The following is a 57671-nucleotide window of genomic DNA, read 5'->3' on the forward strand; positions in this document are numbered from 1 at the left end:
CCCCACCCCGCCGGCGCTCGCCGCGCCCCCCCCCCCCGCGGCTCCTGCCCCCCGCCCCCCTGCCCGCTCCCCGCCCCCCACTACAGGTTTGGCCTTCCAATCAACTTCCGCGCTGATATAGATGCGTCATCAACGCGCGCAGTGCCGCGGTCCGCGCCTGCTTGGAGACATAACCCCAGTTGCGTTCGCGTGCGAGCTGGCGCAGCTCGGGATCCTGTTCGGCGGTGAACAGGATCACACCGGGCTCGCTGCCCCAGCACTCGACCAGCATTGGCAGCAAGGCAGGGCCGCTGATATCGCCCATGCGCACATCCAGCAGCAACAGGTCGGGCACATTGTCCGAGCGGGTCGCTGCCAGCGCCGCTTCCACGCCGCCGGCAAATTCAACCTGGCAGCCCCAACGTTCCAGCAGCAGGCGTGTGGCCAGGCTGATACGCGGATCGTCGTCGATGCACCAGGCCCGGCAACCGGCCAGCAGGGAATCGGCCTGGGCTTCTTCTGGCGGGTTCACCGGCAATACGCTGCAGCCGACATCGCCGCGCGGCAGGGTGACCGAAAACACGCTGCCGCGCCCGGGCGTGGAACGCAGACCGATACGGTGATCCAGCAGGTGGGCGATGCGGTCGACGATGGCCAGGCCGAGGCCGGCGCCGGGTTCTTCGCTGCCGGCGTTGTCGAGCCGACGGAACTCCTCGAAGATTTCCTGCTGGCGTGCCTGCGGAATGCCCGTGCCGGTGTCGTGCACTTCGATGCGCAGCTGCTCGCCGTCGCGGCGGCAACCGATGACGATATGGCCGCTGCGGGTGTAGCGCACGGCATTGGACAACAGGTTCTGCAGGATGCGCCGCAGCAGCGCCTCGTCGCTGCGTACCACCGCACTGGTGGCCACATGGTGCACACGCAGGCCGCGTGCATTGGCGAGGATGCCGAACTCTATGGTCAGCGCTTCCAGCAGCGGCTCCAGCGGGAAGTCGCGGACACGTTTTTCAAGTGCGCCCGACTCCAGCCGCGAGATGTCCAGCAGGCTGGTCAGGATGCCGTCCTGCGCGGTCAGCGCATTGTCCACGTTGTCGGCGATATCGCGGCAGCTGGCATCCGTCAAACGCCCGCGCAGGGCCGACAGGAACATGCGCGCTGCGTTCAAGGGTTGCAGCAGGTCGTGTACGGCAGCGGCTACCAGCCGCGTCTTGGCCTGGTTGGCCTCTTCGGCCTGGCGCTTGGCGCCGGCCAGGTCGTGGGTGCGCTCGCTGACGCGCAGGCTGAGGGTGTCGGCCAATGAGCGCAGGTCGCGGGCGGCGTTGCGATAGGCGGTGATATCGGTATAGCTGGTGACAAAACCGCCATCAGGCAGCGGATTGCCGCGGATCTCGATCACATTGCCGTCGCCGCTCTCGCGCTCATGCATATGCGGGGTGGCCGAACGCAGGTGGTTGAGGCGGCGTTCGATCGCTTCCTCGACCGGCCCCGGGCCAAGCAGACCGCGCCGCGCGTTGTAGTGGAAGACGTCGGCAATCGGCCGGCCTACCTGGATCAGCCCCGGCGGGAAACGGAACAGTTCGATGTAGCGCCGGTTCCATGCCACCAGGTTGAGCTGCGCATCGACCACGCAGACGCCTTGCGGCAGATGCTGCAGGCTCGCGCTTTCGCCGTAGTCGGCCGCGTGCGCGGCATGCACAACGCCATCTTCGGTGGTGCGCAGTTCCTGTGCGTGCTGCTCCACCAACTGCTCCAGTTCGTGGCGGCTGCGCTCGCGCAGGCGTGCCAGCCGCTGCCGTTGCCATAGCCCGTAGCCCAGCAACAACAGCGCGATAAGGCTGGCCATCAGCGCGCCGGCAAAGCTGCGCGCACTGGCAGTACTGGCGGCGGTGCTGCGCAGCAGATGAAGGGTCCATTGCTGTTGCGGCAGCTGTTGCGATACCCAGATCACCTCGCCGGCATCTGCCAGCTGCACGCGTTGCTGGTTCGGCCCCAGCGAGGTGCCCGGAGAGCGCCGCAGCTGGTGCTGCGGCAGCTGCGCGTACTGGCGCGTGCGCTGCAGTTCCTCGCGTACACCCGGGCCCAGCGCATGCAGGGTGAGGTAGCGCCAGGGCCGGTAGCTGGAGAGGAAGATCACGCCATGGCTGTCGCTGGCGAAAACCGTGTCGGCGGAGTCGTCCCAAGTCTGCTCCAGTGGCCGCAGCACCACTTTTACCACCACCACGCCGACCGCCTTGCCGGTGTCGTCGCGCACCGCTTCGGACAGGAAATAGCCGGGCATGGCGGTGGTGACGCCTTCGGCGTAGAAAGTGCCGCTGCCTTCCTGCATTGCCTGGCGGAAGTAGGGGCGGAACTGATAGCTGTTGCCGACGTTGGTACTGCGGTTCATCCGCCAGTTGCTGGCTGCCAGTGCCACGCCATTGCGATCGAGCAGGGTGAGGGTGGAGGTGGCTGCCACGCCATTGACGCGCTCCAGCTTGCGATTGAGACGGTCCAGTTCCGGTTTGCCCAGCGCGGCCTGTGACAGTGACGCGCGCACATCCGGATCCAGCGCCAACACCGCCGGCAGTACGCGGTGGCGCTCGATCAGCGCCTGCAGGGCTTCGCCATGAAGATGCAGCTGGGTCTGCGCCCGCACCGCTTCGCTGGCAAGACTGCTGCGCTCGAAATGGCGCAGCGCCGTCAGCCCGATCGCCGCGATGGCGAGTGCGGCGGTGAGCGGCAGCAGCCAGCGCATACGGCGCCGATGGGTGGGGAAGAACGGCATGTACCGATGGTCCGGCACCATCGCGGCGCAGTGCCATAGGTCTTGTCCGGTTATTTGCCACTGCCGCAGGCGGGCCGGTAGCGCGGATGCGGGTGCGCCGGAGGGCTGTCTTAACACCAATGCGTTATCGGCGTTGCGCGCGGGGGCCGGTAAAAAAGCCGGCAGTCAGTGAATCTTCGAGGTTTCCCCCATGCATGCCGCTTCCGCCACTGTCGCTACCCCTGCGGGGCGCCGGCTGCCGCTTTACCGCCAGCTCTACGTACAGGTGCTGGTCGCGATAGCGCTGGGTGTGCTGTTGGGGCATTTCGAGCCGGTGTTCGCCGAGCAGCTCAAACCGCTGGGCGATGCCTTCATCAAACTGGTGAAGATGATCATCGCGCCGGTGATTTTCCTGACCATCGTCACCGGCATCGCCGGCATGACCCATCTGCGCAGCGTTGGCCGCGTGTTTGCCAAGGCGATGGCGTATTTCATGTTTTTCTCCACCCTGGCCCTGGTAGTGGGCATGGTGGTGGCACATGTGGTGCAGCCCGGTGCCGGCATGAACATCAATCCGGCCGATCTGGACCAGAGTGCGGTGGAAGGCTATGTGCAGCGCTCGCATGAGCTGACCCTGGTGGGCTTTGCCTTGGACATCATTCCCAAGACCCTGCTGAGCCCGTTCGTCGGTGACAACATCCTGCAGGTGCTGTTCGTGGCGGTGCTGTTCGGTATCGCGCTGGCTTCGGTCGGCGAAAAAGGCCGGCCGGTGTTGAACCTGCTCGAAGCGCTGACCACGCCGGTATTCAAGCTGGTGCACCTGCTGATGCGCGCCGCGCCGATCGGTGCGTTTGGCGCCATTGCCTTCACCATCGGCAAATACGGCATTGCCTCGCTGGTCAATCTGGCCTGGCTGGTGGGCTCCTTCTACCTGACCTCGCTGCTGTTCGTGGTGGTGATCCTGGGCGCGGTGGCGCGCCTGTGCGGGTTCTCGGTGCTCAAGCTGGCCCGTTACCTCAAGGCCGAACTGCTGCTGGTGCTGGGCACTTCCTCATCCGAATCGGCGCTGCCTTCGCTGATGGAGAAGATGGAGAAGGCCGGTTGCGGCAAGTCGGTGGTTGGGCTGGTGGTGCCAACCGGCTATTCGTTCAACCTCGATGGCACCAACATCTACATGACCCTGGCGGCGTTGTTCATTGCCCAGGCCACCAATACCGAGTTGAGCCTGGGTCACCAGATCGCGCTGCTGCTGGTCGCCATGCTCAGTTCCAAGGGCGCGGCCGGGGTCACCGGTGCGGGCTTCATCACCCTGGCTGCCACCTTGGCGGTGGTGCCGGAGGTGCCGGTAGCCGGCATGGCATTGATCCTGGGCGTGGACCGTTTCATGAGCGAATGCCGCTCCTTGACCAATTTCATCGGCAATGCGGTGGCCACGGTCGTGGTGTCGCGTTGGGAAGGGGCGCTGGATCGGCAGCGCCTGGCGCTGGTGCTCGATGGCGTTGAGCCGTCGGAATTGCCCCCAACGGTACCGACAGCAAAGGTTTGAGGTTTACCTGTGTGTGCGTTTTTGCGCGGGGCCTGCTGACGAACAGGCGGCCCCGCGACTTTTTTGCGTCCTGTGCTTGTCACTATCAGGGCCGAAACTGTTGCGCACGCCGTGGTGTGGATAGATCCGAATTGTGCACTTGCAGCATTCGTGCGACAGCATAGCGACAGGTCCAACTGCCTTAACGGCGTTATCATCTCCCGTCCTTCTTGCCCATTAGCGCCCACAACTCGATGTCCAACGAAGATTTCAAGCAGGCCGCCCTCGAATACCACCGGATGTCGCCGCCTGGCAAAATCAAGGTGGTGGCAACCAAGCCCATGTTGACCCAGCGCGACCTGTCGCTGGCGTATTCGCCGGGTGTGGCACATGCCTGCGAAGCGATCATGGCCGACCCCGCCATGGCCAGCGAGATGACGGCACGCGGCAACCTGGTCGGCGTCATCACCAACGGCACCGCCGTGCTGGGCCTGGGCAACATCGGCCCGCTGGCCGGCAAGCCGGTGATGGAAGGCAAGGGCGTACTGTTCCAGAAGTTTGCCGGAATCGACGTCTTCGACATCGAAATCAACGAGAACGACCCGGACAAGCTGGTCGAGATCATCGCTTCGCTGGAGCCGACCTTCGGCGGCATCAACCTGGAAGACATCAAGGCACCGGAATGCTTCATCGTCGAGCGCAAGCTGCGCGAGCGGATGAACATCCCGGTGTTCCATGACGACCAGCACGGCACCGCGATCATCGTCGGCGCCGCCGTGCTCAACGCCATGTGCATCACCGGCAAGAAGATCGAAGAGGTCAAGCTGGCCACCACCGGCATGGGCGCGGCGGGTATTTCCTGCGTCAATATGCTGGTTTCGTTGGGTTTGAAGCCGGAAAACATCCTGGCCTATGACCGCGACGGCGTGATCCACACCGGGCGTACCGACCTGGACCCGGAAAAGGCGCGCTACGCCCGCGACACCGACAAACGCACCCTGGCCGAGATCGTCGACGGCGCCGACATCTTCCTGGGCCTGTCGGCCGGCGGCATCCTGACCAAGGACATGGTCGCCAGCATGGCGCGTGATCCGGTCATCTTCGCCCTGGCCAACCCCTACCCGGAAATCCTGCCGGAAGACGCCAATTCGGTGCGTTCGGACCTGATCATGGGTACCGGCCGTTCGGATTACCCGAACCAGGTCAACAACGCGCTGTGCTTCCCGTATCTGTTCCGTGGTGCGCTGGACGTGGGCGCCACCACCATCAACGAAGAAATGAAGGTTGCCTGCGTGCGCGCGATTGCCGCGCTGGCACGCAAGGAAGCCTCCGATCTTGGCGCCGCTTACGGCGGTGACGTGCCCAGCTTCGGTCGCGACTATGTGATTCCGCGCCCGTTCGACCGCCGCCTGCTGGTGGAGCTGTCCGCCGCCGTGGCCCAGGCCGCGATGGATTCGGGCGTTGCTACGCGGCCGATCGCCGACATGGCGGCCTACCGCGACAAGCTGGCCCAGTTCGTCTACCGCACCAGTCTGTTCATGAAGCCGGTCTACGACCGTGCGCGTTCGGACAAGCAGCGCGTGGTTTACGCCGAGGGCGAGGAAGAAGTGGTGCTGCAGGCGGTGCAGAACGTGATCGACGAAGGCGTGGCCTTCCCGATCCTGATCGGCCGCCCGGAAGTGATCGAAGCCCGCATCGAGCGCCTGGCGTTGCGCATGCGTGCCGGCGTTGATTTTGAAGTCACCAACATCAACGACGACCCGCGCTTCAACGACTACTGGCAGTACTACCACGAGATGACCGGCCGCAAGGGCGTCACCGTGGCCGCCGCCAAGAACCTGATGCGCTCGCGCCCGACCCTGATCGCGGCGGTGATGGTTGCCCGTGGCGAGGCCGATGCGATGCTGTCGGGCCTGGTTGGCCGCTTCCACAAGAAGCTGGGCTATGTGCGCAGCGTGATTCCGCTGGAGGCCAAGGTCAGCTCGACCTCGGCGATGACCGGCGTGATCAACAATCAGGGCGTGTTCTTCTTCGTCGATACGCACGTGCAGGAAGATCCCAGCGTCGAGCAGATCGTCGAGTCCACGCTGCAGGCGGCCTTCCGCATGAAGCTGTTTGGCATCGAGCCGAAGATCGCATTGCTGTCGCATTCCAACTTCGGCAGCCACGATTCCAAGGACGCGCTGAAGATGCGTCAGGTGCGTGAGGCGCTGCTCAAGCGCAACCCGCGCTTGAACGTGGACGGTGAAATGCAGGGCGATACCGCATGGGATGAAGCACTGCGCGACAAGCTGCTGCCCAACAGCACCTTGAAGGGCCGTGCCAACCTGTTCGTGCTGCCCAACCTGGAAGCGGCCAACATCGCCTACAACCTGGTGCGCGTGTTCACCAATGGCGTGGCAATTGGTCCGATCCTGATGGGCATGACCAAGCCGGTGCATATCCTCACCAGCAGCGCCAGCTCGCGCCGCGTACTGAACATGACCGCGATCGCCGCGGTGGATGCGCAGATCCGCAAGCAGATGGAAGCCGACCGCGCCGGTTGATTGCCAACCTGCATGTGTCAAACAAAGCCGGCCTTGTGCCGGCTTTGTTTTTTGCAGCAGCGCTGTTTTGTAGGAGCGGCGTAAGCCGCGAAGCCAATATTCCTGAAGTGCCAGGCGCTCTTCCATCTGATGGGGCTCCTGCTTCGCGGCTTACGCCGCTCCTACAAAGGAGCCTGTCTATCGTGTTGCACAAGCGGCGCCGATGTAGCCCTCGGGCGCCGCTGCCGATCAGAACTGATGGATCTTCTGCGCTTCCACTATCTGCAGCACCAGCTTTCGCGTGGCCGCGCGGCACGAGCGGTAGGCCAGCAGCAACCTGCGTTCGGATGGATCATCCACAAGCTCCGCATTCTCGTTGGGCGTGGCTGCGGAAATGGCGTCAAGTTCACCACGCCCGGTTGCCAGCCATTCGAACGAAACATCGGTGACCAGTGCGATGGTGATCAAGCGCATGGTGCTGGGCGATATACCCGTTGGACTTTCCCAGTTTCCTACTGCACTACGGCTCACCTTCAGTTGGCCTGCCAACTCCGCCTGCGTCATCCTCATCTTTCTCCGCGCTTTGCGGATGCGGATTCCCAGATGGTCATGCATAAATTTCTCCTCGAGCGTTGACCATGAGAGCCGACTAAAAGCCTAAGCCATTGCGAGCTTGCGCAGTCGGCAAAGACTTATTGTCAATGTTCATTACGTTCTTGGATTATCGGAACCGGGGTCGTCATCAATATTGACGACTTTTGCCAATGTAACTTGCACCTGCTCCCTGCTTTGTTTGATGTCGCTACGCTGCAGTGCGGAAAGTACTTTCAGCCAGAGCTTGTTCGTAAAACGCCGACAGCTTGACGAGCTTTTTTCTTAAGCGTTGAACCAATGGTGCAAGCGTGGCGCAAACCACTACGAGTGAAAAACTGCAGGCTGCTGCTCGGCATTGGAGGTCACTGATGGAATTCAGTCAGCCGTGGAAACTGTCTCTGTATTTGATGGGTACATTGACGGGCGTGCTGATCGCGTTGGCGGCGCTGGCCATCCGCAGTGGCAATGAATCGGCAACCATTGCCGGCCGATTGGTGCCGGTGCAGGGAATGGCAACGGTACTGGCGCCGGTTGCCGGGGTGGTGCGCTGGCTGGATGTGGATGACGGCAAGCGGGTGGTGGAGGGCGACACCCTGGCACTGGTAACCACCGCGCGGGCGATGCCTGATATCGGCGATGCCAATCTGGCCTTTGAGTACGGCCTGCAGCAGAAGGAAGACAGCATCGTGCTGGCGCGTGAGGCCTACAAGGAACAACTGGCGGCACAGTCGACCGGTTTGCACGAGCAGATGCAGGCCGCCCGCGTCGAAGCGCAGCAGATCGATCTGCAGATACGTACACGGCGCGAGCTGATCCGCATCGCCGGCGATGTGCTGACCCGGAAACGCGGGTTTGAAGCTGCTTCCGCCGCAGGCCTCGCCGCAGCCGAGCAGCAGGAGGCGCTGGTGCTGGACTACACCGCGCAACTGCAGTCGCTGCGACGGCAACAGGCGGCAACACAGCGGCTGATTGCCCAGCTCAAGCAGGCCATGGGTGAACTGCCCGGCCGGCGTAAGGCCAACGATGCCGCCTATGCCGAGCATCTGGCGCAGCTGCGGTTGGATCGGGTCGAGAACGAAGCCAATGCGGCGTTGTTGGTGAAGGCGCCGGTGGATGGCGTGGTGGTTGCGCAGATGGTCAAGCCGGGGCAATCGGTGCGCCTGGGCCAGCCGTTGCTCAGCCTGCTGCCCGGCGATGGGCGGCTGCAGGCCGAGTTGCTGGTGCCAGGACGTGCGATCGGGGCGATGGCGCCCGGCGACCGTGTGGTGCTGCGCTACCAGGCGTTCCCGCATCAGAAGTTCGGTGCGCAGCACGGCACCATCGCGCATATCAGCCGCACCGCGGTGGACAGTGAGCAGGCCAGCTTCGCCGCGGAGCTGCCAGCGGTGAGGGAAGCCTTCTATCGCGTCACCGTGGAGTTGACCAATCAGGCCATTCTGGCGCACGGCAGGATGGAGCCGCTCAAGCCGGGGATGATGCTGGATGCGCAGGTCAGTGGTGAGCGCGCGCCGCTGAGTGATCGTCTGCTGGCACCGATGTATTCGTTTGGTGGCTGGTTGGGTGGGCGTTGAGTTGGCGTAGCTGCTACCGATGCATCCAATCATTGCAGTGTGTGGAACCGCCTTCGGGGTGCCACAGCGCCGTTGGGTTTGCGATGATGGGGGGGCGTTATCCACTTGCCCGATGGAATTCAGGGCAGGGTACGCGCAGGGATGGGTGTACTGATCGCACTACCGAGGACTGGATCCGGATGATGAAACTATCTTGTTGTGCCTGGGCCGTCGCGCTCTCGTTGGCATGGGCGCCGTTGGCACAGGCAGAACAGGCGGCGGCCACGCTGCCCAGAAGCGTGCAGGCGGGCCCCTGTGTTGAAGGCGTCTGTGAGTACCGGCTGCAGAACGGCTTGCGGGTCTTGCTGTTTGCCGATGCCAGCAAGCCGACGGTGACCGTCAACCTGGTCTATGGCGTGGGTTCGCTGCACGAGAACTACGGCGAGACCGGCATGGCACACCTGCTTGAACACCTGATGTTCAAGGGCACGCCCAAGCATCCGGATATTCCCGGTGAAATGCAGCAGCGCGGCGTCGACAAGAATGCGACCACTTCGCTGGACCGCACCAACTACTTTGCCTCGTTCCCCACCAACGACGACACCCTGGACTGGCTGCTGGGGCTGGAAGCGGACCGCATGCTCAATTCCAAGGTGGCCAAGGCCGACCTGGACAGCGAGATGACCGTGGTCCGCAACGAAATGGAAGCCGGTGACAACAACCCGGTCGGCGTATTGATGAAACGCATGCGCTCGGTGGCCTTTGACTGGCACAACTACGCCAACATGCCCATTGGTGCGCGTTCGGACGTGGAGAACGTGCCGATCGGCAACCTGCAGGCGTTCTACCGCACCTGGTATCAGCCGGACAATGCGATGTTGATCATCGCCGGGCGTATCGACAATGGGAAAGTGCTGGCGCGCGTTGCCGCCCACTTCGCGCCCTTGCAGAAGCCTGCGCGGGTCATGCCGGCTTTCCATACGGTGGAGCCGGTGCAGGACGGCGAACGTGAAGTCACGGTACGCCGCAGCAGCGAGCTGTCATTGATTGCCGCCAGCTATCACGTTCCCGCTCTTGCGCAGGCCGACAGCGCGCCGCTGTCTGTATTGGGCAACGTACTCGGCGACAACCCGAACGGGCGCCTGTACAAGGTCTTGCAGGAACCCAAGCTGGTCGCGTTTGCCGGTGCCAGCGGTGAGACCCTGCGTGATCCCGGTTTGTTCACCCTGGTTGCGGCGCTGCCCAAGGAAGGTGATCCGGCCAGGGCCGAAGCCGAGCTGCTCAAGCAGGCCGAAGCCATCGTCGCCAGCCCTGTCACCGAGGCGGAAGTTGCGGCGGCCAAGCAACGTATCGGCAATGCCATCGAAAAGCGCGCCAGTGACGTCAATGCGATGGCGATGGCCTTGTCCGAATACCAGGCGGCCGGTGACTGGCGGCTGCTGTTCGTGCAGCGCGATGCCATCGACGGCGTCACCGCGAGCGACGTCAACCGTGTCGCGGCTGCCTATCTGAAGCCGCAGAACCGCACCGTTGGCCGTTTTGTGCCGACCGCGGCGCCGGACCGTGCGGCCATTTCCGCAGCGCCGGCGGTTGCCAGCCTGGTGGACGGCTACAAAGGCCGCGTTGCCGTTGCTGCCGGGGAGGCGTTCGAGCCCAGCCTGGAGAACATCGCCGCGCGTACCGAGAGCTTCGTCATTGGCGATGGCCTGCGGGTATCGCTGCTGCCAAAGCGCAATCGCGGGCAGACCGTAACCCTGGATGCCAGCTTTCACTTTGCAGATGAGCTGTCCATCACCGGCCGCAGCTACGCCGGCAGCTGGGTAGGGCCGATGTTGATGATGGGCAGCGAGCGCATGGACCGTGGGCAGATTGCCGCGCGTTTTGATGCGCTCAATACACAGGCGCAGGTCAGCGGCGGCGCGCAGGGGGCTGCCATCCGCCTCAACGGCAAGCGCGAGACGCTGCTGGAGGCGCTGCGTCTAGCCGCCGATGTGCTGCGCCATCCGGCGTTTCCCGCCGATCAGTTCGAGCAGTTGCGGCTGCAGGCCATCACCGGCCTGGAGTTCCAGCGCAAGGAGCCGGGCACGCTCGCCTCGATGGCGCTGAGCCAGTACTTCGATCCGTGGCCGGTTGGCCATCCACTGCATGTGGAGTCGATTGATCAGTCGCTGGCACGCCTGAAGGCGATCAAGGCCGAGGATATCCGCGCCTACCATCAGGCCTTCTACGGCAGCTCTGTCGGTGAGATCGCCGTGGTCGGCGATTTCGATCCGGTGGCGATGAAGGCCGAACTGCAGGCCTTGTTTGCCGACTGGAAGGCGCCGCGTGCGTATGCGCCGATCAGCACCCATTACCGCGAAGTGGCCGCCAAGCACGAGCGTTTTTCAACTCCCGACAAACCCAATGCGGTGTTGCTGGCGCGGCAGAATGTCTCGATCAATCTGGCCGATGCGGACTTCCCGGCGCTGAACATCGCCATCGGCATTCTCGGTGCCGATCCGCTAAAGGCGCGGCTTGCCGAGCGCATCCGCCAGAAAGAGGGCCTGAGCTACAACGTCGGTGCGGGCCTGAGCGCCGACGAAAGCCGCGAAGGGCGCGACGACAACGGCAGTGTCAGCATCCAGGCCATTGCCGCGCCGGAGAACATGGCCAAGCTGGAAGCAGCCCTGCGCGAGGAATTGGCGCGGCTGGTTGCCGACGGCATCACCGCGCAGGAACTGCGGGACGCCGTAGCGGAGAAGAAGGTGGCGCGCGAGCAGTCGCGCGCGGTCGATGGCGCTGTCGCCGGGTTGCTGAGCGACCATCTTTACTATGGTCGTGACATGCGCTTTGAAGCGCAGCGCGATGCCGCCTATCAGGCGCTGACGGTGGAGCAGGTCAATGCCGCCATCCGCAAGCACCTCAAACCCGAGCAACTGAGCGTGTTTGTTGCCGGTGACTTCAAGTAAGCGGTTACCCGGGGCTGTCTGTCGCAGCCCCGATTCTGCTGTCTGCCAAGGTGTGCCCGGCTCGCCGGCCCTGTTATCTGCCCCAGGTCGGCAGTGCCCTGACCAGACGGGGCGGATTCATCGGCGCGGCTGGCCCCGCTTCAGGTTCCTCGCCCTTGTATCTGCCGAGCCGGTTGCTGCACGGGCGGCCGCGTTGGCCCGGCACTGCTAGAATTGCGCGGACCCGTTTTTTTCGTGAATGACGCCATGAGCCATACCGCAACCGCGCCCGCCAATGCCGAGAAGCGTTACACCGTACATCGCGCTGACCTGCCGCTGAGCTGCCCGACGCCGGAAATGGCGCTGTGGAACTCGCATCCGCGGGTTTACCTGCCGATCGAGGACGAACCCAATGGCGAGGCAGCCTGCCCGTATTGCGGTTCGGTATTCGTGCTGGCTGACTGAACCGCCGACCGATGCGCCGTTTGACGGTGGTGCAGTTGCTGCCGGCGCTGCATTCCGGCGGCGTCGAGCGTTCAACCCTGGAAATCGCCGCGGCACTGGTGGCTGCCGGTCACCGGGCCATTGTCGTGTCCGCAGGTGGCCGACTGCTGCAGCCGCTGCTGGACAGTGGCGCCGAGCATCTGACCTTGGACATCGGCCGCAAGTCGCTGTTTACCCTGCGCCATGTGGCCTCGTTGCGGCGCCTGTTCAGTGAAGCCGGTGCCGACATCGTGCACGCGCGTTCGCGGCTGCCGGCATGGCTGGGCTGGTACGCCTTGCGTGGCATGCCGGCAGCGCAGCGCCCGCATTGGCTGACCACCATGCACGGGCTGAATTCGGCCGGCCGCTACAGCGGCATCATGGCCAGCGGGGAGCGGGTGATCTGCGTATCGCAGACCGTGCGTGACTACCTGCAGCAGCACTATCCACAGACCGATCCGGCCAAGCTGCGGGTGATACCGCGCGGCGTGGATGTGGCCCAGTTCCCGCGCGTGGAGCGCAGCGACCGGCGCCCGCGTCTGGCGTTGGCCGCGCGCCACCCGCAGTTGGGCAGCGAACTGCCGCTGCTGTTGTTGCCGGGCCGGGGTACCCGGCTGAAAGGGCATGCATACGCCTTGCAGCTGCTGGCAGCATTGCAGAACGCCGGCCGGCCGGCGGTGTTGTGGATGCCCGGTGTGCGTGAGCCCGGCCGCGAAGCCTATGTGCGCGAGCTGGAGCAGTTGGCGCAGACGCTGGGTGTAGCCGGCCAGCTGGTGCTCAGCGAACCCACCACCCGCATTGCCGAAGCCTATGCCGCCAGCGATCTGGTGTTGCAGCTGTCCGACAAGCCGGAGGCATTTGGCCGTACCGTATTGGAGGCCTTGGCGGTCGGCCGCCCGGTTGCAGGCTGGAACCATGGCGGCGTGGGTGAGCTGCTCGGTCAGCTGCAGCCTTCCGGCGCGGTGGACTACGCGGACATGGCGCAGCTGACACAGTGCGTGCTGGCCCTGCTGGGCAACCCACCGCTGCTGCCACGGCGGATTCCGTATACGTTGCAGGCCATGCAACGTGCCACCCTGGATGTCTATGCAGAACTCGCTGGCTGAGCCGTCCTTTGCCGCCCCTCCGCGCCAGCCCGGGTGGTGGGCGCCGGTATGGGTGATTGCCTACGTGGCCCTGCTGCCGCTGCCGGGCATTGCCGAGTCGGTGCTGGTGCTGGGTGCCTTGTTCACCGTGCTGCGCTTGTTGCTGCTGCGCCTGAAAAAAGGTGCGGGCATCCGCAGTCTATTGGGTGTGCCCGCGTTGGCCCTGACCAGCGTGCTGTTCTGTGCCTATTGGTTGCCGCAGCTGGGTTCGGCGCTGGGTGCCGAAGATGCGGGCAAAGTCTGGGGCAAAGTTGGTGGTGGCCTGCGTTATCTACCTTTCATGTGGTTGGTGGCCATCGCGGTGGCCACCCCGCAACGCCGGCGCCTCACCTTTGGTGGTCTGGCCTTGGTGACGGGAGTGTGGGCGTTCGATGCCTTGCTGCAGGCCTTTGCCGGAACCAGCCCCTTGTTCTGGGGCCTGGACCAGCTCAAATGGCTGCTAAGCGGGCACGGCCTGTGTTCACCGGAAGAAGCAGCCATGGCCGATCGCCTGGCCGGCATCTTCGGGCCGTGCAATCTGAAATTCGGCCAGGTGCTGGCCAGCCTGTCGCCGTTCCTGCTGTTTTTCGTGGGCCTGCGTTGGGGCCGTTGGAGCTGGGTGCTGGCCGCTGCGGTGGTGGGTGTGGTGCTGGTGTATGCCGGTTCGCGCGCGTCGCTGATCACCTACGGCCTGGTGCTGCTGGTTTCCGGTTGGCGGCTGCTCGGTGGCAAGTGGCTGCTGTTGCTGATACTGGCAGGGGTGATTGGCGTCGCTGCGGTGGCTGCCGGTTCCAGCCAGGTGCGTGAGCGTTTCGAGCGTACCGCGATGGCCTTCGGTGACGGCGCTCATGGCATCAATGAAGCCTTGTCCGGGCGGGCGCAGATCTGGGCGGCCGCGCTGTGCATGGTGCGCGAACATCCCATCAACGGGGTGGGCGCGCGTGGTTTCCGTGAGGCGTATCCGCACTGCAATCCGGATGCGTCGCAGGCGCCGGTGTGGGGCGATGGCCCAGCGCTGCACGCGCACCAGATCGTGCTGGAGATCCTTGCCGAAACCGGCCTGCTCGGCTTGCTGCTATGGATTGCCGGTGCGGCGATGGCGCTGCGGGCCTGGATCTATTCCGGGCCCGAGGCGCGCGAACGCGCACGCCCGGCAGCGGTGGCACTGGCGGTAACGGTATTCCCGTTCAATACCCATCTGGCGTTCTATTCCGCGTTCTGGGGCGGGCTGACGGTGATGCTGGCGGCGCTGTATGCCGGTGCGCTGCTGGCCGAGCCGGACAAGCGCGGCGACTGAGGCGGCAAGCGGCTCAGTCGTAGAAGTCGCTGCGGCCTTCGGGCTGGCGCTTGAACCGGCGGTGTATCCACAGGTATTGCGCTGGTGCCTCGCGCACCATTTCCTCGATGGCGGCGTTGACCTTGGCGGTGTCGGCAACCACGTCATCGGTGGGGAAGTCGGGCAGCGGCGGGGCGATTTTCAGCACGTAGGCGCTGCCAACACGGCGATGGAAATAAGGCACCACGGCGCAACCGGTCATGCGTGCGAATTGGTGGGTGGCGGTGATGGTGGATGCCGGCATGCCGAAGAACGGTACGAATACCGAGTCCTTGCCGCGCATGTCCTGGTCCGGTGCATACCAGAGGAAACCGCCTTTTTTCAGATGCCGCACGGTGGCGCGGATGTCTTCGTTGGCGAACATCGCGCAGGCATATTTCAGCCGGCCGCTCTTCACCGCCCATTCCATCACCGGGTTGCGGTATTTGCGGTACATGCCGGCCAGCGGTACGTGATCGCAGAGCAGGCGGCCGCACATTTCCAGGGTCATGAAGTGGCCTGATACCAGCAATACGCCGCGGCCCTCGGCCTGCAATGCCTTCAGGTGCTCCAGGCCTTCCCATTGCACCTGCGGGCGGATGACGTCGATCTTGCCCCACCAGGCACGGGCGAATTCGAACACCCCTACGCCAAGTGCGTCGAAGCTGTCACGCAGCAGGCGCTGCCGCCAGGCCTCGTCCTTTTCCGGGAAGCACAGCTTGAGATTGACCACGGCGGCGCGGCGGCGACTGCGCGCCAGGTGCAGGGCCAGCCAGCCAATGCCACGGCCCAGTGCGCGCTGCAGCGTCCATGGCAGGCGTGCGGCGATGAAGGCAATGCCAAGCCAGGCATAGGTGGGCCAGTGGCGTGGCTGCAGGAGCGAGGGCCGGGTGGCGGTGGAAGGCGAATCGGACATGCGTCGATTCTAAGCCACCGCGGTGAAGGCGGGAGCAGCGGCGAGGAGGGCAGGGCAATGGCAACTGCTAAGGCGACTGCAAAGGCAAAGGCAACTGCAAAGGCAAAGGCAAAGGCAACTGCAAAGGCAACTGCAAAGGCAAAGGCACCCCTCCTCAATCCTCCCCTGCGCTGCGCGCAAGGGAGGAGGTAGAGGCAATGGCCGTCGGAAGATCGGCTTCGGCTTCGGCAACGTCAACGTCAACGTCAACGGCACCCGCACCCGCACCCGCACCCGCAGCAACAGCAGCAACAACAGCAACAGCAACAGCAACAGCAACAGCAGCAACGGTCGGAATGGTCGGAATGGTCGGAGCGGCGGCAACGGTCGGAACGCCAGAAACGGCAGCAACGGCATCAACAGCCGCAACGGCAGGAACGGCAGGAACGGCCCCCCCCTCCGCGCCCCTCCCTGCGCTGCGCGACAGGGCGGCGCGGTACTGCACCTAGGCGCCCACGCTCGGTTCTGTGCTTGGTCGCCTGCCGTGGGCAATAGCACTGGGCCTTGTCGCGCTGTTGCGTGGTTCTCCCGTATCCTTCGCCGATGCGCAAGGATCCAGTTGAATTTCTGCTGCGCGGCCTGTATTCGGCCGTGCTCTATCTATTGCTGCCCATCACCGTGTACCACCTGGTATGGCGCGGTTTCCGGGTGCGCGAATACTTCCGGCGTTGGGATGAGCGCTATGCGTCCTACCCGGACAGCGGCGCGCAGCCGCGTGTTTGGTTGCATGCGGTGTCGGTGGGCGAGGTCAATGCGGCCGCGCCGCTGGTCAATGCGCTGCGTGCGCAGCGCCCGGATATCCGCTGGATCATCACCACCATCACCCCGACCGGTTCGCAGCGCGTGCGCGCGCTGTGGGGAGATGCGGTGGACCATGTGTATCTGCCCTATGACGTCCCCGGCAGCGTCAGCCGCTTTCTGGAGCATTTCCAGCCCAGCCTGGCGCTGATCCTGGAGACCGAGTTGTGGCCCAACATGTTGTTCGGTTGCCGCGACCGTGGCATTCCGGTGTACATCCTCAACGCGCGTTTGTCGGCGCGTTCGTTGAAGGGCTATCGCGTGCTCAAGGCCCTGGTCGGGCGTGCCCTGCGCACGGTGACCTGCGTCGCGGCGCAGTCGCAGGCCGATGCGGAGCGCTTCATCGAGCTGGGCGCATTGCCTGCGCAGGTGCAGGCCCTGGGCAACCTGAAGTTCGATATCCATCCGCCGGATCCAACCGAAGTGTTGCAGGCCTTCCATCAGCACGTGGCCGCCACGCGGCCGATATGGATCGCCGCCAGTACCCATGAGGGCGAAGAGCAGGCGGTGATCGAAATCCATGCGCGCCTGTTGCAGCAGCATCCCGATGCACTGTTGTTGTGGGCGCCGCGTCATCCCGAACGCTTTGCCAAGGTGGAAGCCCTGGCTCGCGAGCCGGGCTGGCGCGTGGCCACGCGCAAGGCGCAGCAATGGCCTGCGGCCGATACCCAGGTATTCGTGATCGACACCCTGGGCGAGTTGATGGCGTTCTATGCCTGCGCGCAGGTGGCCTTCGTCGGTGGCAGTCTGCAGGCCATTGGCGGCCACAATCTGCTGGAGCCGGCGGCGATGGGTACGGCGGCGGTTACCGGCCCGCACCTGCACAACTTCGCCGAGATATCACGACGCATGGATGAGGCCGGTGCCTTGTGCATCTGTGCCGATGCGGCAGAAGTGGGCGCAGCCGTGTCACGTCTGTTGCAGGATGATGCCGAGCGCGAACGCATGGTGCAGGCCGGGCGAGCGCTGGTGGCCAATGGTCGCGGTGCGCTGGAGCATACGATTGCATTGATTACACCGCAGTTGCCGCCGGCCAGCGAGGCCGCTGCATAACCCACCGGCAAGCGCAGCGCTGGGGCTTGTCTGTAGGAGCGGCGTAAGCCGCGAAGCAGGTACAGCATCGGTGTGCATTGAAGCAGGCCTTCAAACAACATCAGCTTCGCGGCTTACGCCACTCCTACAGCGAAGCAATGCTGTGCTGCACGGATGGCTGCACCGGTTGGGTGTTGGCACTCGCGGCCAATGTTCCAGAAACAAGAAAGGCGGGCCGAGGCCCGCCTTTCTGCATTACGTTGCCGCGCCGGATTACTGCGCGCTGTTCGACTGCAGCTTGGAGCTGGCATCCACCGTCAACAGGCGGTTGATGTCCTGGACTTCGCTGATTTCCAGATCGCCGATGGCCTGGCTCAACTGCAGGCGGGCCAACAGGAAGTTGTAACGCGACTGGGCGTAGTCCACCTGGGCTTGGAACAGGGTGCGCTGGTTCTGCACAACGTCAAGCACGGTACGGGTACCCACTTCCAGACCGACCTGCGAGGCGTCGTAGGCGCTCTGTGCCGAGACCACGGTCAGGCGGCGGGCTTCGACTTCGCTGATGCCGGCAACCAGGGCCTGGTAGGCATTGCGGGTGTTGCGGTCAAGGGCGCGCTTCTGCTGCTCGAAGGTGTCCTGGGCGATATCGCGACGGGCCAGCGCCTGACGCACGCCGGACTGGGTGGCGCCACCGGCGAAGATCGGCACGTTCAAGGTCAGGCCGATTGCGTTGGTGGTGGCATCGGGGGTCTGTGAGGCGCTGCCGGTGTTGTCGCCCCAGCGGGCGCTCTTGCCCCAGTTGCCGCCCAACGACAGGGTCGGGTAGTGGCCGCCACGTGCGGCAGACACGTTGGACTCGGCGGCGCTGACCTGCAGCTCCTGTGCCTTCAGCGCCGGGTTGCGCCCGACTGCATCGGTGACCAGCTGGTCAACGTTGCCACGGTTGGCCGGCACTTCCGGACGGAAGTCGACCGGCAGGCCACGCACGTCGCGCACCGGCTGGCCGGTCAGCTCGGTCAGCGCCTGGTAGGCGTCTTCCAGTGCATTGCGGGCAAGGATGGTGTTGGCGCGGGCCTGATCGTACTGGGCGCGGGCTTCGTGCATGTCGGTGATCGGCGCCAGGCCAACTTCCAGGCGCTTGTCGGCGTAGTCGAACTGCTTCTTGGCGGCTGCTTCGTTGGTCTCGGCGGCGGTCAGCGATTCAATGCCGACCAGCACATTGAAGTAGGTGGTCGCGGTGCGCACGACCAGTTCGTCGTTGGCCGAATCCAGGGTGAAATCGGCGGCCTTGCTGACGTCGCGCTGCGCACGCAGGTTGGCGAACTGGCTCCAGTTGAACAGGGTCTGGCTGCCGTTGATGCCGTAGCTGCGGGTCTTGGTGGTGGCGCTGCCACCGCCGGCACCGGCGATGCTGTCGTACTTGCTGTGGTTGCGGGTCAACGAAGCTTCACCGCCGATCTGCGGCAGCAGTGCCGCACGTGCCTGCACCTGGCCTTCCTTGTCGAACAGGCGCGTGGACTCGGCTGCAGCCAGCTGCGTGTCACCGTTGCGGGCCATTTCGTAGACCTGCAACAGGTCGGCGGCATGGGAAGTCAGCGGAGTGAGAGCGACTGCCAGCGCAAGGGTGAGGGATCGGCGGATCATTGCGGCTTCCTTGGAAGGTTTCAGAGTTGGAATTGCGGTGCGGGCGCAGCGCCCTGCAGGTAATCAAGATCGGTTTCGAACAGCGAGGCGATGCTGCCGTCGGCCTGGACCAGCACCGCTTCCATCACCGGCGAAACGCCGCGGATGGCAAACAGGCGGCCGCCGCTGCGCAGCAGCTTCAGCAGTTCCACCGGAACGGTTTCTACCGCACCGGTGATGCAGATGGCGTCGAACTGACGCTGGCTCTGCCAATTCAGGGCATCGGCGACTTCAATGCGGACATTGCTGCCCAGCTTGGCCGCGTCCAGGTTCTGGCGGGCGCGCTCGGCCAGCTCGGGATGGATTTCCAGGCTCAGCACTTCGCGGGCCAGTTCGCCCATGCAGGCGCTCAGGAAGCCGCTGCCGGTGCCGATTTCCAGCACTTCGTCAGTGGGCTGCAGATCCAGCGCCTGCAGGGTGCGGCCTTCGATGACCGGCTTCATCATCTTCTGGCCATGACCCAGCGGCAGCTCGATATCGGCATAGGCCAGGGCGCGGTGCGATTCAGCGACGAAGGCCTCGCGCGGCAGGCGCGCCAGCACGTCCAGCACGCGGACTTCCAGCACATCCCAGGGACGGATCTGCTGTTCAACCATCATTTCGCGGACGTGGGAGTAATCAATCGTCATGGGAAGCTCATCATTCCAGCGCAGTGGGCCGGCCATTTTACCGGTTACCAGACACAAAGTACGGACCCAACATTGCGGGGAGGGCCGCGCGTGACGCAGTGCCGGAAGTCATTCGGACCTCCGGTTCATTCAGCTTGCCGGTGCGGTTCATAGGCGCGGATGAAGAAATCCACGCTGGCGGCGATATGGACGTCGGCACCGAGCTGGTCCGGGGCGGCGCACAGGCCACACATCATATGCGTATGGACCTCGCCCTTGATCAGGCAGAAGAACTGCCGGGCGGCCAGCGCCAGGTCCTCGATGGCCAGCTGGCCACGGCTGACGCGGGCGCCGAGGAACTCGGCCAGGGCGCTTTCGGTACGTGCCGGGCCGGCCTGCCAGAACATCTGGCGGATACGGTCGTCGGTGTCCGGGGTCATCATCATGCGCTGGGTGGCAATGGCCGCATCGCTGCTGATCAGGGCGAAAAAGGCATGGCCGATGCCCAACAGCTGGCCGCGCAGGGGCGCTTCGTTGTCGGTGACAAACAGTTCATCGGGCATCATTTCCACGCACTTGGCCTGGATTGCCTCGGTGAACAGGGTTTCCTTGTCACCGAAATGACTGTAGACCGTCAGTTTGGAAACACTGGCGCGGGCGGCAATTTCGTCCATGCTGACGCCGTTGAAACCCAGTTCGATGAACAAGGCCTTGGCCGCATCGAGGATGGCCGCGCGCTTGCCAAGATCCTTGGGGCGACCCGGACCGGAGCTGCGTGGCGCCGCTGTCGTGGGCGCGGAAGAGGGCTTTTTCGGGCACATCAGGCAATACTAGACCAGCTGGTTCGATATTTATACTATACCGATGCGTTTAGTAATGGCGGCGAAATCCCGCCATCTTCCTCCCTTGCGATCGCGACCTATATCTATGACCTCCCTGCGTTGGATTGGCTGTTGCCTGTTGTTGCCCCTGCTTGCCGCCTGCGGCAAACCCGAGACCGTACCCGTACACGCCGTACCTGTATTGGTGGAGCATCCGGCTGGCAATGGCGGGGTGGCCATTGGTGCCTATCCCGGCGAGGTACGCGCGCGTGAGGAAGCCGCGCTGTCCTTCCGCGTTGGCGGCAAGCTGCTGCGGCGCGAGGTGGACGCCGGCCAGCGGGTGAAAAAGGGCCAGTTGCTGGCCGAACTCGACGTGGCCGACTACAACCTGCAGGCACGCGCGGCGCAGGCACAGTTCGCTGCCGCCGAGGCGGATCTGGTGCGTGCCCGTGATGAGCACAAGCGCTACCAGGCGCTGGCGAGCCAGCAGCTGGTCAGCCAGTCGGCGCTGGACGCACAGACGGCGGCCTTGAAGGCGGCGCAAGGCCAGGCCGATGCGGCGCGGGCCAATCTGGATGTGGCCCGCAACCAGTCCGCGTATGCCCAGCTGCATGCGCCCGAGGACGGCATGATCGCCAGCCGCGAGGCCGAGGCCGGGCAGGTGGTCGCGGCCGGACAGACCATTTACACGATGGCCGCTGACGGTGCCCGCGAAGTCGCGATCGCGCTGCCGGAAAGCGTCATCCGCGATTTCAGCGTCGGCCAGGCCGTCGAAGTGGAGTTGTGGAACCAGCCGGGCAAGCACCTGGCCGGCAGCATCCGCGAGATCGCCGCCGCCGCCGATCCGCAGGCACGTACCTATGCCGCCCGCGTCAGCCTGGCGGCCGATGCGCTGAATTCGGTGGAACTGGGCCAGAGCGCGCGGGTCTTCATTGCCCACGGCAAGAACGGCGTGATGAGCGTGCCGCTGTCTGCGGTGCAGGCCGGCAAGCAGCCGCAGCAGGCCAGCGTCTGGGTGGTGAACCCGGCCGATGGCAAGTTGCAGGCGCGTGCGGTGACGTTGGGTGCCTATGGCCCGGAAACCGTACCGGTGCTGCAGGGTTTGAAAGCCGAGGACTGGGTGGTGGCCGCCGGTGGCCATCTGCTGCGCGAAGGCCAGCCGGTGACTGCGGTGGACAGGAGTAACAGGCCCATTGAACTTGGCGCACCGAAGAAGGCTGCGTCGGAGGGCTCGCGATGAGCCTGTCGAAATCTTGTATGTGCGACAGCTTCGCCCTTCCCTCTGCCGGGGAAGGGGACGGGATGGGGGCTGACGCACGCGGCAATGCCGAGCGGCGCTGGACCCGCGCTGAAAAGGGGACTGAGGCGTGAAACGCTTCAATCTCTCCGAATGGGCGCTCGGTAACCGCCCGCTGGTGCTGTTCATGATGATCGCCATGGCGATCATCGGTGCCTGGTCGTACAAACACCTGGGACAGTCCGAAGATCCGCCGTTCACCTTCAAGGCGATGGTGGTGCAGACCATGTGGCCCGGCGCCACCGCCGAGCAGGTGTCCAAGCAGGTCACCGAGCCGATTGAAAAGGCGTTGATGAACACCGGTGAGTTCGAGTTCATCCAGGCCTATTCGCGCCCGGGTGAGTCGCAGGTGATCTTCATGGCGCGCGACTCGATGCCGTCCAAGGATGTGCCCGAGCTGTTCTACCAGGTGCGCAAGAAGGTGGGCGACATCCAGTCGCAGCTGCCGGCCGAAGTGATCGGGCCATTCTTCAACGATGAATTCGGCGACACTTTCGGCAATATCTATGCGTTGACCGGCAAGGGCTTCGACTATGCGCTGATGCGCGACTACGCCGACCGCATCCAGCTGCAGCTGCAGCGGGTGGACGACGTGGGCAAGGTCGACCTGATCGGCCTGCAGGACGAGAAGGTTTGGATCCAGTTGTCCAACACCAAGCTGGCCACGCTGGGCGTGTCGATGCAGCAGGTGCAGCAGGCCTTGGCGCAACAGAACGCCATCGCCCCGGCCAGCTGGTTTGAAACCCCGACCGACCGCGTGCAGCTGCGCGTCAGCGGCCAGTTCACCTCGGTCGAAGACATCCGCAACTTCCCGATCCAGGCTGGCGAGCGCACGGTGCGGCTGGGCGATATCGCCGAGGTGAAGCGCGGCTTCGCCGATCCGGCCTCGGCCAAGATGCGCTTCATGGGCGAGGATGCCATCGGCATTGCCGTGGCGATGAAGAGCGGTGGCGACATCCTCAAGCTGGGCAAGACCCTGGACAGTGAGTTCGAGCAGCTGCAGAAGACGCTGCCAGCCGGTATGCAGCTGCGCAAGGTTTCCGACCAGCCGCATGCGGTGAAGGAATCGGTAGGCGAATTCGTCAAGGTGCTGACCGAGGCGGTGGTGATCGTGCTGCTGGTGAGCTTCTTCTCGCTGGGTTGGCGCACCGGTCTGGTGGTGGCGGTGTCGATCCCGCTGGTGCTGGCGATGACCTTCTTCGTCATGCATCAGTTCGACATCGGCCTGCACAAGATCTCGCTGGGCGCTTTGGTGCTGGCGCTGGGTCTGCTCGTGGATGACGCGATCATCGCGGTGGAAATGATGGCCACCAAGATGGAGCAGGGCTACGACCGCCTGCGTGCGGCCAGCTTTGCCTGGACATCCACCGCCTTCCCGATGCTGACCGGCACGCTGATCACCGCCGCCGGTTTCCTGCCGATTGCCACGGCGGCATCGAGTACCGGTGAATACACGCGTTCGCTGTTCCAGGTGGTGACCATCGCGCTGGTGGTGTCATGGATTGCCGCGGTGCTGTTCATTCCCTACCTCGGCGACAAGATGCTGCCGGACCTGCACAACCCGCAGCCGCCCAAGCCGGGCAGTATTGCCGGGCGCTGGCATGCGCTGCGTCTGCGCTGGGCTGATCGCAACCCGGCGCTGGCCAACGTGATCAAGCCCAAGGAACTGGCGCACGACCATGACCCGTACAAGAGCGCGTTCTACCAGCGCTTCCGTGGCTTCCTGGATGCCTGCCTGCGCCGCCGCTGGCTGGTGATCTTGGCCACTGCCGGCTTGTTCGTGTTCTCGCTGGTGATCTTCCGCTTCGTGCCGCAGCAGTTCTTCCCGGATTCCACCCGGCCCGAGCTGATGGTGGATATCGAACTGGCCGAAGGCGCGTCGTTGACCGCCACCCAGGCGCAGGCGCAGAAGTTCGAGGCGCTGATCAAGGGCCACAAGGGCGTGGCCAACTTCGTCGGCTACGTCGGCAATGGTTCGCCGCGCTTCTACCTGCCGTTGGACCAGCAGCTGCCAGCAACCAACTTCGCCCAGTACGTGGTGCTGGCCGAAGACACCAAGGCACGCGAGGAGCTGCGTGATTGGATGTTGAAGGAAGTGGTGCCCAAGTTCGGTGACGTGCAGCTGCGCGTGACGCGCCTGGAGAACGGCCCGCCTGTGGGTTACCCGGTGCAGTTCCGCGTCTCCGGCGAGCATATCGAGCGGGTGCAGGCCATTGCCGCGCAGGTCGCCGACAAGGTGCGGCAGAACCCGCATACCACCAACGTCAACCTCAACTGGAGCGAGCCGAGCAAGGTGGTACGGCTGGTGGTGGACCAGGACCGGGCCCGCGTCTTGGGTGTGAGCAGTGCGCAGATCGCACAGTTCCTGACCAGTGCGCTGTCGGGCATGAGCGTGAGCACCTACCGCGAAGGCAACCGCCAGATCGGCATGCTGCTGCGCGGGCCGGACGATGAGCGCGCGCGCCTGGACATGCTGGGCAGCCTGGCCATCCCCACCGCCAGCGGCAAGGCGGTGTCCTTGTCGCAGGTGGCCAAGCTGGAGTACGCCTTCGAGGACGGCATCATCTGGCACCGCGACCGTCTGCCCACGGTCACGGTGCGTGCCGATATCGGCGACAGCATGCTGCCGGTAGGCGTGGTCGAGCAGATCCTGCCAACCCTGGACGAGATCCGTGACGCCCTGCCCAGCGGCTATCTGCTGGAAACCGGTGGCACGGTGGAGGATTCGGCGCGTGGCCAGAACTCGATCAAGGCCGGCATGCCGCTGTTCCTGGTGGTGGTGGCGACGCTGCTGATGGTGCAGCTGCGCAGCTTCTCGCGGGCGGCGATGGTGTTCATCACCGCGCCGCTGGGCATCATTGGTGCCACCTGGTTCCTGCTGTTGTTCCAGGCCCCGTTCGGTTTCGTGGCGATGCTGGGCACGATTGCGCTGGCCGGCATGATCATGCGCAACTCGGTGATCCTGATCGACCAGATCCAGCAGGACATCGATGCCGGCCACGACCGCTGGCACGCCATCATCGATGCCACCGTGCGCCGCTTCCGCCCGATCGTGCTGACCGCACTGGCGGCGGTACTGGCGATGATCCCGCTGTCGCGCAGCGCCTTCTATGGCTCGATGGCGATCTCGATCATGGGCGGGCTGATCGTCGGCACGGTGTTGACCCTGGTATTCCTGCCGGCCCTGTATGCGGCCTGGTTCCGGGTGCGCCCGGATGAGGCCACGCACTGAGTTGGGCAACCGCTGACGCTGGCCGAGTGATCGGCCAGCGTAAGAAATGGCGATGGATTTCACGGTTGGGATGGTAGATTGGCGCCGTCGGCGGGGGAGCCGGCGCGACCTGCGGAGGCGGGTTTGTCCAGACGCCAGAGGTTTTTCGACGTCATGCCTGCAATGCCCGCCGGCCACAAACGGTGGGTGGCGCTGCTGTGGGCGTTGCTCGCATGCGCCCTGCTATGGGTCAGCGGCGCGCCGCTGGCGTTGGCGGCACGGCATACCGTGGCAGGCTGGGGTATGGAGCAGGGGCTGCCGCACAATCTGGTGCAGTCGGTGGCGCAGGGCAGTGACGGCTTCATCTGGCTGGGCACCTGGGAGGGTGTGGTCCGCTTCAACGGCCGCAGCTTCACTGTGTTCGACCGCCAGAACACCCCGGGGGTCGAGCTGTCGGGTGTGTCGAAAATCGTGCCCGAGGCCGATGGCGCAGTGCTGTTCGGCACGATTTCCGATGGCGTCTATCGTTATCACCGTGGTCGCTGGGAGGCACTGGGTGGTGCCGATGCACGGCACCTGTCGGTCAGCGCCTTGCTGCGCGATCGCTCCGGCGGCTTGTGGATAGGCGCAAAAGAAAAACTATTGAGATTGCTGCCCTCCGGTCAGCTGCTGGATGCCGGCAGTGCGCTTGGCCTGCCGGAAGTGCCCATCACCGCATTGCGTAGCGGTGCGGACGACACGCTGCTGGTGGCCACCGAGAAGGGCGTGTACGAGCTGCGGCTGGGGCGGCTGAGCGCATGGAACGACACCGCCGGCTGGGTAGTGCGCGACCTGCTCGATGACGGCCATGGCGGCTGGGTGGTTGCGGCCGACGATGGTGTCCATTGGTTGCGCGGCAACGGCCAGCGCCAACATCTATTGCCGGGCGAGCGGGTGGACGCCTTACGCCTGGACAGCAGCGGCGCACTTTGGCTGAGCCTGTCAGCCGGGCGGCTGGTGCATTGGAATGCAGGCACCATCGAACGGATCGCGGTCCCGGGGCAGGTCAGCCCGGCCCTGATGATCGATCAGGAAGGCCTGGTCTGGGCGGGCAGTACCGATGGTCTGTTCCGTATCGATGAAGGCGCCGCGCGCGGGCTGACCAGCGAGGACGGCCTGGGCTCGGATTATGTGCGCGCGCTGATCCAGTCGGCCAATGGTGATGTCTGGATCGGCCACTCCGAAGGACTGGACCGGATGCGCGGTGATGCCATCAGCCACGTGCGCTTGCTGCCCGGCAACGGTCGTGACGCGTCGGTGCTGGCGCTGGCCATGCGCGATGGCAACGTGTGGGCAGGCACTTACAACCAGGGCGTGTTTCGACTGGATGGCAGCGGCCGTGTCATGCAGCAGATCCGCTTGCCCGGTACGGTGCAGCCGCTGGTGCGCAGCCTGCTCAGTGAAGGTGATGGCAGTCTGTGGATAGGCAGCTCGGAAGGCCTGTTCCATTACCAGCAGGGGCAGCTGCGCCATTACGGCCTGGACGAAGGCCTGCCGGGCCTGGCGGTGCACGCCTTGTACCGCGACCCGGCCGGCGTGCTGTGGATTGGCACCAATGACGGTGTGGCCAGCCTGAACCCTGATGGCAAGCTGCAGGGATGGTCGGCCGATCTGGATTTCCCGGCACGCTATGTTTTCGATTTCCTCGGCGACGACAACGGCGACCTGTGGATGGCCACCGACCATGGCCTGCTGCGCAAGCGCGGGCTGGACATCACCGTGTTCGACCATCGCAACGGTCTGCCACGGGACAAGATATTCCGCGTGATCGATGACGGTGACGGTCATCTTTGGCTGCCCAGCAACCAGGGCGTGTTCCGGCTGGACAGGCAGGACCTGATTGCCGTGGCCGCAGGCGCGCGCACCCATCTTGCAGTGCAGGTGCTGGACCATACCGACGGCATGCCCAGCAGCCAAGGCAATGGCGCCTCGTCGCCGGCAGGCTGGCTCACCCACAAGGGGGAACTGCTGTTTCCCACCGGCGGTGGCTTGGCGGTGATCGACCCGCAGCGGGTGGATGGCAATACCCGCTTCCGCAAGTTTCCGGTCGTCATTGAAAGCGTGGTGGTCGATGGTGATCCACAGCCATTGCGCAGCGGCTATGGGCTGCCGGCCGGGGTGGAACGTATTGCCGTGGCCTATAGCGGGCTGGGTTTCCGCGCACCGGACAAGATGCGTTATCGCTATCGAATGGAAGGCTTTGACACCGCTTGGGTGGATGCGGGCAGCCGCATCGAAGCTGTCTACACCAATCTGCCGCCAGGACAGTACCGGCTGCGGATCCAGGCGATGTCGTTGCCGTTGGATTGGGAAAATACCAGCCGTGGTGGCGAGGCGGTGCTGAACCTGGACATCGCCGCACCGCTTTGGCAGCGGCCTTGGGTGCGCTGGTTGAGTGGGCTGGCATTGCTGGCCTTGTTGCTGCTGTTGCTGGGCTGGCGCACCACCAGCTACCGGCTGCGGCAGAAGCGGCTGAACAATGAAATCGCTGCGCGCACGCAGGAACTGAGCGAAAAGAACCGCGCGCTGGAACAGGCCGATTTCGAACGCGCCAGCCTGTTGCAGCGGCTGGAACACCAGGCCATGCACGACGCGCTGACCGGCTTGCCCAACCGCCGTGCCGGCGATGCCTGTCTACAGAATGCCTTGTCGCAGGCAGCGGCCAACGGCGCGCCGCTGAGCGTCGCGTTGATCGACGTTGATCACTTCAAGCAGATCAACGACCGCTTCGGCCACGATGCCGGCGACCAGGTGTTGCGCGATATCGCCAGTCTGCTGCAGTTGCGGCTGGACAAGGGCCAGTTTGTGGCCCGCCATGGTGGTGAGGAGTTCCTGGTGGTGATGCCGGGCCTGTCATTGCAGGACGCGGTGACGGTGCTGCAGGAACTGCGCATGCGGCTGGCACGGCTGCGCTTTGAAGAAGTGGATGCGGAAGTCAGCGTGACCGTCAGCATCGGTGTTGCCGCGCTGGGGCCAGGGCAGAACACCGGGCGTACGCTGTTGGCAGCGGCGGACCGGCAGCTGTATCGCGCCAAGCGCGAAGGACGCAACCGGGTGCTGTCGTGATGCTGCTGCAGCGGTGCCGGTAGGCAGCGCTGCAACAGCAAGTGCAGGCGCGGCAGGACTCAGTACAGGCCCTGCGCAAGCATTGCGTCGGCAACCTTGACGAAGCCGGCGATGTTGGCGCCATCGACATAATTGACGCTGCCATCGGCACGCACGCCGTGATGCACGCAGTTGGCGTGGATCTCTTTCATGATCACGTGCAGGCGTTCATCGACATCGGCGTGGCGCCAGGACAGGCGCAAGGCGTTCTGGCTCATCTCCAACCCTGATGTGGCCACGCCACCGGCGTTGCTGGCCTTGCCCGGTGCATACAGCGTGCCGGCCTGCAGGAAGACATCCACCGCTTCCAGCGTGGACGGCATGTTCGCGCCTTCGGCCACGCACAGCACGCCGTTGTGCACCAGGGTACGTGCGTCGTTTTCGTCCAGTTCGTTCTGGGTGGCGCAGGGCAGGGCGATGTCGGCCGGGATGTGCCAGGGCCGGCGGTCGGCAAGGAACTCGAAGCGGGCATCGTCGGCCAGCTCGGACAGGCGGCCGCGCTGCTCGTTCTTCAGCACCATCACTTCCTGCAGGCCCTGCTCGTCAAAACCATCGCGTGCATACAGGGTGCCGCCGGAGTCGGAGAAGGTCAGCACCTTGGCGCCGAGTTCGCTGGCCTTGATTGCCGCGTACTGGGCCACGTTGCCCGAGCCCGAAATCAGTACCTTGGCACCCTGGGTCTGGCGCTTGGCATGGTGCAGCATCTGCTCGACGAAGTAGACCGTGCCGAAGCCGGTGGCCTCCGGGCGCATCAGGCTGCCGCCGTAGGCCAGGCCCTTGCCGGTGAACACACAGGCTGCATCGTTGCTGAGCTTTTTCATCATGCCGGCCATGAAGCCGACTTCGCGCGCACCCACGCCGATATCACCGGCCGGCACGTCGGTATCCGGGCCCAGATGGCGGTACAGCTCCAGCATCAGCGCCTGGCAGAAGCGCATCACCTCGCCATCGCTCTTGCCCTTGGGGTCGAAGTCCGAGCCGCCCTTGCCACCGCCCATCGGCAGCGTGGTCAGCGCGTTCTTGAAGGTCTGCTCGAAGGCCAGGAATTTCAGGATGGACAGGTTCACCGAGGGGTGGAAACGCATGCCGCCCTTGAACGGACCAATCGCCGAGCTGTGCTGCACGCGCCAGGCGCGGTTGACGTGGGTTTGCCCCTTGTCATCTGCCCAGGCAACGCGGAACTGGATGACCCGCTCCGGCTCGACCAGACGCTCCAGCAACCCGTATTGCGTGTATTTCGGGTTCCGCTGCAGGAACGGCCACAGACTGTGGGCCACTTCCTTCACTGCCTGCAGGAACTCGGATTGGTTGGGGTCGCGCTTGGCCACATGGGCCAGGAAGTCGTCGGGGGTACGGTAGTTCAAGGTCATTCCTTTGTTGTTGCGGGACCTGAAGCAACAGGTCCAATGAAGAAACGGCGTGGTATCCACCTGCGGGAATGGCCCGCAAAAAACTGGCCCGCAAGAAAAAGACGCGGCCAAGGGCCGCGTCGCGTTGCTTCAGTGCAGCTGCGCAAGCACGGCCTGGCCGGCTTGCTGGGTGCTGAGCGCCTGGCCTTGCGCGGCCAGGTCAGCGGTGAACTGACCGGCATCAAGTGCGGCGCTTACCGCCTGCTCGATGGCGGCCGCTTCGTCCTCCAGCCCCAGCGAGTGACGCAGCAACATGGCCGCGCTCAGGATGGTGGCGTAGGGATTAGCGATACCCTTGCCGGCGATGTCCGGCGCCGACCCGTGGATGGGCTCATAGATGCCGACCTTGCCCTGTTCGCCCAGCGAGGCCGAGGGCAGCAGGCCCAGCGAGCCGGCCAGCATCGAGGCTTCGTCGGTGAGGATGTCGCCGAACATGTTCTCGGTGACGATCACATCGTAGACGCGCGGCTTGGCGATCAGGTGCATGGCCATCGAATCGACCAGCTGGTGTTCCAGCTCGACGTCCGGGAATTCTTCGCGGCCGATGCGGGTGGCGATGTCACGCCACAGGCGCGAGGTTTCCAGCACATTGGCCTTGTCCACCGAGGTCAGTTTGCCGCGCCGGGCCTGGGCCAGGCGGAAGGCGCTGCGCAGCACACGTTCGATCTCGACCGTGGTGTAGCGGCACAGGTCGCTGGCGCTGTCGGCGTCGCGGGTCTTGTCGCCGAAGTAGATGCCGCCGGTCAGCTCGCGCACGACCACGAAGTCGACGTCCTTGAGCAGCTCCGGCTTGATCGGCGAGGCATTGAGCGCCGCCGGGTGGGTGCGCACCGGGCGCAGATTGGCGAACAGGCCCAGCGCCTTGCGGATGGCCAGCAGGCCTTGTTCCGGACGCACCTTGGCATTCGGGTCGGACCACTTCGGGCCACCCACGGCGCCCAGCAGGACCGCATCGGCCTTGCTGCAGGCGTCCAGCGTGGCAGCCGGCAGCGGCTCGCCGTGCTTGTCGATGGCGATGCCGCCGATGTCGTATTCGCTGAAGCTGAAACTGTGGCCGAAGCGGGTGGCGATGGCATTGAGCACGTCAACGGCAACGGTGGTGATTTCAGGACCGATGCCGTCACCCGGCAGTACGACGATGTTGGCTTGCATGTAAGGGTTCCGGTTGCTGTTTTTGTTTTTAAAGCCCCTCTCCCTGCGGGAGAGGGGTTGGGGAGAGGGTAGGGAGCATCGCGCAGTGCTTGGCCATGCGAGGCTTCGCCCTAACCCTCATCCGCCCCTGCGGGGCACCTTCTCCCGAAGGGAGAAGGAAAGCACTAGGCTGCCTGCGCAGCCTCATACCGCTCGATCTCATCCGCACGCCCCAACAACCAACCCAGCTGGTCCACACCTTCCAACAGACAGGTCTGCGAGAAGCCATCCAGCGGGAAGCTATAGGTCTTGCCGCTGGAAGTACGCAGCTCGCGCGCCGCCACATCCACGGTCAGTTCGTCGTCCGGGTTCTGCATCAGTTCCTGCACGTCGGCTTCGTCCAGCACGATCGGCAGCAGGCCGTTCTTCAGCGAATTGCCACGGAAGATGTCGGCGATCTCGCTGCTGACAATCGCCTGCAGGCCCAGGTCGGTCAATGCCCACGGCGCATGCTCGCGCGAAGAACCACAACCGAAGTTGCGCCCGGCCAGCAGGATGGCGCGGCCCTGGTTATGCGGCTGGTTGAAGGCGAACTCGGCGTTCGGCGTGCCATCGGCCTGCCAGCGCCAGTCATTGAATGCGTTCTTGCCCAGGCCGGCACGCTCGGTGGTGGACAGGAAGCGCGCCGGGATGATCTGGTCGGTGTCGATATTGGTCTGGCGCAGCACCACGCTGCGCGAAACGATGCGGGTCAGTGCGGCCATCAGTACAGCTCCAGTACGTAGCCCTTCTCCCACCGGGAGAAGGTGGCGCGCAGCGCCGGATGAGGGTGGGCTTGTGCAACGGCCATCACGCCACCTCCTTGGCAAACAGATCGCGGGTATCGGCAACGCGGCCATTGACCGCAGCCCAGGCTGCGCTCATCGGCGAGGCCAGCAAGGTGCGCGAGCCCGGGCCCTGGCGGCCTTCGAAATTGCGGTTGCTGGTGCTCACGGCCAGCTGGCCGGGGGCAACCAGATCGCCATTCATGGCGATGCACATCGAGCAGCCAGGCTCGCGCCATTCGGCACCGGCGGCACGCACGATGTCGTGGATGCCTTCGGCCTCGGCATCGCGCTTGACGATCTCCGAACCCGGCACCACCAGCATGCGCACGCCATCGGCAACGCGGCGACCGCGCAGCACCTGCGCCACTTCGCGCATGTCGCTGAGGCGGCCATTGGTGCAGGAACCGACGAACACCACGTCCACCGGCGTACCGATCAGGGCGTGGCCGGCTTCGAGCTTCATGTAGTCCAGGCCTTTCTGCGCGGCGGCATCGTTGGCGGCCGGGATCGGCGCGTCAACCGCAATCGCGGTGCCCGGGTGCGTGCCCCAGGTCAGGGTCGGGCGGATGTCGGCGGCATCGATATTCACTTCGACATCGAAGCGTGCGCCGTCGTCGCTGGCCAACGAGGACCAGTACGCAACGGCCTTGTCGAAGTCGGCGCCCTTGGGGCCGCGCGGGGTCTTGGCGACCCAGTCGAAGGTGACCTGGTCCGGTGCGACCATGCCGGCGCGGGCACCGGCTTCGATCGACATGTTGCACAGGGTCATGCGCTGTTCCATGTCCATCGCACGGATCGCCGAGCCACGGAACTCCAGCACATGGCCGGTGCCGCCGTTGACGCCGATCACGCCGATGATGTGCAGCACCACGTCCTTGGCGCCGACACCCGGGGCCAGCTTGCCGTCCACAGTGATCGCCATCGTTTTGGCTTTGCGCTGCAGCAGGCACTGCGTGGCCAGTACGTGGCCGACTTCGCTGGTGCCGATACCGAAGGCCAGCGAGCCGAAGGCACCGTGGGTGGAAGTGTGGCTGTCACCACAGACGATGGTCATGCCCGGCTGGGTGAAGCCCTGCTCCGGTGCGATGACGTGGACGATGCCGCGGCTGGCCGAGGCCATGTCGAACAGCTCGATGCCGTATTCGGCGCAGTTCCGGGCCAGGGTTTCGACCTGCGCTTCGGAGGCCTTGCTGGCATAGGGCAGCTTGCCATCGGGGCCGGCCGGCAAGGTCGGCGTGGAGTGGTCCATCGTCGCCTTGGTGCGGTCGGTGCGGCGCGGCTTCAGGCCACGCGCACGCAGTTCGGTGAAGGCCTGCGGCGAGGTCACTTCGTGGATCAAGTGCAGGTCGACATACAGCACGGCCGGTGCGTTGTCGGACTCGGGGACCACGACGTGCGCGTCCCACAGCTTGTCATACAGGGTTTTGGGTGCGGAGCTCATCAGTACGTTCCGTTGCCTATGTTCTGCCGTCGCGCTCAGGCGCTGACGGCTTCCTCGGTCTTGCTGCCTTCACGCTGGCGCAGCAGGCGGTTGGTGACATCCAGCCAGGCCAGCGCGCTGGCCTCGATGATGTCGCGGCTGGTGCCGGTGCCTTCGAGGATCTCGCCTTCGTGGCGCACGCTCAGGTTGGCTTCGCCACGTGCATCGGCGCCGATGCCGACACTGTGCACGTGGTAGCTGTCCAGGCTCAGCTGGATGCCGGTGGCCGCCGACAGCGCCGAGAACAATGCATCGACCGGGCCATCGCCCTGCGCGGTTTCGGCCACGCGGTTGCCTTCCGGATCGGACAGCTCAACCAGTGCGTTGGCGCGGCTGCCAACATCGCTGATGGTCATCGAGGCCAGGCGGTAGCCGTCGCTGCTGGAGGTGCCCTGCATCAGGGTCTGCAGGTCGGCGTCGGTGACCACGCGCTGCTGCTCGCACAGCGCCTTGAACTGTTCGAAGATCAGCTTCAGTTCTTCTTCTTCCAGCCAGAAGCCCAGCGCACGCAGGCGTGCTTCGACCGCTGCGCGACCGCTGTGGCGGCCCAGCACCATCTGCGAGGATTCCCAACCCACGTCTTCCGGACGCATGATTTCGTAGGTGTTGCGGTTGCGCAGCATGCCGTGCTGGTGGATGCCCGACTCATGCGCGAAGGCATTGGCACCGACGATGGCCTTGTTGCGCTGGACCGGCATGCCGACCAAGCGCGACAGCAGCTGCGAGGTTGGCACGATGCGCTGGGTGTCGAAGCCGGTGTCGAAGTTGTAGAAGGCATTGCGCACCTTCAGCACCATCGCGACTTCTTCCAGCGCGCAGTTGCCGGCGCGCTCGCCGATGCCATTGATCGAGCCTTCCACCTGGCGTGCGCCGCCTTCGATGGCGGCCAGCGAGTTGGCCACGGCCAAGCCCAGGTCGTTGTGGCAGTGGGTGCTGAAGATCACCTTGTCGGCACCGGCGGCATTGCCGATCACGTGCTGGAACATGGCGCGGATTTCTTCCGGCGTGGTGAAGCCGACGGTATCGGGCAGGTTGATGGTGCGTGCGCCGGCGGCAATGGCCACCTGGGTGACTTCGGTCAGGAAGTCCAGTTCGGTGCGGGTGGCGTCTTCGGCGGAGAACTCGATGTCATCCAGATAGCCACGCGCCATGCTCACATGCTTGTGCACCGATTCCAGCACCTGCTCCTTGCTGATGCGCAGCTTGTGCTCGCGGTGCAGCGGACTGGTGGACAGGAACAGATGCAGGCGCGGGCGCGCAGCGGCTTCCAGTGCCTTGACCGAGGTTTCGATATCGCCGGCCAGGCAGCGCGACAGCACTGCCAGGACCGGCTGGCGTACCTCGCGGCCGATCAAGGCCATCGCTTCGCGGTCGGACTGCGAACTTGCGGGGAAACCGGTTTCGATCACGTCCACGCCCAGTTCCGCCAGCGCCCTTGCCATCACCAGCTTCTGCGGTGGGGTCATGCTGCAGCCGGGTGATTGCTCACCGTCACGCAGGGTCGTGTCGAAGATGGTAATTCGCGGGGTGTTGTTGGTTGGAGTATTCACCAGAGGGTCTCCTCGACTGCGGCGGTAACGGAAATTTGGGGGGATTCGGATTTGGTATTGCGCTGTGTCGATGCAACGACACGGCTTCTAAGTCGTTCGGCGTTACGCCGTCGAGGTTTGCGTGGCGGGCTGGGGCGGACTTCAGACAACAAGGTCGACAATACCGTGGCATCGATGTTGCCGCCGGACACCACTGCGCATTTACGCTTGCCGGAAACACGGCGACCGGCAGCCAATGCCAGTGCGCCGGCACCTTCGGCGATGACGTGTTCTTCCAGTGCCAGCCGCACCAGGGTTTCGCGCAGTTCGGCCTCACGCACGATGACCACATCGTCCAGCAGGCTGGCGCACAGGCGGCGGGTGATGAAGCCGGGGATTTTCACCTTGACGCCATCGGCCAGCGTCGGCACCGGGTCGATCTCGCGCACGTCGCCCTTGATCGCACGCGCCATCGAGTCGACGCCTTCAACCTGCGCGCCGATGATGCGCACGCCCTGCGACTTCAACGCCAAGGCGACGCCGGAGGCCAGGCCGCCGCCACCGATCGGCACGATCACCACGTCCGGTGCATGCGGTGCCAGTTCGATGCCCAGCGTGCCCTGGCCGGCGATCACATCGGGATCGTCGAAGGCGGACAGGAAGCGGTAGCCGTTCTGCTCGGCCAGTTCGCGGGCGAAGGCAAAGGCTTCGTCATAGCTGTTGCCGTGCTGGCGCACGGTGGCGCCCCAATGCTGCACGCCGGCAATCTTGGTGGCCGGTGCGCCGTGCGGCATCACCGTGATGGCCTGCACGCCCAGCCGATGCGAAGCCCAGGCCACGCCCTGTGCATGGTTGCCGGCCGAGGCGCAGATCACCGGGCGCTCGTCACCACGCTCCAGCGCGGCCAACAACGCGTTCAGGGCGCCACGCACCTTGTAGGAACCGGTGCGCTGCAGGTTTTCCAACTTCAGCCAGGTGCCGAAACGCTCGGCGTAATGCAGCGGGGTAGGCGGCAGGAAACGGCGCAGGCGGGCCTGCGCGGCCAACACGTCGGCAACGCTGACGTTCAGGACGTCAGCGGGTGTTGCAACTGCGACGGGGCGGCCACGATCAGGCATGTACGTGGCCGTCACCGCAAACCTGCGAGCGCCCTGTCGGTTGCCCGCGTTGAAGAAGACCCCTCCGTTGCTTGCGGCGGCGTACTACCGGTACGCCACTTACATCGCTGTTCATACGCTGGCACCTGCTACCGGTACCACGCGCACCGAATCGCAGTCATAGATTTTCTGCAATTGATGGCACAGCGTTTCCAGTGGGCGCGTGCCATCGATGTCGATCTGCACGTGCCAGCGGCCGGCATCGTCGGCCTTGCGGGTGCCGGCGATGTTGCTGGCGGAAAAACCGCGACGCTCGACCATGCCGAGCACGCGCACCAGCGCGCCTTCGGCAGGCTTCAGCACCAGGTCAAGCCGGTATTGCATTGGAACTCTCCTGCGTTGCCTTGGCATGGGCCGGGTTGCTGTCCAGCATGGTGCTGTTGGCGTTGTTGGGTGGCACCAGCGGCCAGACGTTGGCGCGTGCGTCGATGGCCACGTGCAGCAGCATCGGGCCGGGCGCGTCGAACAGTTCGGCCAGGCCGTCCTCGACCTCGGCGCGGTCGACGATGCGCTTGGCCTTGATGCCGAACACCTGGGCCAGGGCGACGAAGTCCGGGTTGTCGGACAGATCGATCTCGCTGTAACGCTCTGCGTGGAACAGCTCCTGCCACTGGCGCACCATGCCCAGCGAGGAGTTGTCCAGCAGCACGATCTTGATCGGCAGCTTGCAGCGGGCGATGGTCACCAGCTCCTGCACGTTCATCATGAAGCTGCCATCGCCGGAAACCAGCACCACGGTGCGGTCGGGGCAGGCGAACTGCGCGCCCATCGCCGCCGGCAGGCCGAAGCCCATCGTGCCCAACGCACCAGAAGTGAGGTGGTTGCGCGGGTGGTTGAAGCGGCAATGCTGCGCCACCCACATCTGGTGCTGGCCGACATCGCAGGCGATGACGGTGTCGGGCGGTGCCACTTCGCTCAGCCGCTTCAGCAGGCGCGGCGCGTAGATCTGCTCGCCGGGAGCGTCATAGCGGGCGGTGAACTTTTCGCGGTTGGCCGCGCAGCGGGCGCGCCAGGCATTGCAGTTGGCTCGCTCGCCGATCAATGCCTGCAGGCCGTCGCGCACATTGCCCGGCAACGAGATGTCGGCACCACGCAGCTTGGAGATTTCATAGATATCCGCATCCAGGTGGATGACGCGGGCAAACGGCGCGAACTCGGTCAGCTTGCCGGTGGCACGGTCATCAAAACGTGCGCCGACCACGATCAGCAGGTCCGACTCCTGCACCGCCATGTTGGCGGCGCGGGTGCCGTGCATGCCCAGCATGCCCAGGTATTGCGGATGGTTGGCGGGCAGGGCACCCAGCCCGCGCAGGGTCAGCACGGTGGGGATGCCGGTGGCTTCGACGAACTGGCGGAACTCGCCTACCGCATCGGCCAGAGCGATACCGCCGCCGCCATAGATCACCGGCTTCTCGGCCTGGGCGATGGCTGCCAGAGCCTCGGCCAACGCCGCGGCCGCCGGTGCCGGAATCGGATCGACCGAGGCCGGCACGTGATCGGGCAGATGTGCGGCATTGGCCAACTGCACATCCTTGGGCAGGTCGATCAGCACCGGACCGGGCCGCCCTTCGCGGGCGACACGGAAGGCTTCGGCAACCACGTGGGGCAGGTCATCGACGCTGCGCACCAGCCAGCTGTGCTTGACGATCGGCAAGGTCATGCCGAACACATCCAGTTCCTGGAAGGCATCGGTACCCAGCAACGGGGTACCGACCTGGCCGGTCAGGCACACCATCGGTACCGAGTCGAGCATGGCATCGGCGATGCCGGTGACCAGGTTGGACGCACCCGGGCCGGAAGTGGCCACGCATACGCCTACCTTGCCGCTGGCGCGGGCGTACCCGTTGGCGGCCAGCGCCGCGCCCTGCTCGTGACGTACCAGGATGTGCTTGAGGCTGGAGTCCACCAATGCGTCATAGAACGGCATGATGGTGCCGCCCGGGTAACCGAACAGCGTTTGCACGCCTTCGGCTTCCAGGGCCTGCGTCAGCCAGCGTGCGCCGTTACGGGGCGCACCGGGGGTGGAAGTGTTCATGCAGCGACCTTTGCCAGTTGCGGGTGGGGGACCGCGGATTACGCAGTCTGACCTTGCAGCCAAACCATCTTGGCGCGCAGTTCCTTGCCAACCTTTTCGATCGGGTGCTCCATGTCGGCCTGCTGGAACTTCTTGTAGTTCGGCAGGCCGGCGTCGTACTCGGCTTCCCAGTTCTTGGTGAAGGTGCCGTTCTGGATGTCGGTCAGCACGTCCTTCATGCGTGCCTTCACCGATGCATCGATGACGCGCGGGCCGCTGACGAAGTCGCCGTACTGCGCGGTCTCGGAGATGAATTCCAGCATGCGGGTGATGCCGCCTTCGTAGAACAGGTCCACGATCAGCTTCAGTTCGTGCAGCACTTCGTAGTAGGCGATTTCCGGCTGGTAGCCGGCTTCCACCAGCGTTTCAAAGCCGGCCTGCACCAGCGAGGAAGCGCCGCCGCACAGCACGGCCTGCTCGCCGAACAGATCGGTTTCGGTTTCTTCCTTGAAGGTGGTCTTGATGATGTTGGCGCGTGCGCCGCCCAGGCCAGCGGCATAAGCCAGGGCGTACTGCTCGGCATTGCCGCTCTTGTCCTGGTAGACCGCGTAGATGCACGGCACGCCGCGGCCGATTTCATATTCGCGGCGGACCAGCGCGCCCGGGCCCTTCGGCGCGACCAGCACCACGTCCAGGTCGGCGCGCGGTTCGATCATGCCGAAATGCACGTTCAGGCCGTGCGCGAACAACAGGCAGGCACCCTGCTTCATGTTCGGTGCCAGCACCTCGTTGTACAGCTTCTTCTGCACCATGTCCGGGGTCAGTACGGCGACCAGGTCGGCGTCCTTGACCGCTTCGGCCGGGGTCTTGACGGTGAAGCCATCGGCCTGGGCCTTGACCTCGGTGGGGCCACCAGCGCGCAGGCCGACGATCACGTCGAAGCCGGATTCACGCAGGTTCATGGCATGGGCGCGGCCCTGGCTGCCGTAACCGACGACGGCGATTTTGATCTGGGGCAGTTCGTTGGTGCTCATGGTGCTTGGTTTCCTTGCGATGAAGAGAGACATGCAGAAAAAGAAACGGCCGTTGCGTCAGGACGCAGCGGCCGGGGCGGGCAGGGCAGACACCATGCAGGTCGCAGCGCTGCAAGTGGCAGCGTTGGCGGTGTGTTTGTTCAAGGTGTCTGGGGTCGAATACATGGTTTCAGATGAAATAGAAGCTGGAAACGAAAAACCCCGCGCCGGGGCCGGTGCGGGGTCTTTGTTCGAATCTGGCATTTTCTGCTACGCGCCAGCTCGCCCCGCCCCTGTAGGTTCGGTAATAAGTACGAGTACAAGCAGCGACGCCGCGGCGCGAGCCGGGGTCGAAGACAAGTTGGCGGTGGTGTTGTGGCGTTGCAGCATTAGTCGAGATAACCACCGCCGCCACGCGCTGTCAACGCTTGCAGGTGTGATTGTCTTGAACCACCGCGTAAACCCCGCCGTAGGGGCATGGTTGCGGCTGAAACCTCCACTGACGCCTGCGCGCAGTGTGCGGATTGCGCGGATTTGAACCATTAATAGGCACTTGAGTGAAGCGGGTGAAAGTTTTTCCCACGCCGATGATTGGATTGCGCCGCTTTTGCCGGTTTAACAAGTAAGGGCCTCTTTCTGCCGGCCCAGCCGGGGGAAACCATGACGCAATTAGTAGAGCAGGATGCCGCCTGCGCGGGCACCAACCGGTGTGGCGGGCACAGTGGCGCACCGATTACTGGCCTGGTGCAGCTGATGGGCCAGATCGATGGCTTGCCCGCGCCGCTGATCTATCGCAAGGGCTGGGCCCTGCTGGGCTATCTGGCGATGGAGTCCAATCGCATGCATTCGCGGGCGGCGCTGGCGGCACTGCTGTGGCCGACCCTGGGTGAGACCAGTGCGCTGACCAACCTGCGGCAGGTGCTGAGCAACCTCAATCGCTTCTGCTGCATGGCACTGGGCGCCGATATTCTGCGCATCGAGCGCTCGGCGGTGGGCCTGATGCGCGGCAGTGAGCCCATGTTCGATATCGACCTGCTGCATCTGGCGCCCTGCCAGTCGGTCTACCTGCTGGCCGAGCAACGGATATTCATGGACGGCATGGAGGACATTGCCGACTCCAATTTCCAATCCTGGCTGGAAGCCACAAGGCAGATGCTGGAGGCCCAGCTGATGGGCGCGGCCGAGCGCTGCTGCGATGAGATGCTGGAAACCTCGCGCTGGGAGCCGGCGATACAGCTGGCGCGCGCACTGAGCCAGCGCGATCCGTGGAATGAAGCGCATGCGCGACGGGTGATGCGCGCCCATGCCGGCGGCGGCATGCGCACGGCGGCGCTGAAGGTCTACCAGCGCTTCGAGTCGCTGCTGCGCAGCGAGCTGGGCCTGGACCCGGGCACGGAGACGCGGCAGCTGTTGGAGCAGATTGGTGGCCGGGCGACAAGCCCGCTCGCGGCGGCAAGCCTGGCGGCCGCGTGATGGGCTGAAGCGGTTCGCAACGCGACAGAAACAACGATGGCGGCCCGAGGGTCGCCATTGTTGTTTCTGCCGGCGGCATGATCGCAGCTTGCTGCGGGCAGAGGGCATGCAGCCGTGATCGCCGCTATCGTTGATCAAGGCTGCATGCCGCGACCGTCGGCCTGCACGGCGCGTACATACAGATCCTGGGAAAGCTCGCTGGAAAGGTGGGTCAAGCCGGTTTCCGGTTCCTGGATGCGTTTGTACAGATCCTGGGACCGCTTGAGTGCCTTGTCGGTGGAACTCTTGAGAATGCCGGCCTTGATCGCCACGGTCGCAGCCGCCACGGTTGCTGCTATGGACAGCGCCAGCTTGGTGTTGCCGGTAAATATCTCCGGCGACTTCAGCTCCGGGTTGGCCGCCGCCTTGGCCAGATCGGCCAGGGCACCGGCGATGCCGGCGCTGGCCCCGGTTGCACCGGCAGTGCCTTCAAGCACCGAGGCGGTGGCGAAATCAGCGTTCACCTTGGCCAGTTTCTCCAGGATGCGCAGCTGTTCCTGCAGGTCGAGCATGGACTTGGCATCCATCTTGGCCGCTGCGGCCACGTTGAAGTGGCTGTAAGTCACCGACGCTACCGGCTCTGAACACTGCAGGCGCGCCCACAGCTGATCGGTGCCGGTGATGCGTATCTGGTTCAGATAATCGGCATCGTTGCTGCGCCGTAGCGAATGAAACCCATTGGGTTTGCCACTGATGATGCTGGAGCTGCTGCCGGGCTGGCGGGTGGCAATGGCGTAGGCCACGTTGCGGCCGCGCGGGGCGCCAGCGACGTCTTCCACGCTGTGCAGGTGATTGGTATTCAGCGGCAGCCGCATCGCCACGCGCAGGCCGTGGCAGAGATCCAGGCCATTGACGTTGCCCAATGCCACGGTGGTGGCTACATCGCCGGTCAGCATCTGCAGTGGCCGGTTGCGGTCCTGCAGGCTGGCCAGGTCGGCGTCCAGCTGCGGTGCTGCCGCGTTGGCATAACGCAGCACACCATAGGCCAGTTGCCCGGCGCGTGCGTCGGGCAGGCCCAGCGACTTCCACGGCAAACGCCCGGTAGCTGGCGCTGCGCAGTCCTCCATGCCCTGTTCGTCACTGGCCGGGCACGGAAGCCGTTGGTGGGTGGCGGCAAAACCGAGCACCGCATCGTCCGCGCGTTGTACCAGGCTGCGTGTATGGGTCTGCTGTTTCTGTTGCTGCACGTTGCCGTACCAGCGCACCAGGATGACGCCGATGACGCCCAGTATGACCAGCACCAAGGCCAGTTCCAGCAACGAAAAGCCACGCTGCCGGCGTGCGGTGTTGGCTGCGGGTGAGAGTGCGCTCATGGGTTCAGCCCGGTTGCATCGAGTTGACGCGCCTTCAGTGCGGCGGCGTTGCGCAGCTCGGTGATTCTTGCAAGCTGCGCGGCGGCGGCGGCTTTGCTGTTGAGCGCGGCCTGGTAGCCGGTGCCGGCATCTTCCTTGGCTTGCGCCGCAGCCTGCACCAGCGCGTAGACGGTGGTGCCGATCTGCGCCGCAGCGATGATGCCTTGCGCAATGGCGACGGCAACCTTGAACGCGTCTTCGGGCGGAACCAGATCCGGAACCGCCATCACTGCGGACATCGCCACCTGAATCAGCCCAAGGGCCAGGTCGAATGCAGCAAAATCGACCGCGATCTGCGCATTGTCGCGGTCCAGGTCGGCAATCTCCTGATAGAAGTCGCGGGTGGTCTTGTGCAGGTCGGCCAGCAGGTACTCACTTTGTGCGGTCTGCGCCGATTGCGCGGCCGCATAGGCGCGCGGCAGGCGCTCGATACAGCCCATGCGCGCATACAGCTCGCCCATGCCAAGCCCATTGGTGAGCAGGCTGGCATCGCCGGCAGCAGGGCCGTTATAGGCGCTGGAAATGCTGATCGGGACTGCTTGGCCACCGCCATCGGCTAGACGGTGGCTCAACGCGAAGGCCGAGGCGACCGTGCCGCCTACGTGCAAGCCGTTGTTGTTCAAGGTGCCGGCCAGACGCACGCAGAAGTCCAGACCGTTTGCCAACGGCGTGGTGGCCACGCCGGCCACGACGGGCAGATCCGGGTTGTACAGCATGGGGTCGGCCGCAGCCGCCAGTTCGCCCTTTACCGCATAGCCCATCGGCGCGTTGTCGGCCAGGCCCAGGGTTGAGCCGGGCAGGCGCCCGGCCAGCGCGCCGATATCTTCCCGGCCATCACCATCCTGATCGGCATAGGGCAGGCGGAAATGGCTGAGTGAGTAACCCACCAGTGCATCCTGTGCCTGCGACAGGCGTTGCTCTGCCAGTTCCTGCGCGCCCATTTTCGCGCCCAGCGGCAACAGCGGCAGCACCACCACCGCCAACAGCGCGGCAATCACCAGCACCACTGCCATTTCCAACAGGGTCCAGCCGGGCGCTGGACGCAGACGGCTGCGCTCAATCATGGCGACACCGCCGATTGCACAGCTGCGTTGCGATCAGGTCCCACTGCACCACGGTCATCTGCTGCCTTCACTGTCTGATTGGGGCCAAGCCACAGCTCGGTGCCCGCCGAATTGGAGTTGTTGAACGCGACTTTCAGCAACTGCTGGTAACCGGCCACGGCAGCGGCGAACTGGCTGGCCGTGGTATCGGCATTGGCGCGTGACTTTGCCGCAACCTGTGCGCGGGTCTTGTGTTCACGGTAGGCATCGCCATACGACAGCCAGAAGCCGGAGCCCTGCCTGCGTATCAACGGCAGGTAATTGCCATTTTTCCAGTACGGGAACAAAGCGGTCAGTGAGTTGCACTGCTTCTGCTGGATCATCTCCGCCGAGCAGAACGGCCATTGATTGCCGGGCGGATAGCGGCTGGCGTAAGGCGCTGACGTGACCCAGTAACCGGCGGTTACCACATTGCCATCGGCGTCCTTCACCGGCTCGATCCAGACATTGCTGAACTCCTTGGTGGCGCCGGAGCTGGCAGCATTGTCATACAAGCGGTCCACGATGACCTGGTGTTCGGCCATCTTGCCGTTGTTGTAGACAATGGCATCCTTCAGCGCCGGGATGCAGTAAGGGCCGGCGGTGGACGCGGAGGTGCCATCGGCGTTGACGGTCGGGGCGAACTGCTCCAGCACGCCATCGCGCACGCAGGTTTTGACATAGACAACGTTGCTGGCGGAGCTTTCGCAGACGATTCTTTCGATCTCCGACGGTTCCTTCTCGCAGCTTTTGGAGGCGGCAATCTGCTCCAATGCCGCGCGGCAGCTGATTCTGTCTGCCTCTGCGCCTTTCTTGTTGCACTCGGCCAAGGCTTTAGCACGGTCCGCGTCGCTGTCGTCGTATTGATCGATCAGCGATTGAAACTGCTTCAGGCGCTCGGCGTAGTTCTTCTGGTCTGCTTTCAGTACGTCAAAAGCGATGAGGGCATCCATGTAGTCACGTGCTGTCTGCAACTGGTAGCGGAGCAGATTCAGCTGGCGGTTCCGCTCAGTGGTGGACATGCCACCCCAGCCCTGGATGCGGTACTGCAGGTTGCGGTCTTCCCAGTGCAGCATGTACTGGTTGTAGTAGGCATCGCGTTTTGTTTCCGCAGCCTTGGCTTCCGCTTCGGCCTCTTCGGAGGTCTGCTTCAGGCCCTTCGGATCACAGACGCTGCTGACCGCGCCGGTCAGCGGGTCACGGTGGTCCTTGCAGACCCCATAGGCCGAGTCGCGCGCGCGCTGGATGGCTTCGGCGAGGCTGGTGGCGTTGGCTTCGACAGCGGAGTTGGCCAGACGCAGCACGACGTCGGCCTCGGACAGGGCCGCGCTGTTCTGGCCCAGGGCAGCGATGTTCTGTGCCAACGCTGCGATGTTCAAGCCAAGCGCCACCGATTGCTTGACCAGCGCTGCGGTTGAGAGGGGGACGCGCCAGCATTCGATGCCCAGTGATACCGCACAGCGCACCACGTTCTGGGCCAACAGTACGATGGCCTCGGCCAGATCCAGGCCGGCAGCGGCTACGTCGACGCCGGCCATCACCACGCCGATGGTGCCGAAGGCGACCGCCTGCTGGCCGCCGGCAACCGCGTCCTCGGCGTTGCCGACGGTGCTCTCCTGGGTGTCCTTGACCGAGTCGTCGATGCCCGCTGCATCGGCCAGCAGATCAAGCGACGAAACCGGCACGTTGTCGGCGAAGGCGACGCGGCCATTGCTCGCCAGACGCGAGGTCAGCAGGCTGCAGCCCACCAACTGCGCGAGTGATTCGAAGGTGCGCACGCGTACGCGGTCATCGTAGTCGGCGGCGTTTTCTTTTGCCGGGTCGGCCAGGGTCAATGCGTTGCTGAGGTTGGCATCGTCGAAACGACCGTTGCTGCCCGCGTCAGGCCCGGCGACGGCGACGCCGTAAGCAATGACGCGGCTGCTGCCGGCCACGGTGGTCGACAGGCCGCTGCTGCCGGCGACCGCGGCCTGGCCCAGCGATGCGCAGAAGTCGAGCCCATTGATGGCGTCGTACTCGAATGCGGTAGCGGGTGCACCCGGCGTGCTGGCAGGCACTTCGAAGTCGTCGCGTGCCTCGTAGACGTTGTCTTCGCCGTTGTAGGCGGGGGGGCTGTAGCGCGCGGAGGCAAGCGCCAGATCAATGGAGGTGCCTGCGCTGGCCGCGTAAGGCGCCGCTGCCGGTGCTGCTGCAGGCCGGTTCACCGCGTACAGCACGGGACTGGGGAGTCTGCCGCCGCCGGAGGAACCGATGATCGAACTGCTGTTGGCGTCGAAGAACGTGTCCAGCGTGGCTACCGGCAGGTAACCCTTGCTGTTGCCGGAGGCACAGTCTTCCTTGCCCTCCGGCGTGCTGGCCGGGCACGGCAGACGCGAGTTGGCGGCAGCGAAGGCGGTGATGGCCTGGTCGGCCCAGCTCAGCGCCTGCGCTTGCTGCTCGGACTGCCGGCTGGCCGTACGCGACTGCAGCACCTGGAAGCCGGATGCGATCAACGCGCCCAACAGCAGCAGCATAAGTGCGACCTGCAGCAAGGTCATGCCGCGTTGTCGTACCGGCGAGGGAGCGCGCAACGCGCGCAGGTTGGCGTGTAAGGTCATGGCGATTCAGCCCGGTCAGCGATTCAGCTTGAGGTAGGCATCGACGGCGAGTACCTGGCCGGTGTCATTGGCGTGTGTGCGGCTGTCTTTTTCGTTCCTGCTCCACGGGAACTCCGGCGGTGGCGCCGACACCGCCGACGTCAGGTTGTGCGAGCCGACTTCGCGCACCCGGCCGAAGCGGGCGTTGATATTGCCGTCGATGCGCACATCCAGTTGCCGCGCAAGCTCCGGGGTGAGCCCGGTCAGGCGCATCACATTGCGCGGGCGTGGCAGGTAGGCGTTGCCGGTGGTGGGCTCGGCCCAGTCGGGTACGGCCTGGAAGCACACCTCCAGTTCGCGCGGCAAGCCTGCCGCGTCCTGGTAGACGTAGCGTGACTCCAGTCCTTCGGCGCGGCCCTCGGGCAAGGTGATGCCATAGCGCAGCATTTCGTCGCGCAGGTTGTCCCGGCACAGCGCCGAGCTGCCCTTGTTGACCTTGCCGGTGGGGTTGGCGATATCGTCCGCCGGTACCCCGCCGACCTGGGCGACGTACTGGTCGTAGGCCAACATCCAGCCCTGGATGAACTGGCTGCCGATACGTTCGGCCACCGCGCTGCGATAGACATCACGGCCAACGCTGACCCCGCCGATGAGCACGGCGATGATTACCAGCACCACGGCCATCTCCATCAAGGTGAAGCCGCGCGCGTTGCGTGGATTGAAACGAATCATCGGGAGTCCTTGATTACATGTGAGGCGCGGTGATCGCCTGCTGCACGAGGTCATAGACCGGCAACAGCAGCGCCACGATCAGAAACACGAACATGCCGCCGGCAAACAGCACGACCACCGGCTTGATGATTTCCGACAGATTGGTGATCAAGCGCTGCAGCCGCAGGCTGTATTCCTCCGAGAGCCGCGAAAACTGCGAGTCCAAGGTGCCGGTGTCCTCACCAACGCCGATCATGCGCACCATCATCGAAGGGAAACCGCCAACCTGACGCATTGCCGCCGAGACGCGGTCGCCGCGTTCCAGTACCTGGCGGATGGCGATGATGCGGTCGCGGTAATACTCGTCCTGCATCGCCCGTTCCATCACCTGCAGGCTGCTCACCATGTCCACGCCGGCGCGGATCAGCAGCGCCATGTACTCGGTGAAGAAAGCCAAACCAGACGAATACATGATGGTCTTGGCGATGGGCAGCTTGTGCAGCGTGTAGTGCGCCGCACGCCGGAATGGACGCGAATGGCGCCAGGTGACCCACAGTGCGAATGCGGCCAACACCATGCCGGCAACGATCCAGGTGAAATGGCCAATCAACCACTCCGACCCTTTCATCACCGCGATGGTGAGCGGTGGCAGCTTGGCATTCATCTGCTTGAAAAGATCGGACAGGTTCGGGATCACGTAATAGATCCAGAAGCCACCCGCGGCGAAGATCGCCGAGAAAACGAAGGCCGGGTAGATCAATGCCTGGCGGGTGTCGGCAGTCATCTTGGAGATGCGTTCGACATGATCGGCCGCTTCCTTGAGCATGCGGTCCATCGAGCCGGTTTCATCGCCGATCATCACCAGGTTGCGTACGGTCTCCGGGAATGCATCCGGGTAACGCGCAAACGCCTCGCTGAAGGTGGCACCCGCATCCAGTTCCTCGAGCAGGCGCCTTGCCAGCTTAGCCGGGTTGGAGGTTGGCCCACTGCCCACTTCGTTGGCGACCGCGCGCAGTGCCTCCATGACGGGAATGCCGGCGCTGGTCATCACTGCCAGGTCGCGCAGCATGCCGGCCAGTTCCACCGGTTTGATGGTCGGCTTGAACAGGTGCGAGAGCGAACGCTGGGTCTCGGCCAACCAACCCGGGAGCCGGTACAGGGTGAGCACCACGGCATCGAAGTTCTTTTCCAGCCACATCCGTGCGGAGGCATCGCGCTCGACCGACAGCTGGGTGACCCCGCTGCGGACGCGGCCGCTGTTCAACAACAGGCGGTAGTAGTAGACGTTCATGGCGAGGGACCCACGCCGACCACGCGCAGGATTTCCTCGCTGGTGGTCTGGCCGGCAATCACCCGCCGTTGCGAAATCTGCTCGATGCCCCGGAAGCCGGCGTTCATCGCCAGGTTGCGCACGGTTTCGCGGCTGGCGTCGTCGGAAATGCCATTGGCCAGCGGTTCGTCCACCATCATGATGTCGTACACCGGCAGGCGCCCGTAGTAGCCGCTGCCACGGCAGCGGTCGCAGCCTTGACCACGGCGTCCGCAGGTGCCGGGCGGCAGGTTCATCCAGGCCAGTTCGGCTTCGGTGAACGGGACATCCGTGCTGCAGAACATGCAGTTCTGCCGGACCAGACGCTGGTTGACCACTGCCAGCAGATTGTCGGCGATGACCTGTGCTTCCAGACCAAGCGGACGCAGGCGCGGCACCACGCCGAACACGCTGGTCACGTGCAGGGTGGACAACACCAGATGGCCGGTGGCCGCTGCTTCCAACGCCGCCTGTGCGGTTTCCGCATCGCGCATTTCGCCGAGCAGGATCACATCCGGATCGTGGCGCAGGAAGTGGCGCAGCGCGGAGCCGAACTCGTAGCCGGCGCGGCGGTTGACTTCGGTCTGGCCGGCGCCGGGCACGCGGTACTCGATCGGGTCTTCGACGGTCAGCACGTTGCGCTCGATCAGCGACTGCATGCGCAGCGCGGCATGCAGCGATGAGCTCTTGCCCGAGCCGGTGGGGCCGGTGATCAGGATCAGCCCGGCCGGGCGCGAGAACAGGCGCTCCAGGGCGGCCACGTCTTCGGGGAAGAAGCCCATTTCCTCCAGCCCGGCCAGATCGCTGTGCTCGGGCAGCAGACGCATCACGGTGCGTTCGCCAGAGTCGGTGATCAGGGTCGACACACGCACGGTAATGGGCGAATCCAGTACGGTGGCGCGGAAGCTGCCGTCCTGCGGCCGGCGTTGTTCGGAGATGTCCATCTCCGCTGCCAGCTTGATGTAGCCGAGCAGGCGGCTGAGCGAGTTGGGCATGGCCCACATCGGGCGAAGCACGCCGTCGATGCGGAACAGCACATGCAGGCTGTGCTCGGAAGGTGCGATGTGGATGTCGGTGGTGCGCTCGCGGATGGCCAGATGCAACAGGTAATCGAGCAGTTTCTCCGGGCTGTAAGCGTGGTCGTTGTCCACCGCCAGGCGCCGGATCTCTTTCTCAAGCAGGCTCTCGATCGGGTTCTGGGCGAAGTAATAGGTCTGCCGGATCAGCCGCGCAACCTTGCCGTATTCGCCCTGGAAGAAGCGGCAGCGCAGGCCGCAGCGCTGCAGCACCAGCTGCTGCACCGCCGCCGGGTCAGCGTCGCCGAGCAGCACTTCGAGCTGGTCGCCGCTGCGGCGCAACGGCAGGAACTGGCGCAGCTGGCACAGCTCGCGGTTGAAGATGGCCAGTACCTGCGCGTCCGGCACGGGCAGGGTATCGACCTGCGCGTACTCCATGTTCTCCAGCTCGGCCTGGGTGCGGACAATATCCGATTCGTTCGCCAGACCATGGCGTATCAGCAGCCGGCCGAAGCTGGTCTGCTCGACCAGATTCTTCTGCCGTGCGTACAGCAGCTGGATGGGATCAAGCAGGCCGCGCTCGTTGAGCACGACACCGAGCTTGGCCTGCTCGAGGCTGACCAACCCCTGGGTGTTGTTGGCCGAAGCTGGGGGAATGCGGGAGTCAGCCGTTGTCATGGGATGCGGAATCCGTAGGTCTGGAAAGAGAGGTGGGGTGGCCCGTGCGGTCTTCGAGCAGGCGCAGCGTCAGCGGATCGATCTGGCCGCTGGCAGGCACCCCGAGCTCGTGCTGGAAGCGGGCCAAGGCGCGTTGGGTCAAACGGCCGAACTGGCCATCGATGGCGCCGTCGTAATGGCCCAGGGCAGTGAGCTGTATCTGCAGCCCACGCAGCGCGTTGTCCACGGTGGCTGGGTCCTGGAAGTTGTGGACGCCCTGCGGCGGGCTCCAGGCGATCTCCCAGCCGCCGCCATGCTGCTGGCTGCACAGATCAGCGGAGTCGTGCACGGCCAGCGCAGTACGCGCGGAGACAGGATCCCGGCGTTGCTGTGGGGTGGCGGTGCGATGCAGACAATCGGCCCAGGACTCGTGGCTTGGCGTGCGTTCGGCGGAGGTTTCCAGTGGCGCAGCGTTGACGACGCTGGTGCTGTTGCTGTCGGCGCGGGATTCGTTGCTGCCGATCAGCAGGCCCACCAGGCCAAGGCCCGTGGCGAGCAGCACGCTGGCGGCAATCGCCAGACCATTGCGGGGGACGTGACGGCGCGCTGGGCGCACGCCCGACTGTGCGGCCGCGCTGCGGATCAGCCGGGTATCGATCTGCCGTTGCCCCTGCGGTTGCGCATACAGGCCATACAGGCAGCGATCCATGATCAGATGGATGCGGCGCGGATTGCCCTTGCTGCAACGGTGCAGCGCGGCGGCTGCAGCGGGTTGCACCTTGATGGAGCTGGCGGCACCGGCCGCAGCAAGGCGAAAATCAACATAGGCACGGGTCTGCTGCAGATCCAGCGCATCCAGCCGCACGTGCTTGCAGATGCGGCTGGTCAGCTGGCGGATCTGTGGCTGGTCCAGGTTGTCGCGCAGCTCCGGTTGCCCGGACAGCACGATCTGCAGCAGCTTTTCCTGGCCGGTCTCCAGGCTGGTCAGCAGCCGTACCAGCTCGAGGCTGGCCAGCGTCAGGTTCTGTGCATCATCGATGATCAATACGCAGGTGGTGCGGTCCTGCCAGCGGCTGATCAGGAACCGGTTGAGGATTTCGATGTCGTTGGCGGCGTTGCCCTTGGGGGTCAAGCCGAAATCACGCAGGATCGCAGCGAGCAGGTCATCGCCCTGCAGGAAAGTATTGAATACCAGCGAAACCACGATGCCGTCGGTTTCCAGTTGGCCCAGCAGACGGCGCAGGAACGTGCTTTTGCCAGTGCCGACTTCACCGGTCAGCAGCACAAAACCGGCGCGCGTCCGCAGCGCATGGGTGGCCTCGACCAACTCGCCTTCCAGCATTGGCGTGGCGTAATAGGAAGCAGCATCGGGCGTGGGTGGAAACGGTGAGCGTTCCAGGCCAAGCGTCTGCAGATGTCGGGCCAGGGCAGGGTTCATTGCCGAGCCGTCTCCAACTCGGCCTGGGCGCGGCTGACCATCTGCGAGCCGGTGTTGCGTGCGGCCAACTTGGCCAGCCGATCCCTGGCCTGGTTGAGGTCTCCGCGACGGGCATCGATCAAGGCCAGATTGACGCCTGCGTACTCATCATCAGGAACCCGCTGCAGGATCGCCCGGTAATAGCGCTCAGCGTCTTCGATGTCGCCGTTGCCATGTGCAGCCCAGGCGCGCGCACGCAGCAAGGTTAGGCTGTCAGCTGGAAGCAATGCCTGCAGCTCGCTCAAGCTGGTGTCGCGCACCGCATTGTCACCGCTGGCAACGGCCGCCTGCAGGCGTGACATCGCGGTCTTGACCTGCATCGGATCTGGTTCGTCGCCGCTGGTCGGCGCCGATGTCGCAGATGCGGACTTTGCCGGTGCCTGGCTGACGGTGATCGTCACCGCTGATGTTGCTTCGCGGACGCTGGGTGCTGTGCTGGTGACAGCGCCGGGAGCCGCGGCAGCGATGTTCGCCGAGGTTGCGGCAGCGGCCGCGATCGGCGCGGCAGGGGCGACGCGCGTTGCCAACACGATCGGTGGCAGCGTCCTGACGCCAGCCGTCTGCACAGGGCGTTGTGTGGCTGGGTCGGCGCCCGGGCGTGCGCCGGGCGATGTGTTGATCGCAGGCGGCATTGCTGCGGGGCCTGGCAATGACGCTGGCGCCTGGATAGGCGTTGCCGCCGCGATCGGCGCTTGCTCATTGCCGCCACCACGGGCCAGCAGGTAGCCGGCGGGGCCGGCCAATACGACGCCCAACAGCAGCCACCTGCCGTGGCGTGGCAGCTGCTGCCACGCTGCGGTCTGCGCTGTCTGCCGGTCGGCGGCAGGTGAGGACTCGCCGCCGCTCAGGGCGTCATGGATCAGGCTCACAGCACTTTCACCCGCAGCACGACCACCAGTTCGCGGGTGTTGTGGGTCTTGGCGCGTGAACCGAACAGACGGCCGAACACCGGCACGTCGGAGGCGCCGGGAATGCCGCGGTCGTCCATCGACGAGTTCTGGTCGATCAGGCCGCCCAGCAGCACGGTATCGCCGTCACGCAGATTGAGCGTGGTGGTGATGCCTTTGACATTGATCTGCGGCAGGGTCACCGCATTGCCATTGGGGAACTCCTGCAGCTTCAAACTGCCTGGTTGCACTTCGGTCTGCATCGGATGCACCAGCAGTTCCACCGTGCCGTTCTCGTGCACCATCGGCGCCACACCAATGACCACGCCGGAGAACAGCGAGTCGGTCTGGATGTCCGAAGAGGTGAAGCCCGACCCGGTGCCCGAACCGCCAGAGAAGTTGGTGGTGGACTTGGTGACGTAGCGGATATTGGTGCCCACGCTCAGGTAGGCGGGACTGCCGTTGCGCACGCGCACGCTGGGGTTGGACAGCACTTTGACGTTGCCAAAGCCGCGCAGCACATTGACCGCAGCGGAGAAGGTGTCGCTCATGTAACTCAGGCCAAGTGCACGGCCGGCAACCGAGCCCAGCGTCTGGTTCGGGAACACGATGGTACGGCCCTGCTCGCCAAGCCGGTTCATGGTGCTGTAGGGCAGGACGCTGTCGGCCACCGGCATGATCGTGGCCGGGGCGTCGCCGTAGATGCCGGCAACGCGGTTGCGCAGCAGGTTCCAATCGACGCCGTAATTGGAGTTGTCGTTGAGCGACACGTCGAGGATCTGTGCTTCAACCAGCACCTGCCGACGCATCTTTTTCTGGCTGTGCTCCAGCAGATCTTCGATGGCGCGGACCTGCGAGGGACGCGCGCGCACGTACAGCGTACCGGTGCCCGGATCCAGGCTGTAGCGTGCCGATTCCGGCGCCGGCGGGCCATTCGGATCGCGTGCTGCGGCGGTCTCGGCCTTGTCCTCGGCCAGTATCACCTTCAGTGCCGCATCCAGCTGTTTGTAGGGGTCGCTCTCCTTGCCCATGCTGCCGGAAATGCTCAGGTCACCCTTCAGCGATTGACCACCACCGCCACCACCGGCCTGCATGCCAGCGCCGAACACATCGCCGCCGGAGGCCAGGTCCATCATCGTGACCGAGTTGAGCATGTCGACGTTGAAGATCCGCTCGCTCATCTGCGACACCACCAGCGAACCGCCACGGACCTGACCATTGAGGTCGAACGCATCCAGGATGTGCCGGTAAACCTCACGCGCGGACACATTGCGCAGGTGCAGGCTGGCGCGCTGCTTCTGCTGCAGCACCTTGGGGTCGACGATGAGGTTCATCTTCAACTCGTCAGCCAGCGCCCACAGCAGCTGGCCAACATCGGCGTCATACATGCTCAGGCTGACCACGCTGTTCTCCAGCGGGTCGTAGGCCGGCGCGATGGGCGCAGCCGCAGCAGGTGCCGGCGCGCGATGCTCCACTTCCTCGAACAGCTTGTCCTGGCGCGCAGCGAGCTTGGCCGATTCCTCGTTGATCGCGCTGCCGGTGCGCTCCAGCGCCTTGTACTCGGTCGGCGGCATATCCTGGGTGCTGCGCGGCGGCATGTTGGTACAAGCGGCCAGCAGCAGACTGCCGGTGCTGACAGTCAGCAACCTGGTGAGAGAGCGATGGCGCGGGGTGAGTCTGGAGTTCATGAAAGCGGCCCTGGATAGATGGTTCGTTTCGTAGTGCGGCGGGATCTAGCGGGTGGCGTTGGAGATCCAGCCCAGAAGTTCTGCTGTGCTCTCGGCAACAACAACGTCGTCCATGCCCGCGTCGGCGCGATGTGCGGGCGATGCGACGCAGTTGCTGCTGCTCCCGAAGGCGCCGTGGGGCGCTTCGAAGTAAGTGTTGTTGCCGGCCAGGTCGGTCGCCGGGGCGATGACCACGAATGCGGGGTTCACGCTTGTCGCGCCGGTGCAGCTGACGCTGCTGCCCTGTGAGGTTGATTGCACGTAGTAAGCAATGCTGGTCTGCGCCGGGGCCGCCGCAGCGGCTGCAAGTGCGACCATCAAGCCGCCGCTGCGTTCCGGATCCAATCCGTCGCTGGCGGCGCGCGCAGGCGCAGTGAGATTGGCGACGCTGCTGATGTAGACGCCGTACTTCATCCGCTTGCGTTCCGGCGGTGGCGCCATGCCCAGCGTCTCGTATGGAAACCAGCCGTTGCCCTGCGTACACGGTGGTGGAGCTTCGCGGTAGGCACCGCTGCCGGCCGGGCAGGGCAGGCGTTTGTTGTTCAGGGCAAATGCGCGCACCGCGTTGCGGGCCGACTCGGCGTTGGCAATGGCCGCGCGTTGCTCAGCGAAGCGCTGGATGTTCTCCAGTCCCGAGGTGACCGCAAAGGTCAGTACGCCAAGCACGCCCACCACCACGCTGACCTCGATCAGGCTGTAGCCACGCTGGCTCCTGCGCTGGGTCGCGGGGTACATATGCTCAGTGCCCGCTGCTTGCCGACTGCCCTGCAGGCAGGTTGACGTCCAGGCGCAGCTGCCCCTGCAGCTGCTGCAGCTCGGCAAGAATGGTGTGAAGACGCTGGGTACGTTCCGGCGTGCTGGGTTGCTGGTTGAGGTTGACGATCTCCAGCGACAGGTACTGCGCGCGTTTGGCAATGGCGATGTTGTTGCGCAGCGCTGGCAGGTCTATCTCCTTCGGCAGCTGACCGCTGCTTTCCATTTCATCGAGCCGGCGAAGCATGCCGTCCGCTGCCGCACCGCTGCGCGCAATCTGCTCGCGCATCGCGGCCAAGGCCTCGGGCTGCAGCGGCGGTGGCGCGCTGGCGGCGCCGGCAGTGGCGGTGGCTCCAATCGGTGCCAGGACGGGTGCGGCGGCGGGCGCATCCCATGGATAGGCCTCTGCAGCTGGGTGCGTGGCTTGCTGTGGCGCCGTTGCCGTTGCCTGCGCGGTTGCGACCGGCGCAGCGTCCGCTGCTGCGTCGCTGTGCTGATTGCCAGTGCCACGTACTACCAGCACCAGCACCAGGCCGGCGATGATCGCGCCGCCGGCAATCAACAGCGGTTTGTTGCGAGGGGTCACTTGGCCGCTCCGCTTGCAGTGGAGATCAGGGCGGGCACCCGATAGGTCTGGTTGCCATGCACTGGATCATCGATGCGTACCCAGTCCGGGCCGATCGCGCGGACCCGGCCGCCACTGCTCAGGCGCTGGCCGGCGCGTACCTGCTCGCCATTGACGAAGGCGGTGCGGCTGCCCCCGGAGCTGAGTACCAGCGATACCGATGGCGGCGGCAGCGCGGCTTCCACCACATCGGCAGCGGCGGGACGCGGGGCGGCAACGGCCACCAGCGGCGCAGTGCTCAGATAGGCGTCGGAAAGCCCAAGCTGGGTGATGGTTTCGCGCATGCGTTTGTTGCGATCAACCGATGCACGCAGCTCCGCCATTGCCGCGGTTTCCTCGGCGTTCTGGTTCTGCCGCAGCACGGCCGGCTTGCTGATCACCATGCTGGCCAGCCAACCAGTGACGCCGAGCCAGACAATGAGCGAGAGCGCAGCGAAGTATTTCATTTTCATGGCGTGGCCCCTGCGTTCACTACGGGCTCTTTCAACAGATAGGAGAACAGGTTGCTGGTGCCGACATTGCCGCCTTGCGGGTCAAGCGGTACCGGGTCGTAGCCGGCCTGGCGCAGGCGTTCGATGAAGATGGGTACCTGCATGCCGCCGCCCTGGGCAGGATCCACCGCGCCATCCACGCGCAGTGTCGGCCGCTCCAGCGCGGCAAAGGCTTGTCCGGGCGCGGCGTTTGGTTGCGCGGTTTCCATGCGCAGGCGCAGCACACGTACCTGCCCAAAGGCCGCATCGCGGACTTTGCTCAAGCCGGCGATGGGGTCGATGCTCTGCTGCAGATTGTTGACCTTTTCGATGAAGGCATAGGTCTGGGGGAATTCGGCCGGTATGGCCTGTTCCTTGCTCAGCGCGCCGATCCGCATATCGGTGGCGGAGACTTCTTCGCTGATGATTGCGGCCTGGTCGTTTGCTTCGCCGGCGCTGAGCGTCCAGCGCGCACCGATCGAACCCAGTGCGATTGCGAACACGATGGAGGCGGCACTTGCCAGTGGCAGCGCCCACTCGGCCATATAGGCCAGGCGGCTGGCGGCGGGATTCACCGCAATGGTGGGTGATGCGCTTTTTGCCAACCAGGCGACGCCGCTGCGGAAGTGATTGCCGTGCTCGTCGCTGAGTGTTTCGGTCGGGACTGCATCCACGGCCAAACCACTGCGCGCCGAGAACACTTCGCGCAGGCTGTCATCCAGCCATGGCTCGCCGGCCGCCGGCGCCGGAACCAATACCGAGCACCAATGCGCACGCTGTGGTTCGAGTTGCTTGTCATCGCCCTCAAGGTCATTGGCGATTTGCTCGGCCAGGGCACCGGAGGTCATTGCCAGATCACCGGCATCATTGCTGTAGGCCAGCGATGAGCGGTAGATCATGGTGTGCTTGAGCAGCGCCAGCGCGGTGATCTGGCGGCCCGAGTGGTAGATCAGGACTTCGCCAGCCTTGAGCTTGCTCCACAGCAGCGAGGTGATTGGAATCAGCAGACAATGATCCGGCTGCGCCTCGGCCCAGGCGTACGTCTGCTGCCACAGGTCCAACGGTGCGGCGGTGAACAGGGTCTGGTAGCCCGCACCGACGGTGCGGGTCTTGTGGATCAGGATCTTGCTTTCGCTGTCGATCAGGCCGTCGGCGCGCAGGCGCTTTTCGATCAATGCGACGGCATGTGCCGGGCTGCCTTCCAGCGATACCACGCTGCTGACGCCGCCTTCGAAGTCGGCGATGGCCAGGGCCGAACGTTGCGGGCGCGGCCGCGTTTCGCTGCGGCTGACGCTGCCATTGTCAAACACCAGCCAGCTACCTTGCTGCTGGATCAGAAGCTGACGGCTCATGGGGCGGCTCCGCTGACGGTGGTGGTGTCGGCCGGGCTGAGCGCCGCATCGGTGCCCGCCGCGGTTGCGGCCGCGCTGGCAGTGGGATCGAACTCGCTGGTGCGGAACATCACGCTGCCACGGATGGTGACTGACAGCGGCGCGGGGATGCGGTCCACCGTGCTGGGCACGTCGAACAGGCCTTCGTCCGGGTGGGTTACCGACAGCTCGAACGCCTCGGTGCCGGTGATGCGGCCGTTGGAGCGGCCCAGCGCGCCGAGCAGGGTGGCCGCGTCACTGCGGGTCAGCTGCGCCTGCTGCAGGCTGATCAGGCGCTCGCCCCAACCGCTGGGCTGGAGATTGGCTGCGGTGGCAGCCAGTACCAGATCGCTTGCGGAGCGCGCCTGTTCCACTTTCAGCTGCGCCTCCTGCTCGCGCACCTGGGCTTCGGACAATGCCTGTTTGGCGTTGCCAAGGCGCCCGTAGGCGTCGGCAAGCGCGGAACGGGCACTGATGAACCATGTCGCCGTCGCCACCAGGGCGAACAGCGAAATGGCGAAAACGATCAGCGACGTGCGTCGTGATTGCCTCAGGCGGGCGAGTAGGTTGGGCGCTTTCATGGCGTGATTACTGGTTCATCTTGTAGTGGGCGGTCAGCGTCAGAACCTGCTCGGTGTCAGTGCTCTGGCCAACCGTCGCCGCGCTGCCCTGGCCCGAGCTTGCGGACTGGGTGTTGTTGCCTTCCCACTCTTCGCTGCCGGCCGTTGCACTGCTGTTGGCGGTGCTGTTGGCGGTACGCGCGGTGATGCCGGCCTGACGGAAAGCACCCGCCTTCGGGTCGGATTTGCCATCGACCATCTGGTCAAGCGAGCGCGCCAGATCCGGAGTCAGACCGGTCACGACCATGATGTTGCCCGAGCCCGAACCGGTGCCCGGTGGATTCCACTGGAAGCAGACCTGTACTTCCTGCGGGTTGCCGTTGGTATCCAGATAGGCGTAACGGTCTTCGAAACCATCGCCACGGCCCGGCGGCAAGGTGATGCCGGCCTTGCGCATGATGTCGCGCAGGTCGGTGCCGGTGGCGGCCGGGGTCACGCCGGCGGGCAGGTTGCCTTGGCACAGGGCACCGGGCGACTGGGTGTTGCTCATGTCGCCACCGGAGATGGTGGCGCCGGAGGTCACGCCAGCACCGTGCTTTGCACCGTTGACCATCAAACGCGGCGCCGCCTGGTTGTCGCCGACCGGCGCACCGGTGCGCTGACTGTAGGTGTTGTATGCGACCACCCACTGGTCCATGAATTTCTGCTTGATG

43 protein-coding genes (1 of these 43 running past the window's edge) are annotated in these 57671 nt (G+C 64.8%); 13 read left to right on the forward strand and 30 right to left on the reverse strand.

All coding sequences use genetic code 11. The features are described 5' to 3' along the window. Positions 1–100: 100 nt before the first annotated feature. Complete coding sequence (locus ABE493_RS06440; RefSeq protein WP_346498119.1) at positions 101–2743, reverse strand: PAS-domain containing protein; 2643 nt, start codon at positions 2741–2743, stop codon at positions 101–103. Between the two features lie 190 nt (positions 2744–2933). Here ABE493_RS06440 and ABE493_RS06445 point away from each other — a divergent pair, with 190 nt between their 5' ends. Beyond that, complete coding sequence (locus ABE493_RS06445) at positions 2934–4268, forward strand: dicarboxylate/amino acid:cation symporter (protein ID WP_346498120.1); 1335 nt, start codon at positions 2934–2936, stop codon at positions 4266–4268. Between the two features lie 233 nt (positions 4269–4501). Next, the gene (locus tag ABE493_RS06450) at positions 4502–6793 is read left to right on the forward strand and encodes an NADP-dependent malic enzyme (RefSeq protein ID WP_346498121.1); all 2292 of its coding nucleotides are present in this window, start codon (positions 4502–4504) and stop codon (positions 6791–6793) included. A gap of 228 nt (positions 6794–7021) precedes the next feature. Here ABE493_RS06450 and ABE493_RS06455 read toward each other — a convergent pair whose 3' ends face one another. Beyond that, positions 7022–7387, reverse strand: coding sequence for a helix-turn-helix transcriptional regulator (locus tag ABE493_RS06455; RefSeq protein ID WP_346498122.1), 366 nt, complete (start codon positions 7385–7387; stop codon positions 7022–7024). 347 nt (positions 7388–7734) lie between these two features. On the opposite strand from ABE493_RS06455, the gene ABE493_RS06460 reads away from it, so the two are divergent. From ABE493_RS06460 to ABE493_RS06480, 5 genes are all read left to right on the forward strand, one after another. Then, the gene (locus ABE493_RS06460) at positions 7735–8937 is read left to right on the forward strand and encodes an HlyD family secretion protein (protein WP_346498123.1); all 1203 of its coding nucleotides are present in this window, start codon (positions 7735–7737) and stop codon (positions 8935–8937) included. Positions 8938–9119: 182 nt separating this feature from the next. Next, a complete protein-coding gene (locus ABE493_RS06465; RefSeq protein ID WP_346498124.1) occupies positions 9120–11864 on the forward strand; it encodes a M16 family metallopeptidase in 2745 nt (914 codons plus the stop codon). 246 nt (positions 11865–12110) lie between these two features. Beyond that, positions 12111–12308, forward strand: a complete 198-nt coding sequence (locus tag ABE493_RS06470) for a zinc-finger domain-containing protein (RefSeq protein WP_346498125.1) — start codon at positions 12111–12113, stop codon at positions 12306–12308. An 11-nt stretch (positions 12309–12319) separates the two neighbouring features. Further along, positions 12320–13432, forward strand: coding sequence for a glycosyltransferase (locus ABE493_RS06475; protein WP_346498126.1), 1113 nt, complete (start codon positions 12320–12322; stop codon positions 13430–13432). After that, positions 13413–14747 carry an O-antigen ligase family protein gene (locus ABE493_RS06480; protein ID WP_346498208.1) on the forward strand — a complete coding sequence of 445 codons (1335 nt, stop codon included), beginning with the start codon at positions 13413–13415 and terminating at the stop codon, positions 14745–14747. The genes ABE493_RS06475 and ABE493_RS06480 overlap by 20 nt, the downstream gene beginning before the upstream one ends. Positions 14748–14760: 13 nt before the next feature. Here ABE493_RS06480 and ABE493_RS06485 read toward each other — a convergent pair whose 3' ends face one another. Further along, positions 14761–15681, reverse strand: coding sequence for an LpxL/LpxP family Kdo(2)-lipid IV(A) lauroyl/palmitoleoyl acyltransferase (locus ABE493_RS06485; protein ID WP_346498127.1), 921 nt, complete (start codon positions 15679–15681; stop codon positions 14761–14763). Between the two features lie 582 nt (positions 15682–16263). Here ABE493_RS06485 and waaA point away from each other — a divergent pair. Continuing rightward, positions 16264–17571 carry a lipid IV(A) 3-deoxy-D-manno-octulosonic acid transferase gene (waaA, locus tag ABE493_RS06490; protein ID WP_346498128.1) on the forward strand — a complete coding sequence of 436 codons (1308 nt, stop codon included), beginning with the start codon at positions 16264–16266 and terminating at the stop codon, positions 17569–17571. 252 nt (positions 17572–17823) lie between these two features. Here waaA and ABE493_RS06495 read toward each other — a convergent pair whose 3' ends face one another. From ABE493_RS06495 to ABE493_RS06505, 3 genes are all read right to left on the reverse strand, one after another. Further along, positions 17824–19194: a TolC family outer membrane protein gene (locus ABE493_RS06495; RefSeq protein ID WP_346498129.1), complete on the reverse strand. Its 1371-nt coding sequence runs from the start codon at positions 19192–19194 to the stop codon at positions 17824–17826. A gap of 20 nt (positions 19195–19214) precedes the next feature. Continuing rightward, complete coding sequence (locus ABE493_RS06500; protein WP_062166842.1) at positions 19215–19862, reverse strand: protein-L-isoaspartate O-methyltransferase family protein; 648 nt, start codon at positions 19860–19862, stop codon at positions 19215–19217. 125 nt (positions 19863–19987) lie between these two features. Next, positions 19988–20662: a TetR/AcrR family transcriptional regulator gene (locus tag ABE493_RS06505; protein ID WP_346498130.1), complete on the reverse strand. Its 675-nt coding sequence runs from the start codon at positions 20660–20662 to the stop codon at positions 19988–19990. A gap of 106 nt (positions 20663–20768) precedes the next feature. Between ABE493_RS06505 and ABE493_RS06510 the strand changes: the two genes are divergently transcribed. The 3 genes from ABE493_RS06510 to ABE493_RS06520 all read left to right on the forward strand — a co-directional run bounded on the left by ABE493_RS06510 (position 20769) and on the right by ABE493_RS06520 (position 28275). Then, positions 20769–21902, forward strand: a complete 1134-nt coding sequence (locus ABE493_RS06510; protein WP_346498131.1) for an efflux RND transporter periplasmic adaptor subunit — start codon at positions 20769–20771, stop codon at positions 21900–21902. Positions 21903–22029: 127 nt separating this feature from the next. Then, entirely contained in the window at positions 22030–25191 is a 3162-nt protein-coding gene (locus ABE493_RS06515) for an efflux RND transporter permease subunit (RefSeq protein WP_346498132.1), read from the forward strand. Between the two features lie 153 nt (positions 25192–25344). Then, positions 25345–28275, forward strand: coding sequence for a diguanylate cyclase (locus ABE493_RS06520; protein ID WP_346498133.1), 2931 nt, complete (start codon positions 25345–25347; stop codon positions 28273–28275). 59 nt (positions 28276–28334) lie between these two features. Here the strand turns inward: ABE493_RS06520 and gdhA are convergent, their stop codons facing one another. The 9 genes from gdhA to ilvC all read right to left on the reverse strand — a co-directional run bounded on the left by gdhA (position 28335) and on the right by ilvC (position 38895). Then, complete coding sequence (gene gdhA, locus ABE493_RS06525; RefSeq protein ID WP_346498134.1) at positions 28335–29678, reverse strand: NADP-specific glutamate dehydrogenase; 1344 nt, start codon at positions 29676–29678, stop codon at positions 28335–28337. A 135-nt stretch (positions 29679–29813) separates the two neighbouring features. Next, entirely contained in the window at positions 29814–30875 is a 1062-nt protein-coding gene (gene leuB / locus ABE493_RS06530; RefSeq protein ID WP_346498135.1) for a 3-isopropylmalate dehydrogenase, read from the reverse strand. Positions 30876–31039: 164 nt separating this feature from the next. Next, positions 31040–31618: a 3-isopropylmalate dehydratase small subunit gene (gene leuD, locus ABE493_RS06535; RefSeq protein WP_346498136.1), complete on the reverse strand. Its 579-nt coding sequence runs from the start codon at positions 31616–31618 to the stop codon at positions 31040–31042. An 85-nt stretch (positions 31619–31703) separates the two neighbouring features. Further along, entirely contained in the window at positions 31704–33122 is a 1419-nt protein-coding gene (gene leuC / locus ABE493_RS06540; protein ID WP_346498137.1) for a 3-isopropylmalate dehydratase large subunit, read from the reverse strand. A 35-nt stretch (positions 33123–33157) separates the two neighbouring features. Continuing rightward, the gene (locus ABE493_RS06545; RefSeq protein ID WP_430980725.1) at positions 33158–34711 is read right to left on the reverse strand and encodes a 2-isopropylmalate synthase; all 1554 of its coding nucleotides are present in this window, start codon (positions 34709–34711) and stop codon (positions 33158–33160) included. After that, the gene (locus ABE493_RS06550) at positions 34708–35808 is read right to left on the reverse strand and encodes a threonine dehydratase (RefSeq protein WP_346498138.1); all 1101 of its coding nucleotides are present in this window, start codon (positions 35806–35808) and stop codon (positions 34708–34710) included. Before ABE493_RS06550 ends, ABE493_RS06545 begins: the two co-directional genes overlap by 4 nt. A 111-nt stretch (positions 35809–35919) precedes the next feature. Beyond that, on the reverse strand, positions 35920–36171 hold the full coding sequence (locus ABE493_RS06555) for an ACT domain-containing protein (protein WP_346498139.1): 252 nt from the start codon (positions 36169–36171) through the stop codon (positions 35920–35922). After that, on the reverse strand, positions 36155–37882 hold the full coding sequence (ilvG, locus tag ABE493_RS06560; protein WP_346498140.1) for an acetolactate synthase 2 catalytic subunit: 1728 nt from the start codon (positions 37880–37882) through the stop codon (positions 36155–36157). Before ilvG ends, ABE493_RS06555 begins: the two co-directional genes overlap by 17 nt. Before the next feature lie 38 nt (positions 37883–37920). Further along, positions 37921–38895: a ketol-acid reductoisomerase gene (ilvC, locus tag ABE493_RS06565; RefSeq protein ID WP_346498141.1), complete on the reverse strand. Its 975-nt coding sequence runs from the start codon at positions 38893–38895 to the stop codon at positions 37921–37923. Between the two features lie 31 nt (positions 38896–38926). Here ilvC and ABE493_RS06570 point away from each other — a divergent pair, with 31 nt between their 5' ends. Beyond that, positions 38927–39412, forward strand: coding sequence for a hypothetical protein (locus ABE493_RS06570; RefSeq protein ID WP_346498142.1), 486 nt, complete (start codon positions 38927–38929; stop codon positions 39410–39412). Between the two features lie 122 nt (positions 39413–39534). Further along, positions 39535–40347, forward strand: coding sequence for an AfsR/SARP family transcriptional regulator (locus tag ABE493_RS06575; RefSeq protein ID WP_346498143.1), 813 nt, complete (start codon positions 39535–39537; stop codon positions 40345–40347). A gap of 134 nt (positions 40348–40481) precedes the next feature. On the opposite strand, the gene ABE493_RS06580 is transcribed toward ABE493_RS06575, so the two are convergent. The 15 genes in view from ABE493_RS06580 to ABE493_RS06650 are tightly spaced (at most 45 nt apart) and all read right to left on the reverse strand, a layout consistent with a single transcriptional unit that may run on beyond the window. Next, on the reverse strand, positions 40482–41699 hold the full coding sequence (locus tag ABE493_RS06580) for a type II secretion system protein (RefSeq protein ID WP_346498144.1): 1218 nt from the start codon (positions 41697–41699) through the stop codon (positions 40482–40484). Continuing rightward, positions 41696–42802, reverse strand: a complete 1107-nt coding sequence (locus ABE493_RS06585; RefSeq protein ID WP_346498145.1) for a hypothetical protein — start codon at positions 42800–42802, stop codon at positions 41696–41698. Before ABE493_RS06585 ends, ABE493_RS06580 begins: the two co-directional genes overlap by 4 nt. Further along, positions 42799–45417 carry a hypothetical protein gene (locus ABE493_RS06590; protein WP_346498146.1) on the reverse strand — a complete coding sequence of 873 codons (2619 nt, stop codon included), beginning with the start codon at positions 45415–45417 and terminating at the stop codon, positions 42799–42801. Before ABE493_RS06590 ends, ABE493_RS06585 begins: the two co-directional genes overlap by 4 nt. Positions 45418–45432: 15 nt before the next feature. Further along, positions 45433–46128, reverse strand: a complete 696-nt coding sequence (locus tag ABE493_RS06595; protein WP_346498147.1) for a type II secretion system protein — start codon at positions 46126–46128, stop codon at positions 45433–45435. Positions 46129–46141: 13 nt separating this feature from the next. After that, on the reverse strand, positions 46142–47398 hold the full coding sequence (locus tag ABE493_RS06600) for a type II secretion system F family protein (RefSeq protein WP_346498148.1): 1257 nt from the start codon (positions 47396–47398) through the stop codon (positions 46142–46144). Beyond that, positions 47395–49110 (reverse strand): GspE/PulE family protein, encoded by a 1716-nt coding sequence (locus ABE493_RS06605; RefSeq protein ID WP_346498149.1) that lies wholly within the window; start codon positions 49108–49110, stop codon positions 47395–47397. Before ABE493_RS06605 ends, ABE493_RS06600 begins: the two co-directional genes overlap by 4 nt. Beyond that, a complete protein-coding gene (locus tag ABE493_RS06610; RefSeq protein WP_346498150.1) occupies positions 49097–50527 on the reverse strand; it encodes an AAA family ATPase in 1431 nt (476 codons plus the stop codon). Before ABE493_RS06610 ends, ABE493_RS06605 begins: the two co-directional genes overlap by 14 nt. Next, a complete protein-coding gene (locus ABE493_RS06615) occupies positions 50524–51435 on the reverse strand; it encodes a tetratricopeptide repeat protein (protein ID WP_346498151.1) in 912 nt (303 codons plus the stop codon). The genes ABE493_RS06610 and ABE493_RS06615 overlap by 4 nt, the downstream gene beginning before the upstream one ends. Continuing rightward, positions 51432–53141, reverse strand: coding sequence for a pilus (MSHA type) biogenesis protein MshL (mshL, locus tag ABE493_RS06620; RefSeq protein WP_346498152.1), 1710 nt, complete (start codon positions 53139–53141; stop codon positions 51432–51434). Before mshL ends, ABE493_RS06615 begins: the two co-directional genes overlap by 4 nt. A 45-nt stretch (positions 53142–53186) precedes the next feature. Next, entirely contained in the window at positions 53187–53915 is a 729-nt protein-coding gene (locus ABE493_RS06625) for a type II secretion system protein (protein WP_346498153.1), read from the reverse strand. A 4-nt stretch (positions 53916–53919) separates the two neighbouring features. Then, positions 53920–54519 (reverse strand): hypothetical protein, encoded by a 600-nt coding sequence (locus ABE493_RS06630; RefSeq protein ID WP_346498154.1) that lies wholly within the window; start codon positions 54517–54519, stop codon positions 53920–53922. Then, on the reverse strand, positions 54516–55010 hold the full coding sequence (locus ABE493_RS06635; RefSeq protein ID WP_346498155.1) for a hypothetical protein: 495 nt from the start codon (positions 55008–55010) through the stop codon (positions 54516–54518). Before ABE493_RS06635 ends, ABE493_RS06630 begins: the two co-directional genes overlap by 4 nt. Further along, a complete protein-coding gene (locus ABE493_RS06640) occupies positions 55007–56380 on the reverse strand; it encodes a hypothetical protein (RefSeq protein ID WP_346498156.1) in 1374 nt (457 codons plus the stop codon). The genes ABE493_RS06635 and ABE493_RS06640 overlap by 4 nt, the downstream gene beginning before the upstream one ends. Then, complete coding sequence (locus ABE493_RS06645; RefSeq protein WP_346498157.1) at positions 56377–56979, reverse strand: hypothetical protein; 603 nt, start codon at positions 56977–56979, stop codon at positions 56377–56379. The genes ABE493_RS06640 and ABE493_RS06645 overlap by 4 nt, the downstream gene beginning before the upstream one ends. Positions 56980–56986: 7 nt before the next feature. After that, positions 56987–57671: the 3' portion of a prepilin-type N-terminal cleavage/methylation domain-containing protein gene (locus tag ABE493_RS06650; protein ID WP_346498158.1), read on the reverse strand. It continues 134 nt past the right edge of the window; only the last 685 of its 819 coding nucleotides appear in the window; its start codon lies off the right edge, out of view; the stop codon is at positions 56987–56989.

The sequence above is a fragment of the Stenotrophomonas terrae genome, assembly GCF_039674165.1.
GTDB lineage: Bacteria > Pseudomonadota > Gammaproteobacteria > Xanthomonadales > Xanthomonadaceae > Stenotrophomonas > Stenotrophomonas terrae_A.

Bases quoted from the DNA above. Each gene is read 5' to 3' on its own strand.
- ABE493_RS06440 (WP_346498119.1), bottom strand. From the start codon at position 2,743: ATGCCGTTCTTCCCCACCCATCGGCGCCGTATGCGCTGGCTGCTGCCG.
- ABE493_RS06445 (WP_346498120.1), top strand. From the start codon at position 2,934: ATGCATGCCGCTTCCGCCACTGTCGCTACCCCTGCGGGGCGCCGGCTG.
- ABE493_RS06450 (WP_346498121.1), top strand. From the start codon at position 4,502: ATGTCCAACGAAGATTTCAAGCAGGCCGCCCTCGAATACCACCGGATG.
- ABE493_RS06455 (WP_346498122.1), bottom strand. From the start codon at position 7,387: ATGCATGACCATCTGGGAATCCGCATCCGCAAAGCGCGGAGAAAGATG.
- ABE493_RS06460 (WP_346498123.1), top strand. From the start codon at position 7,735: ATGGAATTCAGTCAGCCGTGGAAACTGTCTCTGTATTTGATGGGTACA.
- ABE493_RS06465 (WP_346498124.1), top strand. From the start codon at position 9,120: ATGAAACTATCTTGTTGTGCCTGGGCCGTCGCGCTCTCGTTGGCATGG.
- ABE493_RS06470 (WP_346498125.1), top strand. From the start codon at position 12,111: ATGAGCCATACCGCAACCGCGCCCGCCAATGCCGAGAAGCGTTACACC.
- ABE493_RS06475 (WP_346498126.1), top strand. From the start codon at position 12,320: ATGCGCCGTTTGACGGTGGTGCAGTTGCTGCCGGCGCTGCATTCCGGC.
- ABE493_RS06480 (WP_346498208.1), top strand. From the start codon at position 13,413: ATGCAGAACTCGCTGGCTGAGCCGTCCTTTGCCGCCCCTCCGCGCCAG.
- ABE493_RS06485 (WP_346498127.1), bottom strand. From the start codon at position 15,681: ATGTCCGATTCGCCTTCCACCGCCACCCGGCCCTCGCTCCTGCAGCCA.
- waaA (WP_346498128.1), top strand. From the start codon at position 16,264: ATGCGCAAGGATCCAGTTGAATTTCTGCTGCGCGGCCTGTATTCGGCC.
- ABE493_RS06495 (WP_346498129.1), bottom strand. From the start codon at position 19,194: ATGATCCGCCGATCCCTCACCCTTGCGCTGGCAGTCGCTCTCACTCCG.
- ABE493_RS06500 (WP_062166842.1), bottom strand. From the start codon at position 19,862: ATGACGATTGATTACTCCCACGTCCGCGAAATGATGGTTGAACAGCAG.
- ABE493_RS06505 (WP_346498130.1), bottom strand. From the start codon at position 20,662: ATGTGCCCGAAAAAGCCCTCTTCCGCGCCCACGACAGCGGCGCCACGC.
- ABE493_RS06510 (WP_346498131.1), top strand. From the start codon at position 20,769: ATGACCTCCCTGCGTTGGATTGGCTGTTGCCTGTTGTTGCCCCTGCTT.
- ABE493_RS06520 (WP_346498133.1), top strand. From the start codon at position 25,345: ATGCCTGCAATGCCCGCCGGCCACAAACGGTGGGTGGCGCTGCTGTGG.
- leuB (WP_346498135.1), bottom strand. From the start codon at position 30,875: ATGCAAGCCAACATCGTCGTACTGCCGGGTGACGGCATCGGTCCTGAA.
- leuD (WP_346498136.1), bottom strand. From the start codon at position 31,618: ATGGCCGCACTGACCCGCATCGTTTCGCGCAGCGTGGTGCTGCGCCAG.
- leuC (WP_346498137.1), bottom strand. From the start codon at position 33,122: ATGAGCTCCGCACCCAAAACCCTGTATGACAAGCTGTGGGACGCGCAC.
- ABE493_RS06550 (WP_346498138.1), bottom strand. From the start codon at position 35,808: ATGCCTGATCGTGGCCGCCCCGTCGCAGTTGCAACACCCGCTGACGTC.
- ABE493_RS06555 (WP_346498139.1), bottom strand. From the start codon at position 36,171: ATGCAATACCGGCTTGACCTGGTGCTGAAGCCTGCCGAAGGCGCGCTG.
- ilvG (WP_346498140.1), bottom strand. From the start codon at position 37,882: ATGAACACTTCCACCCCCGGTGCGCCCCGTAACGGCGCACGCTGGCTG.
- ilvC (WP_346498141.1), bottom strand. From the start codon at position 38,895: ATGAGCACCAACGAACTGCCCCAGATCAAAATCGCCGTCGTCGGTTAC.
- ABE493_RS06570 (WP_346498142.1), top strand. From the start codon at position 38,927: ATGCAGAAAAAGAAACGGCCGTTGCGTCAGGACGCAGCGGCCGGGGCG.
- ABE493_RS06575 (WP_346498143.1), top strand. From the start codon at position 39,535: ATGACGCAATTAGTAGAGCAGGATGCCGCCTGCGCGGGCACCAACCGG.
- ABE493_RS06580 (WP_346498144.1), bottom strand. From the start codon at position 41,699: ATGAGCGCACTCTCACCCGCAGCCAACACCGCACGCCGGCAGCGTGGC.
- ABE493_RS06585 (WP_346498145.1), bottom strand. From the start codon at position 42,802: ATGATTGAGCGCAGCCGTCTGCGTCCAGCGCCCGGCTGGACCCTGTTG.
- ABE493_RS06590 (WP_346498146.1), bottom strand. From the start codon at position 45,417: ATGACCTTACACGCCAACCTGCGCGCGTTGCGCGCTCCCTCGCCGGTA.
- ABE493_RS06595 (WP_346498147.1), bottom strand. From the start codon at position 46,128: ATGATTCGTTTCAATCCACGCAACGCGCGCGGCTTCACCTTGATGGAG.
- ABE493_RS06600 (WP_346498148.1), bottom strand. From the start codon at position 47,398: ATGAACGTCTACTACTACCGCCTGTTGTTGAACAGCGGCCGCGTCCGC.
- ABE493_RS06605 (WP_346498149.1), bottom strand. From the start codon at position 49,110: ATGACAACGGCTGACTCCCGCATTCCCCCAGCTTCGGCCAACAACACC.
- ABE493_RS06610 (WP_346498150.1), bottom strand. From the start codon at position 50,527: ATGAACCCTGCCCTGGCCCGACATCTGCAGACGCTTGGCCTGGAACGC.
- mshL (WP_346498152.1), bottom strand. From the start codon at position 53,141: ATGAACTCCAGACTCACCCCGCGCCATCGCTCTCTCACCAGGTTGCTG.
- ABE493_RS06625 (WP_346498153.1), bottom strand. From the start codon at position 53,915: ATGTACCCCGCGACCCAGCGCAGGAGCCAGCGTGGCTACAGCCTGATC.
- ABE493_RS06635 (WP_346498155.1), bottom strand. From the start codon at position 55,010: ATGAAAATGAAATACTTCGCTGCGCTCTCGCTCATTGTCTGGCTCGGC.
- ABE493_RS06640 (WP_346498156.1), bottom strand. From the start codon at position 56,380: ATGAGCCGTCAGCTTCTGATCCAGCAGCAAGGTAGCTGGCTGGTGTTT.
- ABE493_RS06645 (WP_346498157.1), bottom strand. From the start codon at position 56,979: ATGAAAGCGCCCAACCTACTCGCCCGCCTGAGGCAATCACGACGCACG.